45 protein-coding genes and 1 tRNA gene (1 of these 46 running past the window's edge) are annotated in these 57,671 nt (G+C 74.7%); 25 read left to right on the top strand and 21 right to left on the bottom strand.

What is annotated here, in order from left to right; all coding sequences use genetic code 11:
• Positions 1-13: 13 nt before the first annotated feature.
• From ABWU78_RS10600 to ABWU78_RS10635, 8 genes are all read right to left on the bottom strand, one after another.
• Positions 14-1,246: an ABC transporter permease gene (locus ABWU78_RS10600; protein WP_439158352.1), complete on the bottom strand. Its 1,233-nt coding sequence runs from the start codon at positions 1,244-1,246 to the stop codon at positions 14-16.
• A 68-nt stretch (positions 1,247-1,314) separates the two neighbouring features.
• Entirely contained in the window at positions 1,315-1,965 is a 651-nt protein-coding gene (locus ABWU78_RS10605; RefSeq protein WP_253051431.1) for an ABC transporter ATP-binding protein, read from the bottom strand.
• A 152-nt stretch (positions 1,966-2,117) separates the two neighbouring features.
• Positions 2,118-3,695 carry a hypothetical protein gene (locus tag ABWU78_RS10610; protein WP_439158321.1) on the bottom strand — a complete coding sequence of 526 codons (1,578 nt, stop codon included), beginning with the start codon at positions 3,693-3,695 and terminating at the stop codon, positions 2,118-2,120.
• Positions 3,692-4,663, bottom strand: coding sequence for a hypothetical protein (locus ABWU78_RS10615; RefSeq protein WP_353707879.1), 972 nt, complete (start codon positions 4,661-4,663; stop codon positions 3,692-3,694). Before ABWU78_RS10615 ends, ABWU78_RS10610 begins: the two co-directional genes overlap by 4 nt.
• A 76-nt stretch (positions 4,664-4,739) precedes the next feature.
• On the bottom strand, positions 4,740-5,939 hold the full coding sequence (locus ABWU78_RS10620; protein ID WP_439158322.1) for an ABC transporter permease: 1,200 nt from the start codon (positions 5,937-5,939) through the stop codon (positions 4,740-4,742).
• Positions 5,936-6,823, bottom strand: coding sequence for an ABC transporter ATP-binding protein (locus tag ABWU78_RS10625; RefSeq protein WP_439158323.1), 888 nt, complete (start codon positions 6,821-6,823; stop codon positions 5,936-5,938). Before ABWU78_RS10625 ends, ABWU78_RS10620 begins: the two co-directional genes overlap by 4 nt.
• The gene (locus ABWU78_RS10630) at positions 6,820-7,839 is read right to left on the bottom strand and encodes an efflux RND transporter periplasmic adaptor subunit (protein WP_439158324.1); all 1,020 of its coding nucleotides are present in this window, start codon (positions 7,837-7,839) and stop codon (positions 6,820-6,822) included. The genes ABWU78_RS10625 and ABWU78_RS10630 overlap by 4 nt, the downstream gene beginning before the upstream one ends.
• 477 nt (positions 7,840-8,316) lie before the next feature.
• Positions 8,317-9,465, bottom strand: a complete 1,149-nt coding sequence (locus ABWU78_RS10635; RefSeq protein ID WP_439158325.1) for an Mrp/NBP35 family ATP-binding protein — start codon at positions 9,463-9,465, stop codon at positions 8,317-8,319.
• Between the two features lie 109 nt (positions 9,466-9,574).
• Between ABWU78_RS10635 and ABWU78_RS10640 the strand changes: the two genes are divergently transcribed.
• The gene (locus ABWU78_RS10640) at positions 9,575-10,372 is read left to right on the top strand and encodes a maleylpyruvate isomerase family mycothiol-dependent enzyme (RefSeq protein ID WP_439158326.1); all 798 of its coding nucleotides are present in this window, start codon (positions 9,575-9,577) and stop codon (positions 10,370-10,372) included.
• Positions 10,373-10,449: 77 nt separating this feature from the next.
• Here ABWU78_RS10640 and ABWU78_RS10645 read toward each other — a convergent pair whose 3' ends face one another.
• Complete coding sequence (locus tag ABWU78_RS10645) at positions 10,450-10,959, bottom strand: DUF1003 domain-containing protein (RefSeq protein ID WP_253050923.1); 510 nt, start codon at positions 10,957-10,959, stop codon at positions 10,450-10,452.
• Positions 10,952-12,292 carry a magnesium transporter MgtE N-terminal domain-containing protein gene (locus ABWU78_RS10650; protein WP_253050924.1) on the bottom strand — a complete coding sequence of 447 codons (1,341 nt, stop codon included), beginning with the start codon at positions 12,290-12,292 and terminating at the stop codon, positions 10,952-10,954. The genes ABWU78_RS10645 and ABWU78_RS10650 overlap by 8 nt, the downstream gene beginning before the upstream one ends.
• A 132-nt stretch (positions 12,293-12,424) precedes the next feature.
• On the opposite strand from ABWU78_RS10650, the gene ABWU78_RS10655 reads away from it, so the two are divergent.
• Entirely contained in the window at positions 12,425-13,207 is a 783-nt protein-coding gene (locus ABWU78_RS10655) for a general stress protein (protein WP_439158327.1), read from the top strand.
• Between the two features lie 22 nt (positions 13,208-13,229).
• Here the strand turns inward: ABWU78_RS10655 and ABWU78_RS10660 are convergent, their stop codons facing one another.
• Both ABWU78_RS10660 and ABWU78_RS10665 read right to left on the bottom strand, forming a co-directional pair.
• Positions 13,230-14,867 carry an aminopeptidase P family protein gene (locus ABWU78_RS10660; protein WP_353707886.1) on the bottom strand — a complete coding sequence of 546 codons (1,638 nt, stop codon included), beginning with the start codon at positions 14,865-14,867 and terminating at the stop codon, positions 13,230-13,232.
• The gene (locus ABWU78_RS10665; RefSeq protein WP_439158328.1) at positions 14,864-15,751 is read right to left on the bottom strand and encodes an alpha/beta fold hydrolase; all 888 of its coding nucleotides are present in this window, start codon (positions 15,749-15,751) and stop codon (positions 14,864-14,866) included. The genes ABWU78_RS10660 and ABWU78_RS10665 overlap by 4 nt, the downstream gene beginning before the upstream one ends.
• A gap of 118 nt (positions 15,752-15,869) precedes the next feature.
• Here ABWU78_RS10665 and ABWU78_RS10670 point away from each other — a divergent pair, with 118 nt between their 5' ends.
• The 3 genes from ABWU78_RS10670 (at position 15,870) to ABWU78_RS10680 (ending at position 19,291) form a co-directional block, all read left to right on the top strand.
• Entirely contained in the window at positions 15,870-16,709 is an 840-nt protein-coding gene (locus tag ABWU78_RS10670) for a PHP domain-containing protein (protein WP_264031786.1), read from the top strand.
• 7 nt (positions 16,710-16,716) lie between these two features.
• Entirely contained in the window at positions 16,717-17,349 is a 633-nt protein-coding gene (locus tag ABWU78_RS10675; RefSeq protein ID WP_336722006.1) for a MarC family protein, read from the top strand.
• A 157-nt stretch (positions 17,350-17,506) separates the two neighbouring features.
• Positions 17,507-19,291 (top strand): beta-N-acetylhexosaminidase, encoded by a 1,785-nt coding sequence (locus ABWU78_RS10680; RefSeq protein WP_439158329.1) that lies wholly within the window; start codon positions 17,507-17,509, stop codon positions 19,289-19,291.
• A gap of 73 nt (positions 19,292-19,364) precedes the next feature.
• On the opposite strand, the gene ABWU78_RS10685 is transcribed toward ABWU78_RS10680, so the two are convergent.
• The gene (locus tag ABWU78_RS10685; protein WP_439158330.1) at positions 19,365-21,446 is read right to left on the bottom strand and encodes a carbohydrate binding domain-containing protein; all 2,082 of its coding nucleotides are present in this window, start codon (positions 21,444-21,446) and stop codon (positions 19,365-19,367) included.
• A 140-nt stretch (positions 21,447-21,586) separates the two neighbouring features.
• Here ABWU78_RS10685 and ABWU78_RS10690 point away from each other — a divergent pair, with 140 nt between their 5' ends.
• Both ABWU78_RS10690 and ABWU78_RS10695 read left to right on the top strand, forming a co-directional pair.
• The gene (locus tag ABWU78_RS10690) at positions 21,587-22,297 is read left to right on the top strand and encodes a FadR/GntR family transcriptional regulator (RefSeq protein WP_439158331.1); all 711 of its coding nucleotides are present in this window, start codon (positions 21,587-21,589) and stop codon (positions 22,295-22,297) included.
• Positions 22,294-23,484: a CynX/NimT family MFS transporter gene (locus ABWU78_RS10695; RefSeq protein ID WP_253050933.1), complete on the top strand. Its 1,191-nt coding sequence runs from the start codon at positions 22,294-22,296 to the stop codon at positions 23,482-23,484. Before ABWU78_RS10690 ends, ABWU78_RS10695 begins: the two co-directional genes overlap by 4 nt.
• A 97-nt stretch (positions 23,485-23,581) precedes the next feature.
• On the opposite strand, the gene ABWU78_RS10700 is transcribed toward ABWU78_RS10695, so the two are convergent.
• The gene (locus ABWU78_RS10700; RefSeq protein ID WP_439158332.1) at positions 23,582-25,228 is read right to left on the bottom strand and encodes a DEAD/DEAH box helicase; all 1,647 of its coding nucleotides are present in this window, start codon (positions 25,226-25,228) and stop codon (positions 23,582-23,584) included.
• Positions 25,229-25,470: 242 nt separating this feature from the next.
• Between ABWU78_RS10700 and ABWU78_RS10705 the strand changes: the two genes are divergently transcribed.
• Positions 25,471-26,184 (top strand): ferritin-like fold-containing protein, encoded by a 714-nt coding sequence (locus tag ABWU78_RS10705; protein ID WP_353707893.1) that lies wholly within the window; start codon positions 25,471-25,473, stop codon positions 26,182-26,184.
• Positions 26,185-26,241: 57 nt separating this feature from the next.
• On the opposite strand, the gene ABWU78_RS10710 is transcribed toward ABWU78_RS10705, so the two are convergent.
• Together ABWU78_RS10710 and ABWU78_RS10715 are read right to left on the bottom strand one after the other, a co-directional pair.
• Complete coding sequence (locus tag ABWU78_RS10710) at positions 26,242-26,466, bottom strand: DUF3107 domain-containing protein (RefSeq protein ID WP_205205335.1); 225 nt, start codon at positions 26,464-26,466, stop codon at positions 26,242-26,244.
• Between the two features lie 94 nt (positions 26,467-26,560).
• Positions 26,561-27,358 carry a TetR/AcrR family transcriptional regulator gene (locus ABWU78_RS10715; RefSeq protein WP_439158333.1) on the bottom strand — a complete coding sequence of 266 codons (798 nt, stop codon included), beginning with the start codon at positions 27,356-27,358 and terminating at the stop codon, positions 26,561-26,563.
• Between the two features lie 66 nt (positions 27,359-27,424).
• Between ABWU78_RS10715 and ABWU78_RS10720 the strand changes: the two genes are divergently transcribed.
• The 3 genes from ABWU78_RS10720 to ABWU78_RS10730 all read left to right on the top strand — a co-directional run bounded on the left by ABWU78_RS10720 (position 27,425) and on the right by ABWU78_RS10730 (position 35,416).
• Complete coding sequence (locus tag ABWU78_RS10720; protein ID WP_439158334.1) at positions 27,425-28,384, top strand: DUF3152 domain-containing protein; 960 nt, start codon at positions 27,425-27,427, stop codon at positions 28,382-28,384.
• Between the two features lie 58 nt (positions 28,385-28,442).
• A complete protein-coding gene (locus ABWU78_RS10725; protein ID WP_439158335.1) occupies positions 28,443-31,940 on the top strand; it encodes an ATP-dependent helicase in 3,498 nt (1,165 codons plus the stop codon).
• Positions 31,941-32,014: 74 nt separating this feature from the next.
• Positions 32,015-35,416 carry a UvrD-helicase domain-containing protein gene (locus ABWU78_RS10730; protein WP_439158353.1) on the top strand — a complete coding sequence of 1,134 codons (3,402 nt, stop codon included), beginning with the start codon at positions 32,015-32,017 and terminating at the stop codon, positions 35,414-35,416.
• Positions 35,417-35,494: 78 nt separating this feature from the next.
• Here the strand turns inward: ABWU78_RS10730 and ABWU78_RS10735 are convergent, their stop codons facing one another.
• Positions 35,495-36,415 (bottom strand): phosphotransferase, encoded by a 921-nt coding sequence (locus ABWU78_RS10735; RefSeq protein WP_253050939.1) that lies wholly within the window; start codon positions 36,413-36,415, stop codon positions 35,495-35,497.
• Positions 36,416-36,486: 71 nt separating this feature from the next.
• Between ABWU78_RS10735 and nudC the strand changes: the two genes are divergently transcribed.
• On the top strand, positions 36,487-37,521 hold the full coding sequence (gene nudC, locus ABWU78_RS10740) for an NAD(+) diphosphatase (RefSeq protein WP_439158336.1): 1,035 nt from the start codon (positions 36,487-36,489) through the stop codon (positions 37,519-37,521).
• An 81-nt stretch (positions 37,522-37,602) separates the two neighbouring features.
• On the opposite strand, the gene ABWU78_RS10745 is transcribed toward nudC, so the two are convergent.
• A complete protein-coding gene (locus ABWU78_RS10745; RefSeq protein WP_047233411.1) occupies positions 37,603-37,869 on the bottom strand; it encodes a mycoredoxin in 267 nt (88 codons plus the stop codon).
• Between the two features lie 200 nt (positions 37,870-38,069).
• On the opposite strand from ABWU78_RS10745, the gene ABWU78_RS10750 reads away from it, so the two are divergent.
• From ABWU78_RS10750 to ABWU78_RS10760, 3 genes are all read left to right on the top strand, one after another.
• Positions 38,070-40,124, top strand: coding sequence for an ATP-dependent helicase (locus ABWU78_RS10750; protein WP_439158337.1), 2,055 nt, complete (start codon positions 38,070-38,072; stop codon positions 40,122-40,124).
• Between the two features lie 154 nt (positions 40,125-40,278).
• Positions 40,279-40,446, top strand: coding sequence for a hypothetical protein (locus ABWU78_RS10755; protein ID WP_439158338.1), 168 nt, complete (start codon positions 40,279-40,281; stop codon positions 40,444-40,446).
• A gap of 181 nt (positions 40,447-40,627) precedes the next feature.
• Complete coding sequence (locus tag ABWU78_RS10760) at positions 40,628-41,065, top strand: WhiB family transcriptional regulator (RefSeq protein ID WP_374614382.1); 438 nt, start codon at positions 40,628-40,630, stop codon at positions 41,063-41,065.
• Here the strand turns inward: ABWU78_RS10760 and ABWU78_RS10765 are convergent.
• A complete protein-coding gene (locus tag ABWU78_RS10765; protein WP_353707900.1) occupies positions 41,039-42,166 on the bottom strand; it encodes a ThiF family adenylyltransferase in 1,128 nt (375 codons plus the stop codon). The genes ABWU78_RS10760 and ABWU78_RS10765 overlap by 27 nt on opposite strands.
• A 235-nt stretch (positions 42,167-42,401) precedes the next feature.
• Between ABWU78_RS10765 and ABWU78_RS10770 the strand changes: the two genes are divergently transcribed.
• Entirely contained in the window at positions 42,402-42,986 is a 585-nt protein-coding gene (locus tag ABWU78_RS10770; protein WP_253050944.1) for a YgjP-like metallopeptidase domain-containing protein, read from the top strand.
• A 31-nt stretch (positions 42,987-43,017) separates the two neighbouring features.
• On the opposite strand, the gene ABWU78_RS10775 is transcribed toward ABWU78_RS10770, so the two are convergent.
• Positions 43,018-44,565, bottom strand: coding sequence for a zinc-dependent metalloprotease (locus tag ABWU78_RS10775; protein WP_353707901.1), 1,548 nt, complete (start codon positions 44,563-44,565; stop codon positions 43,018-43,020).
• 165 nt (positions 44,566-44,730) lie between these two features.
• Here ABWU78_RS10775 and ABWU78_RS10780 point away from each other — a divergent pair, with 165 nt between their 5' ends.
• Positions 44,731-45,729 (top strand): nucleoside-diphosphate sugar epimerase, encoded by a 999-nt coding sequence (locus tag ABWU78_RS10780; protein ID WP_353707902.1) that lies wholly within the window; start codon positions 44,731-44,733, stop codon positions 45,727-45,729.
• A gap of 90 nt (positions 45,730-45,819) precedes the next feature.
• Complete coding sequence (locus tag ABWU78_RS10785) at positions 45,820-46,929, top strand: YlbL family protein (RefSeq protein ID WP_253050947.1); 1,110 nt, start codon at positions 45,820-45,822, stop codon at positions 46,927-46,929.
• A 15-nt stretch (positions 46,930-46,944) separates the two neighbouring features.
• Here the strand turns inward: ABWU78_RS10785 and ABWU78_RS10790 are convergent, their stop codons facing one another.
• On the bottom strand, positions 46,945-47,559 hold the full coding sequence (locus ABWU78_RS10790; protein ID WP_439158339.1) for a PPA1309 family protein: 615 nt from the start codon (positions 47,557-47,559) through the stop codon (positions 46,945-46,947).
• Between the two features lie 153 nt (positions 47,560-47,712).
• On the opposite strand from ABWU78_RS10790, the gene ABWU78_RS10795 reads away from it, so the two are divergent.
• The 7 genes from ABWU78_RS10795 to ABWU78_RS10825 form a co-directional block, all read left to right on the top strand.
• The gene (locus ABWU78_RS10795) at positions 47,713-50,757 is read left to right on the top strand and encodes a UPF0182 family membrane protein (RefSeq protein ID WP_253050950.1); all 3,045 of its coding nucleotides are present in this window, start codon (positions 47,713-47,715) and stop codon (positions 50,755-50,757) included.
• A 121-nt stretch (positions 50,758-50,878) separates the two neighbouring features.
• The gene (locus ABWU78_RS10800; protein ID WP_253050951.1) at positions 50,879-51,919 is read left to right on the top strand and encodes an aldose 1-epimerase; all 1,041 of its coding nucleotides are present in this window, start codon (positions 50,879-50,881) and stop codon (positions 51,917-51,919) included.
• Positions 51,920-51,981: 62 nt separating this feature from the next.
• Positions 51,982-52,058: transfer RNA gene (locus ABWU78_RS10805), tRNA-Met, on the top strand.
• A 393-nt stretch (positions 52,059-52,451) separates the two neighbouring features.
• Positions 52,452-55,052 (top strand): TrlF family AAA-like ATPase, encoded by a 2,601-nt coding sequence (locus tag ABWU78_RS10810; protein ID WP_439158340.1) that lies wholly within the window; start codon positions 52,452-52,454, stop codon positions 55,050-55,052.
• A 139-nt stretch (positions 55,053-55,191) separates the two neighbouring features.
• On the top strand, positions 55,192-56,676 hold the full coding sequence (locus ABWU78_RS10815) for a DUF3375 family protein (protein WP_439158341.1): 1,485 nt from the start codon (positions 55,192-55,194) through the stop codon (positions 56,674-56,676).
• Positions 56,673-57,413 (top strand): DUF4194 domain-containing protein, encoded by a 741-nt coding sequence (locus tag ABWU78_RS10820; protein WP_439158342.1) that lies wholly within the window; start codon positions 56,673-56,675, stop codon positions 57,411-57,413. The genes ABWU78_RS10815 and ABWU78_RS10820 overlap by 4 nt, the downstream gene beginning before the upstream one ends.
• On the top strand, positions 57,410-57,671 hold the 5' end (the start) of the coding sequence (locus tag ABWU78_RS10825) for an ATP-binding protein (protein ID WP_439158343.1). Its footprint extends 3,122 nt past the window's final position; 262 of the gene's 3,384 nt are visible here — the first part of the coding sequence; the start codon lies at positions 57,410-57,412; its stop codon lies beyond the right edge, outside the window. Before ABWU78_RS10820 ends, ABWU78_RS10825 begins: the two co-directional genes overlap by 4 nt.

A 57,671-nucleotide genomic window follows, 5' to 3' on the forward strand; every position in this document is an offset into this window, starting at 1 on the left:
GCGACCCGCGCGGTCAGGTCCCGCCGCGGAGCGCCGCGATCGGCTCGATCGCCGCGGCCTTGAGGGCCGGGTAGGTGCCGGCGAGGAGGCCGACCACGCCGCCGAGGAGCGCCGCACCGAGGGCCATGCGGACGTCGAGGATCGGCGTCCACTCCTGCACCACGGAGACGACGACCACGGCCATCACGCCCAGCGCGGCCCCGACGAGGCCGCCCAGCAGCCCGACGACGACCGACTCCACGACGAACTGCGCACCGATGTCGCGTCGGGTCGCCCCCAGCGCGCGCCGCAGCCCGATCTCGCCGACCCGCTCCATGACCGAGAGCAGCGTGATGTTGGCGATCCCCACCCCGCCGACGAGGAGCGCGATGCCGCCGAGCGCGAGGAAGATCGCGTTGACGTCCGCCTGGACGTTCTCCCGCAGCGCCGAGCCCGACGTGGGCGCCTTGACCACGAAGCCCTCCGGGGCGTTGGGGTCCAGCGCGACGGGCGCCTGCCGCGCCACGACGCTCCCCGCGCCCGTCGCGATCCGCAGCTGCAGCTCCTCCGGGGCGCCGACCCCGAAGTCGGCGCGCGCCGTCCCGGCGGGGAGGATCACGGCGTCCAGCAGGCCGGTGCGACGCTGCACGTCGTCGACGATCCCCATCACCGTGTACGACCGCTCGCCCACGAAGACCGACGGCTGACGGTCCACGCGGTTGATCCCGAGCCGCTCGGCCGCGCGGGCCCCGAGCACCGCGACACGGTCGGCGCGCGCGTCGTGCCCGGCGTCGAAGAACCGACCGGTGACGACCTCGCCCCGCACCGCGCCCAGGAGCCCCGGCGTCGCGGCGACGACGTCCGGGCTCGCCTGAGCGGCGACGGACGGGTCGTTGACGGGCACCGCCGTGACGGACGCCCCCGCGACGTCCACGGCCGCGACCGCCCCTGCCTCCTCGACGCCTGCGAGGCGCAGCACGCGCTCGGGGCCGTCCCACGGGAGCCGGGCGACGGCGCGCTCCTCGCCCGACATGAGCGTCGTCGTCTTCGGCTCGACGACGACCTGCGTCGCCGCGACCGCGTCGAACTGCTTGCTGATCTGCCCGGCGGCGGTCTGCGCGAGGCCGACCGTCACGACGACGGACGCGATCCCCAGGACGGTCCCGAGCACGGTGAGCAGGAGCCGGCCGGGCCGCGCGGCGATCCCGTGCGCCGCCTCGGCGAAGAGGTCGCGCGCCCCGAACCGGTCGCGCCCGCGCACGCGCAGCCGGGCGTCGCGCCCGGGACGCGCGGCGCCCCGCCGGCGCGCGTGCCGGACCCGGTCCCACGGCCCCCTCACCGGTCCAGCTCCTCGAGCCGGCCGTCCGCGATCCGCACGCGCCGCTCGGCGCGCGCGGAGACGACCGGGTCGTGCGTGATGACGGCCAGCGTGAGCCCGTCCCCGTGGAGCTCGTCGAACAGGTCCATGACCTCCGCCGAGTTCGTCGAGTCGAGGTTGCCCGTGGGCTCGTCCGCGAGCAGCAGGTGCGGCGCGGCGACGATCGCCCGGGCGACCGCGACCCGCTGGCGCTCGCCCCCCGAGAGGGTGGTCGGGTGGAACGTCGTCCGGTGCGTGAGGTGCACGCGTTCGAGCGCCGTGCGGGCCCGCTCCTCGCGCTCCCCGCGCGGCACGCCGCTGTACAGGGTCGCGAGCAGGACGTTGTCGAGCACCGTGCGCTGCGGCAGCAGGTGGAAGGACTGGAAGACGAAGCCGATCCGACCGCCGCGCAGGCTCGAGCGCACCGACTCCGACGCGCTCCCGGTCGGGACGCCGTCGAGCAGGTACTCGCCCGACGTCGGCCGGTCGAGGAGGCCCAGGATGTTGAGCAGCGTGGACTTGCCCGAGCCCGACGGGCCGATGATCGACACGTACTCGCCGGGGTCCACGCGCAGGCTCACTCCCCGGAGCGCGTCCACCCGGGGCGGACCCGGGAAGCTGCGCGACACGTCGACGAGGTCGACGACGGCGGCGGGGACGCTCCCGCCCCCGGTGCCGTCGGCCGACCCGTCGGTCGACGTCGTGCCGTCGGGCGGTCCCGGGGCCACCGCGTCGGGGCCGCCGCCGGGATCGGTCCCCGGGAGCCCCAGCTCGGTCCAGGTCACTCGCCGACCACCACCAGGTCGCCCTCGTCGAGCTCGCCGTCGGCGGAGACGATCTCGACGAACCCTTGCGCCGCGAGCCCCGTCTCGACGTCCACGAGCTCGGTCGTCGCGTCCGCGCCCGACCCGCGCCGGACCTCGACGCGGGACTCGCCCCCCGGCCCCGCGGTGAGCGCCGCGAGCGGGACGGCGAGCACCTCGCCCCCCGTCGAGCTGACCGGGACGCGGATGCGCACGTTCTGGCCCTGCAGGGCGGTGACCTGCTCGGGCGTGAGGGCGTCGGGGGTCAGCGAGACCGTGAAGCGACCGGCGCCCCCGCCCTTCTCGTCGCCCTCGCCCTCGCCGTCCTTCGCCGCCGACGCCGGCTCGACCGCCGTCACGGTCGCCGTCGCCTCGGAGTCGTCCGGCAGCGTGAGCGTCGCGGCCGCTCCGACCTCGAGCAGCTCGGCGTCGGACGCCGCCGCCGACGCCTCGAGCACGAGCGTCGCCCCGGACACGGACATGACCGGACCCTCGATCGTGCTGCCCCGCTCGACCTGCACCTCGTCGACGCGGCGGGGGAGCCCGGCGAGGAAGAGGACCTCGCTCGCCGGCAGCGCCGTCAGGGTCTGCGTCCGTGCCTCCTCGAGGGCCTCCTGCGCGTCGGCGAGCTGGCGCCGCGCCGACTCGACGCCCGCGCTCTCCGCCGCCGTCTGGCGCGGACGGTCGAGCTCGGCCCGCTGCGCCTGCGCGAGCCGGAGCTCGTCCTGCGCGCCCGCGACGTCGCCGCCCTCGGCCTGCGCCGCCGCCACCGCGCGCTCCGCGGCACGCACGGCGTTGTCGGCCTGCAGCTTCTCCACGTCGGTCGCGCCGGTCTGCGCCGCCGCGAGCGCGGCGCGCGCCCCGTCGAGCGCGTCCTCCGCCGCGCGCACGCCCTCGCGCGCGCTCGACAGCGCGAGCGCGGCCTCCTCCGCGGCCGACGGCGCCGGGTAGCCGACCTGCGCGTAGAGCTTCTCGACGGCGGTGGCCGTCGCGGCGTCGTAGAGGTCGCTGTCGGCGCGCCCGGGGTCGATGCCGACGGCACCGAGCGCCGCCTTGAGCTGGAGCACGTCGGGACCGGAGACCCCCACGCGCAGCGACCGGTACGCCGGGAGCTCGCCCGGGAGCACGATCACGGGGCGCCCCGCGATCTCCAGCGCGACGCCCGCCGCGCCCAGCTCCGCGCCGACCTCGGGGACCTGACCCGTGACGACGGCGGGACCACCCAGGTCGCCGGTCTCGATCTTCACCGACACCGCGTCGTCGTACGTCGCGTCCGCGCGCAGCGTCACGTCGTTGGCGAGCGTCCGCCGCTCCACGGGCACGGTGATGAGGCCCGCCTCGGGAGGCTCGGCGTCGGCGGCCGCCTGCGCCGGCGAGACGACGAGACGGCTGAGCACGATGCCCGCCACCAGGCTGAGCACCGCGACGCCGGCGACGAACCACACCAGGCGGTGCCCCGTCAGCGAGAGCCGGCGGCGCCCGCGGCCGTCCTGCGGGTCCCGCTCCGCGGGGTCCTCCGTCGCCGCGTCGAGGAGCCGGGTGTCGTCCACGCTCACCGCTGGGCCTCCGCCATGAGGTCGCGGATCGTCTCCAGCTCCGCCTGGTGCTCCTCGACGAAGGCCGTCTCGAGGTCGATCTGCACGTCCAGGTGCACCTCCTGGTAGCCGACCTCCTTCTGGCAGGCTGCGTCGGCGACGGCGGTGTCCCGCTCGAGGGTCTTGGCCGCCTCGAGGGTCTCCTCGCTCGGTCCCTCCGGGTCGGCACCCTCCCACAGCGCGTTCGAGCGCTCCATCATGTCGTCCATCGCCTCCTGCGGTGAGGCGTAGCCGGTGAAGCCCGCGTCGGCCATGCACCCGGCCCACGCGGAGTCGACCTCCTTGAGGCGCGGGTCGGCGGCGATGTCCTCGTAGAGCTGGGTCGTCGCCTCGTTGAACGCCGTCATCTCCTCGCTCTCCCAGAGGGCGTTCTGGTCGCCGTAGACCTCCTCCTGCGCGGCACCCTGGCAGCCGGCCGTCGACGGGTCGTACTCCGGCATCTCCTCGTCCTCGTCGTACTCCATGCTCGCCATGTCGCCGTAGAGCGCCTCGTAGTAGGCGGTCTGCTCCGACTCGGACATGGCCTCCACGTACTCCTGGTTCGGGTCGACCCAGGCGTCCATCTCCGCCTGCTCCTCCGCGGACGGCTCCTCGTAGATGGTGAAGCCGTACCCGTACTCCGCCGCGTACTGCTCCGGGTCGCGCTCGGCGTCCTCCTCGGACGTGAAGCTCATCCCGGACTGGTCGACCGGCTGGTACTCGAACCCCTGCTCGGTCATGCAGCGGGCGGTCGCCTCCTCGATCTCCCGCTGCTCCGCCTGCATCTTCTCCTCGTCCCAGTCCCCGTAGACGTCCTCGAAGAAGGCGGTCAGAGGGCTGTCCGCCTCGGAGGTCGACGGTTCTGCGCCCGACGAGCACGCCCCGAGCAGGAGCGCACCCCCCATCACCATCGCGGTGGTGGTGGCGCGAGCCGTGAGTCGTCGTGTCATGTCGTGCATCCCCTGTCTGGTGTTCCTGGCTGTGGGCGGAGCGGTCGAGTACGTCGGACGTCGTCGTGACGGTCGGTCAGTAGCGGATGGCGTCGATCACCTTGACGCGGACGGCGACGAGCGCCGGGAGGAGACCCGCGAGCGCGCCGATCCCGACGGCGGCGAGCATCCCGGTCACCGCGGCGGAGAACGGGAAGCCGGGGGCGTCCTGGACGGCCGAGCCCATGAGCGCGTCGAGCGGGAGGTTGTGCAGCGCGACGACCGCGACGGTCACGCCCAGCACGCCCGCGACGGTCGTCGCGACGACGCTCTCCATCATCACGGAGAAGAAGACGCGGCCCGAGCTCGCCCCGAAGCTCCGGCGGATCCCGATCTCGCGGATCCGGTAGCGCACGGTGACGAGCGCGATGTTGACGAGCCCGAGCCCGCCGAGCAGGAGCGCGATCACGCTGACGCCGAGCACGACCCAGCGGATCGCACCGTCGACCACGCCGTAGCTCGCCGAGTCGGACCGGTAGACCTCGGCCTGCGTGCCGCTGATCGCGCCCGCGACGTCACGCTGGATCGCCTCGACGAGCTCGTCGGGGACCCACAGCTCGAGCCGCGGCGGCCCGGTCATCTCCAGCGACTCCGGTGTGACCCAGGCCGACTGGGCGTCCACGAGGACGTAGGCCTGCGGCTCGGCCTGCGGCCAGTCGTCCGGGAACGCCCCGACGACGGTCGCGACCACCGGGTTGTCGCCCCCGATCGTCACGGTCGGGTGCTCGGCCACGGTCACGCCGCCGAGCGCGTCGAGGAACGCCTGGTTGACGACGAGCGCGGGCGCGAGGCGGTCGGCGTCGGCGTCGGTGAACCACCGTCCCGACGTCACCTCGAAGCGGTGCATCGTGGCCCAGTCGGCCTCGACGCCGGTCGTGTAGACCTCGCGCGTGCCGTCGGGGAAGCGGACGGGCGCCGGCGCGTCGCGCAGCATCGACGAGTAGCCGATCGCGTAGCGCTCGACGACCTCGTCGAACACGCGCTCGTACTCCTCGGGCGCGGGCATGACGCTCCCGCTCTCGCCGGTCGGCCAGGCCGACACCTGGAGCGTGGCGGCGCGACCGCCCCAGCGGTCGTTCTGCTCGGCGGAGACCTGGCGCAGCATCTCGCCGGCCGCGGAGATCGCCGTGATCGCGCAGACCGCGACGGCGACGCCGACGAGCGCGAGCAGGACGCGGACCTTGTGGACCCGCAGCTCGTCCCACGCCTCGAGGACGGCGCCGACGACCCCGGTCACGCGGCGTCCCCCGCGCGCGGGGCGGAGCCGTGCGAGGCGACCAAAGGCCGCGCGACGTGCTCCGCCTGGTCGTCGCCGGCCTCCAGCGCGGGCGCGGTGGCGCCCTCCGCCCCGGGGCCGTAGGGCCCCGCGACGTCCTGGGTCCCGGGGTGTGCGCCCGGGGCGTCGAGCGACGCGAGCGAGCCGGCGCTGCGCGCGCTGATGGCGATCGGGGTGAGCACGCCGTCGGCGAGCCGGAACTGGCGGGCCGCGCGCGACGCGACCGCGAGGTCGTGCGTGATGGCGATGAGCGCCGACCCGTTCTCGCGCGCGATCGTGTCGAGCAGGTTCATGACCTCGCTGCCCGTGTCGACGTCGAGCGCGCCCGTGGGCTCGTCGGCGAGGATCACGCGGGGCACGCGCACGAGCGCACGGGCGATGGCGACGCGCTGCTGCTCGCCGCCCGAGAGCTTCTCCGGGCGGGTGTCGAGGCGGTCGCCGAGCCCGACGCGGTCGAGCATCTCCGCGGCCAGCGTCCGGCGCTGCCAGAACTGCCGGCCGCGCGCGTACAGCAGCGGCGCGACGACGTTCTCGAGCGCCGTGCGGCCCTGGAGGAGGTTGAACTGCTGGAAGACGAACCCGAAGTCCGTCCCGCGGCGACGCGCCCGGGCGCGTCCGGAGAGCCGGCCGATGGGGACGCCGTCGAGCAGGTACTCGCCGCCGGTCGGGGTGTCGAGGAGCCCGAGGATGTTGAGCAGGGTGGACTTGCCGGTGCCCGACCGCCCGACGATCGAGACGTGCTCTCCGGCGTCGACGGTGAGGTCGATGCCGCGCAGGATCTCCAGCTCGCGGTCGTCGGGGAGGAGGACGGAGCGGGCGACCCCGCTCAGCTCCAGGAGGCTCATCCCCCGACCACCTCGCCGGTCAGGGGGTCGACGACCGGCACGACGTCCTGGCCGGGCACGAACTCGAGGACCTCGTCGCCCTCGGCGAGCCCCTCGGTGACCTGGACGACGCTGCCGTCGGTGAGGCCGAGGGTGACGGCGCGCTCCTCGGGCTCGCCGTCGGCGCCGACGACCCACACCTTGCCCTGCTCGACCCGGCCGAGCACCGCGGTCACGGGCACGACGAGGGCGCCCTCGACCGAGCCGGCGGTGATCTCGAGCTCGGCGGCGAGCCCGGCGAAGACGGTGACGTCGCCCGGCACGGCGCACGTGACGCTCGCCGAGGTCGCGCCCGCGGCGGGGTCGGTCGCGCCGTCCTCGGGCGTCCCGGCGGGAGCGGCGGCAGTGCCCATGCGCAGGTTCGTGCAGGTGAACGGTGCGGGCCCGCCGGTGACGGTGACCGTCGCCTCGGTCGGGATCTGGAGCAGGCGGAACTGCTGCTCGGCGACCATGCTGCCCGTGACGGAGAGCGTCCCGGGGGAGACCGACGCGAAGTCCTCGCCGACGGCGACCTCCTGGTCCTTCAGAGCGGTGAACGTGGCGACCGTGCCGGCGGTGGTGGCCTTCACGGTCTCCTTCGTCACCTTCGGCCGGCGCTCGGTGACCGTGACCTCGCCCGTCTCGGGGTCGGTCTTCGTCACCGGCTCCTGCGGCTCGGTGAGCGTCACCTCGAGCAGCGGCGCACCGGCCTCGACGACGTCGCCGGGCTGGGCGTGCACCGCCGTCACGACGCCGCGCTGCGTGACCTTCTGCGGCGCGGCCGGGTCCGCGACGATCTGCCCGGTCAGGGTGACGGTGTTGGTGACGTCGCCCGTGGTCACGGTCACGCGCGGCTCGACGAGCTCCGCGGACGGCACGGCCGGGTCCGCGGGGGGCTCGGGCGCCGACCGGAAGGCGATCACGGCGAGCGCGGCGGCGATGACCCCCCAGACGACGATGCGGAGGGCGGGGAAGACGATCCGGCGGGTGATACCCACGTGCGGGCTCCTGGGCGACGGTGACGGGACGACGGTGACGGTCGGTGAGAGGGTGCTGCGAGGGCGGTCGGGTGGACGCCCGGCCCGAGGCTAGGGGGTGCGGACCGGGGGCGTCGTCATCCCTGGGGAGGAGTTCCGTCGCGTTCTCTCCACCCAGAGGTCACCTATCGGTAAGGGGCCGAACGCCCCCGCGCGGGGCGACGGGGAACGGACGAGGGTGCGCAAAGGCGTGCGAGGGCGCAAGAGGGCAGCGTGGAGCAGCGACGACGCCACGACACGATCCCCCTCACCGGCCCGACGGCCGTCCCCCCTGACGAGATGCGGGCGAGACTATACCGTGGCACGGAGAAAAGACAGGGGCCCTGCCGGACGACGAGGCACGTCGCCCGCCCGGCCCCCGGGGCTCCCCGTTCGGGCGCCCCGGCACGAGGCGTCAGGCGGCCCGGCAGGAGGCGTCAGGCGCCCCGGCAGGAGGCGTCAGACGACCGTGACCCCGAGCGAGCGCCCCGCGAGGCCGCGCGGCCTCCGCGCGAGCCCGAGCGCGACGTCGTGCAGCGCGACGGCCGCGGGCGAACCGGGGTCGGCGAGCACCACGGGGGTGCCGCCGTCGCCCGCCTCGCGCAGCGACACGTCGAGCGGGACCTGGCCGAGGAGCGGGACGTCGGTCCCGGTGGCGCGGGACAGGTTCGCCGCGACGCGCTCACCTCCGCCGGACCCGAAGACCTCCAGCCGCGACCCGTCGGGCTGCTCGAGCCACGACATGTTCTCGACGACGCCCACCACGCCCTGCTGCGTCTGCGTGGCGACCGAGCCCGCGCGCTCCGCGACCTCGGCGGCCGCGACCTGGGGCGTCGTGACGACGACGATCTCGCTGCCCGGCAGGAGCTGCGCCACGGAGATCGCGATGTCCCCCGTCCCGGGCGGCAGGTCGAGGAGCAGGACGTCGAGGTCGCCCCAGAACACGTCCGCGAGGAACTGCTGGAGCGCCCGGTGCAGCATGGGGCCACGCCACACGACCGGCTGGCCGGGCGGGACGAACATGCCGATCGAGACGACCTTCACCCCGTGCGCGATCGGCGGCAGGAGCATGTTGTCCACGCGCGTGGGCTGCCGGTCGACGCCCAGCATGCGCGGGATCGAGAACCCGTAGATGTCCGCGTCGACGACGCCGACCTCGAGGCCCTGCGCCGCGAGCGCGACCGCGAGGTTCGCCGTGACGGACGACTTGCCCACACCGCCCTTGCCGGACGCGATCGCGTAGACCCTGGTCAGCGACTCCGGCTTCGCGAACGGGATCTCGGGCTCGCCCACGCCGCCGCGCAGCATCGTGCGCAGCTCGGCGCGCTGCTCCGCGCTCATGACGCCCAGGTCCACGCGCACGTCCGCCACGCCGTCGACCGCGCGCACGGCGGCGGCGACGTCGCGCGAGAGCGTGTCGCGCATCGGGCACGTCGCGACCGTGAGGTCCACGCCCACCGTCACGACGGCGCCCGGCGCCCCGGGCGCGACCGCGACCGAGCGGATCATGCCGAGGTCCGTGACGGGGCGGCGGATCTCCGGGTCGAGGACCGAGGTGAGGGCCTGCCGGACGGCGTGCTCGAGCGGGTCTGCAACAGGGTCGGGCATGGACCCATCGTAGGCGCGCCGGCGCCGCGGTCCGCCGGGCCCTAGGTCCCGGGACGGACGTGAGGCGCATCGCACGCCGTGGTGCGCCGAACGGGTCTACGGTGCACGGATGGACGCCCTGGCCTCCCTCGCACGGGACAGCGAGCTGTTCGGCGACGCCGTGCGCAGCGCGCCCCCGGACGCGCGCGTGCCGTCGTGCCCCGAGTGGACCGGCGCGGACCTGCTCTACCACCTCGCGGAGGTGCAGGACTTCTGGGCGCGCGTCGTCGGGCCCACCCCCGGGCACGGCCTCGACGGCGACGACGTCACCCCGCTCGCGCGGCCGTCGTCGGACGCGGAGCTGCCCGCGCTGCTGCAGCGCTCGACGAGCCGGCTCGTCGCCGCCCTCACGGGTCGCGACCCGGCGGAGCCGTGCTGGTCGTGGCACGACGACGGCCGCCACGTCGGCTGGGTCGTGCGCCGGCAGGCGCACGAGGCGCTGATCCACCGCGCGGACGCCGAGCTCACGGCCGGCCGGGACGTCACGCCCGCCGACCCGGACGTCGCGGCGGACGGCGTCGACGAGGTGCTGTCGGTGATGATCGACGGCGTGCCCGGCTGGGGCGTGTTCACGCCCGACGGCGCGACGGTGTCGGTCGTCGTGGACGGGTTCGGGGAGCGGCCCCGGAGCTGGGAGCTCGCGTTCGGGCGCTTCACCGGGACGGGCCCCGAGTCGGGCACCGCGTACGACCTCGACGTCGCGCAGCTCGTGGACCTCCCCGGCTCGACCACGACGCAGGTCTCCGGCCCCGCGTGGGCGCTCGACCTGTGGCTGTGGGGCCGGGGCCCGGCCGACGGCCTGGCCATCGAGGGTGACCCCGCGCTCGTCGAGCGCTTGCGCCGCGTGGCGGCCGAGGGCACGCGGTAGCGGATCCTGAGATCGACCCGAGCGGCCGAGATCGACCCTCGGGGGGTCGATCTGGCGACGGGCGGGTCGATCTCGCGTCAGCGGTCGGAGGGTTCGTCGTCGGGCTGGCGGGCCGACTTCTCCTCCAGCTCTTCCAGCAGGTTGCGGATCTCGGAGCGCACGAAGTCGCGCGTGGCCACCTCGCTCAGCGCGATGCGCAGCGCGGCCATCTCGCGCGCGAGGTACTCGGTGTCGGCGAGGTTGCGCTCCGCGCGCTGCCGGTCCTGCTCGGCGGTGACGCGGTCGCGGTCGTCCTGGCGGTTCTGCGCGAGCAGGATGAGCGGCGCCGCGTACGACGCCTGGAGCGAGAGCATGAGCGTGAGCGCGGTGAACCCGAACTCCGCGGAGTCGAACCGCAGGCCCTCCGGCCCCCACGAGTTCCAGATGATCCACACCGCGCAGAACACGGTGAGGTAGACGAGGAACCGGGGCGTGCCCAGGAACCGGGCGATGCCCTCGGTCGCGCGGCCGACCGCGTCCTGGTCGACCTTGACCCGCGGGATGAGGGAGCGCCGCGCGCTCTTCGGGGTGTCGAGGCGGTCAGCCACGGGTCACCCCCGTCGCGCCGCCGCGGGCCGCGGGACGCGGCAGCGCGCCGGGCGCGAGCGTGGCGCGCGCCTGCTCGGTGTCCACGTCGTCGTCCGTCTCGCGCCAGTCGTCCGGGAGCATGTGGTCGAGCACGTCGTCGACGCTGATCGCGCCGAGCAGGCGCTTCTCCGCGTCGAGCACGGGGACGCACAGGAGGTCGTACGTCGCGAGGATGCGCGTGACGCGCCCCAGGGGAGCGTCGGGAGCGACGCCCTCGACGTCGGAGTCGAGCACCGAGCCGACGGCCGCGTGCGGGGGCTCGCGCAGCAGCCGCTGGAAGTGCGCGACGCCGAGGAACCGGCCCGTGGGCGTCTCGAGCGGGGGCCGGGCGACGAACACCATCGACGCGAGCGCGGGGGCGAGGTCCTTGCGCCGGATCTGCGCGAGCGCGGTGGCGATGGTCGTCTCGGGGCCGAGCACGACCGGCTCGGACGTCATGAGACCGCCCGCGGTGTCCTCCGCGTAGGCGAGCAGGCGGCGCACGTCGCGCGCCTCCTCCGGCTCCATGAGCTCGAGGAGCTGCGCGGCCTGCGCCTCGGGGAGCTCGTGCAGCAGGTCCGCCGCGTCGTCGGGCTGCATCGCCTCGAGGACGTCGGCGGCGCGGTCGGTGTCGAGGCCGGAGAGGATCGCGACCTGGTCGTCCTCGGGCAGCTCCTCGAGGACGTCGGCGAGGCGCTCGTTGTCGAGCGCGCCCGCGACCTCGAGCCGGCGCGTGTCGCCCAGGTCGTGGATGACGTCGGCGAGGTCGGCGGGCTTGAGGTCGTCGTAGGCGGCCAGGAGCATCGCGGCGCCCTGCGCCTCGGTGCTGCCCGCCAGGCCGGTGACCGCCCCCACGTCCACGACGATCGCGTCGCCCCGTCGGCGCAGGCCGAGCGTGCCCTTGTGCTGCGCGCGGCGCCGCACGTACAGCTTGGTGACGAGCCAGTCGCCGGTGCGCTGCCGCTCGATCGCGAGGTCCTCGACCGTCGCCGAGCCCGACCCGTCGACGAGCTCGACCGTGCGCTCCAGCAGCTCGCTGACGGCGAGCGTCTCCATCGCGCGCTGCTCGAACCGCCGCATGTTCACCAGGCCCGTCGAGATGACCTGGCCCGCGTCGATGCTCGTGACGCGCGTGAGCGGGAGGAAGACCCGGCGTCTCCCGGGCACCTCGACCACGAGGCCCACGGCGCGGGGCGCGCCCTTGGGCCGGATGAGCACGACGACGTCCCGCACCCGTCCGACCTGGTCGCCGATGGGGTCGAACACGCTGGTCCCGGCCAGGCGCGCGACGAAGACGGTGGTGGCTGCGCTCACGCCGCCAGCCTACGCACGCGCCCGGGCCGCCGCGCGCTCCTGAGACGGGTGGCGCCCTCGGGCGGCCAGGATCCGCGGGTGCGCGGAGGGGCGGGCCTCGCGCGGTCGGCACGAGTAGGACAGACTGGGCGAATGAGCATGTCACGCCCGGGTGCCGTCCCCCGTGTCCCCACCCCGCCCCGTGGTGAGGAGATCGCGTCGTACGCGACCTACCTCGAGGCGCAGAAGGCGGTCGACTTCCTCTCCGACAACAAGTTCGCGGTCGAGCTCGTGACGATCGTCGGCACCGACCTCAAGATGGTCGAGCGCGTGACGGGCCGGCTCACGTACGGGCGGGTCGCGATCGCGGGCGCGGCGTCCGGCGCGTGGTTCGGACTCTTCGTCGGCCTGCTGCTCTTCATGTTCTCCGGCCAGGGCGGGTTCGTCCTCACGGCCATCGCGATCGGCGCCGGGTTCGGCCTCCTCTTCTCCGTGCTGTCGTACGCCCTCACGCAGGGCAAGCGCGACTTCACGTCGCAGAGCCAGATCGTCGCCTCGTCGTACGGGATCCTCTGCGCGCCCGAGCGCGCGGGCGACGCGCGCCAGCTCCTCGCGCGGATGCCGGAGGGCGCGGGCGGGGTCCGTGCCCCGGCCGTCCCGGCGAACCCGACGTGGGGCACGCCCGGAGCGACCCCGCCTCCCGCGGCTCCCACGCCGACCGCCCCGGCGCCCGAGCCGACGTCGGGCGCCGGCCCGGCGCCCACGCCCCCGGTCGCGCCGCCCGCCCGGACGCCCGACCCCCGCTGGACCACGCCGACCGGGGAGCCGCGCTACGGCGCCATGCGACCGACGTCGGACCAGCCGGCCGACGCGGAGCCCGGCACCGAGCGGGCCCCGGGAGCGCAGCAGCCGGACCAGCCCGAGCGTCCCGCCTGACGGACGACGAGGGCAGGCCGCCTCAGGCGCGCAGGCGCGCCATCCAGGCCTCCACGTCCTCGGGGCGGCGGGGGAGCGCGGCCGAGAGGTTCTCGTTGCCGTCGGCGGTCACGAGCACGTCGTCCTCGATGCGGACGCCGATCCCGCGGTACTCCTCCGGGACCGCCAGGTCGTCCGCCTTGAAGTACAGACCGGGCTCGATCGTGAAGACCATGCCGGGCTGCAGGATCCCGTCGAGGTAGAGCTCGCGGCGCGCCTGCGCGCAGTCGTGCACGTCCAGGCCCAGGTGGTGGCTCGTGCCGTGCACCATCCAGCGACGGTGCTGCTGCCCCTCGGGCGAGAGCGACTCGGCGGCGCTCACCGGGAGCAGGCCCCACTCCTCCAGGCGCGCGGCGACGACCTCCATCGCGGCGGCGTGCACGTCGCGGAAGCGCGCGCCCGGCACGGCGACGGCGAACGCGGCGTCCGCGGCGTCGAGCACCGCCTGGTACACGCGGCGCTGGACCTCGGTGAACTCGCCGTCGACGGGCAGCGTGCGCGTGACGTCCGCCGTGTAGAGCGAGTCGACCTCGACGCCCGCGTCGAGCAGCACCAGCTCGCCCGTGCGCACGACGCCATCGTTGCGGATCCAGTGCAGCGTCGTCGCGTGCTCGCCGGCCGCGGCGATCGTCTCGTAGCCGACCGTGTTGCCCTCGAGGCGCGCGTGGGCGTCGAACGTCGTCTCGATGACGCGCTCGCCGCGCCGGTGCTCGACGGCGCGCGGGAGGTTCCGCACGACCTCCTCGAAGCCCGCGATCGTGGCGGCGACGGCCTCGCGCATCTGCTCGACCTCGTGGGCGTCCTTGACGAGCCGCAGCTCGGAGACGGCCTCGACGAGCGCGGCGTCGGTGCGCCGGTAGGCGGCCTCCGCCCGGGCGAGCCACTCGGCCTCGGTGAGCTCCTGGTCCTGGGCGCCCTCGACGTCGTCCAGCCCGGCCTCCGCGCGGATCGCCTCGACGAGCGCCTCCACGGCCTCGTCGGCGCCCGCGACGACGAGCAGCGTCACCCCGCCCGGGCCGACGTCCTTGGCGAGCGCGTCGCGCAGCTCGTCGACGTGGCGAGCCTCGACGCCCGTGGCCGCCGCGACGTCGTCGAGCGACGGCCGCGCGCCGACCCAGAACTCGCCGTAGCGCGAGTCGGCGTAGAACTCCTCGGTGTCGCGCGCGGCGAGCGGGCGCACGTAGAGCACGGCGTGGTGGTCCGAGCCGCCGTCGCCGGTCCCGGGCTCCACGGGGTGCAGCACGAGCACCGCGTCGGGCTCCTGGTCCGTGCCGTAGCCGGTGAGGTGCGCGAACGCCGAGTGCGGGCGGAACCGGTAGTCGGTGTCGTTCGAGCGCGTCTTCAGCGGCCCGGCGGGCACCACGAGGCGCGCGCCCGGGAACCGGGCGGACAGCGCGGCGCGGCGGGCGACGGTGTACGGGGCGGCCGGGAGGGGCTCGACGTCGAGCTCCGCGCGCGGCGCCCAGCCGCTCGTGATGAAGGCCTTGAACGCGTCGGAGTCGGGGCGCTGGGAGCGGTTGCTGCCGCGCGCGGCCAGGTCCTGGCCGTCGCCGGCGCTGTCGGGTGCCTGGTCGGGCGTCTCGGACGTGGGCTCGGGCGTGACGGGGGTGGCGTCGGTCATGCCCCCAGTCTCGCACCGCGCACGCGGCCGAAGTCCGCGAGCGCGCGCCCGAGCACGCGGTTGAAGGCCTCGGGGGCCTCGCTGTTGACGTCGTGGCCGGCGCGCGGCACGACGACGAGCGCGGCGTCCGCGGCGGCGGCGAGGTAGCGCTGCTCGTCGAGGCGCATGTGGTCGCGGGCGCCGTTGACGAGCCAGACGGGCACGTCGACGTCGCGCACGTGGGCGAGCCACGAGCGGCCCGCGAGCTGGGTGAGGGCGTCGGTCACGACGTGCCAACCGGGTGCGGCCGGAGCGGGGGCACCCGCGTCGGCCGGACCGGCGAGCGCGTACGACGACGCGGCGCCGCCCGGGAGCGAGCGCCCGCCGCGGGCGATCGTGCTCCACGCCGCCGCGCTCGTGCGCGCCGCCCAGCGCGCCCCGCGCCCGACGGCGCCCCCGCCCGCCACGACGAGGCGTGCGACGTCGCGGTACAGCGCGACGGGCTTGCCCTTGGGGTCCGACGTGCAGGCCGCGGCGACCACGCCCGCGAGGTTCGCGGGGCGGCGGGCCGCCCAGGCGAGCGACGTGTAGCCGCCGAGCGAGAGCCCGACCAGCGCGACGCGACGGTCCGGTCCGAACGAGGCGGCGGCCTCGTCGAGCACCTCGAAGGACCGGTCGAGCGTGAACCGCTCGTGCGCGAGGGCGCCGTGCGCGGGCAGGTCCACGGCGACGGCGTCGTGCCCGAGGGCGCGCACGTGGTCGACCTGGTGGTCCCAGATCGCGCCGGACGTGCGCATGCCGTGCACGAAGACGACGGCGGGCGGGCGCTCCGGGCCGTCGGCGGGCGCGTCGGTGCGGGGGGCGGGCGGGGCGAGCAGGACGGGGGCGTGCGTCGTGGGGGTCATCGCTCCCGACTGTGGCACCCGAGCCTGGGACGGCCGTGGGGAGGGGCGGCGCCCCGTGTGCACATCGTGTGCGGGTCCCGTGCCGCCGACCCGGTGTCCCGTCACTATCCTGGGACCCGTGCGCATCGACCTCCACACCCACTCGACCGCGTCGGACGGCACGGACGCGCCGGGGGAGGTAGTCGAGGCCGCGGCCGCGGCCGGGCTCGACGTCGTCGCGCTCACGGACCACGACACGACCGCCGGCTGGGCGCAGGCGACGGACGCGGCGCTGCGCCACGGCGTCGCGCTCGTGCGCGGCGCGGAGATCTCGGCCCGCTCGGGCGGCATCAGCGTGCACCTGCTCTCCTACCTGCACGACCCGGCGCACGCGGCGCTCCTCGCGGAGCTCGACCGCACGCGCGACGCGCGCACGAGCCGGGCGCGGCGGATGGTCGACCTCATCGCCGAGGACTACCCGATCACGTGGGATGATGTGCTCGCGCAGACCGTCGAGGGCACGACGATCGGGCGGCCGCACATCGCGGACGCGCTCGTCGCCGCAGGGCTCTCGCCCGACCGCTCGGCGGCGTTCGCGACGATCCTCGCCACCGACACCCCGTACTACGTGCCCCACTACGCGCCCGACGCCGTCGCGGCGGTGCGGGGCATCCGTGCCGCGGGGGGTGTGCCCGTCTTCGCCCACCCGGGCGCGGACGGCCGAGGGCGCGTCGTGTCCGACGCGGTGATCGAGGAGATGACGGCGGCGGGGCTCGCGGGGCTCGAGGTGTTCCACCGCGACCACGACGAGCGTCAGCGCGCACGGCTCGAGGACCTGGCCCGCACCCTGGGCCTGTTCGTCACCGGGTCGAGCGACTACCACGGGGCCGGCAAACCGAACCGGCTCGGGGAGAACACGACAGCACCGACCGTGCTGGAGCAGATCGAGGAGCTGGGACAGTTGGACGTGATCCGATGATCGGACGATGAGCGAGGTCTTCGACGTCCGGCTCTTCACGGAGGTCTTCGTCACCCTGTTCGTCATCATGGACCCGCCCGGCACGGTGCCGGTGTTCCTGGGCCTGACGAGCGCGATGGGTGCCAAGCAGCGCAACCAGGCGGCACGCACCGCGATCCTCGTCGCGTTCGGCGTGATCGTCGCGTTCGCGGCGTTCGGCCAGCAGATCCTCAGCTACATGCACATCTCGCTGCCCGCGCTCCAGACCGCGGGCGGGCTGCTGCTGCTCCTCGTCGCGATGGAGCTGCTCACGGGCAAGATGGAGGAGCCGCAGCCGTCGGGCAACAAGGGCGTCAACGTCGCGCTCGTGCCGCTCGGCACGCCGCTGCTCGCCGGCCCGGGCGCGATCGTCGCGACCATGGTCTTCGTCCAGCGCGCGGGGGAGCGCGGAGGCGGCGTCGCGGAGTGGGTCGCGATCGTCGCGGGCGTCGTCGCGGTGCACGTGTGCCTCTGGCTCTCCATGCGCTTCGCGAACGTCATCAACCGCGTGCTCGGCGACTCCGGGACCATCCTCGTGACGCGCATCGCCGGTCTGCTGCTCGCCGCCATCGCGGTCCAGCTCGTGGCCGACGCCGTCACGCAGTTCGTCCAGGCCGCCTGACGTCCGCCGCGGGTCGTGCCGCGCCGCGCGAGCCGCGACCCCCGACCCGGCACCTCGTGGTGCCGCGCACGGCCTCGCGGAGCCTGTCGGGGGAGCGCTAGGGTCGGCAGCGGTGCGGACGACGGCCGTCCGCGCGACCAGTTCGGCAGGGGTCCTCATGAATGCTGGCACGCGCTCGGCGCGACGCACGCTCGGCGTGGTCACCGTGATGGGGGTGGGCGGGGTCGTGGCCCTCGCCGGCTGCACGTCCACCCCCGGAGGGGCACCGACGGCGCAGGAGCTCGGGCTCGTCCCGCTCCCGGCGTCGGTCGAGGTCTCGGACGCCGCGCCCTTCGTGCTCGACGGCGGGACCCGGGTCGTCGTCGACGCGGCGGCGGGCAGCGCCGTCGGGCAGGAGGGCGCGGTCCACGTCGGCGAGCTGCTCGCCGCGGAGCTGCGCACGCCCACGGCGCTCGACCTCCCGGTCGAGACGGACCCCGAGGCCGACGGCGGCGCGGTGGTGCTGCGGCTCGAGCCCGGCGGCGAGTCGTGGGACCCCGACGGCCTGCTCGACGACCCGGCGGCCGAGGCGTACACCCTGGAGGCCGGGGAGGGCGGCGTCGTGCTCGCCAGCACGACGCCCGCGGGCCTGTACCGCGGCACGCGCACGCTGCTCCAGCTCCTGCCGTCCGAGGTCGAGGCGTCCGCCCCCGTCGACGACGTCGCGTGGGAGGTGCCGGCGGTCGAGATCACCGACGCGCCGCGCTACGCGTACCGCGGCGCGATGCTCGACGTCGCGCGGCGCTTCGCCCCGGTCGAGGACGTCCAGCGGTTCGTCGACCACCTCGCGGACTACCGGCTCAACGTGCTGCACCTGCACCTGTCCGACGACCAGGGCTGGCGGCTCACGGTCGACGGCCTGCCGGAGCTCACCGAGGTGGGCGGCCGGACGCAGGAGGGCTGGCCGCCGGGGACGGGCGGGCCGTGGTTCTACACGCCCGAGGAGTACGCGGAGATCGTCGAGTACGCGGCCGACCGGTACGTCACCGTCGTCCCCGAGATCGACGGACCCGGGCACACGCTCGCCGCGCAGTCCGTGCTGGGGTCGCTGCGCTGCGACGGGACGCCCGGCGAGCCGTACTGGGGGCCGGAGGTGAACAACCCCATGATCTGCTCGAGCGACGAGAACATGCCGGCGGTCCAGGAGTACCTCGACACCGTCTTCGCCGCCGTCGTCGCGCAGAACCCCGGTCCGTACGTGCACCTGGGCGGGGACGAGGCTCCCAGCCCCGCGGAGGGCTGGTACGAGAACTACACCGCGGCGGCGAACCAGATCGTCGCGGAGCACGGGCGCACGGTCGTCGGCTGGCACCAGTGGGCTCAGGGCACGACCCTGCCGGAGGGCAGCCTGATCCAGTACTGGGGCGTGGGCGAGCGCAACCGGGGGCTCATCGGGACCGCGCGGGAGACCGCGGACGTCCAGGAGGTGCGCGCGGCGCTCGCCGCGGGCGCCGACCTGATCATGTCTCCCGCGGACCGCACGTACCTCGACATGAAGTACGACGACCTCACCCCGTACGGGCTCGAGTGGGCCGCGCGGATCGACCTCGAGCGCGCGTACTCGTGGGACCCCGAGACCGAGCTGACGTCGACCCTCGACCCGGAGCGGAAGGTCGACGTCGCGGGACGCGTCGCCGGGGTCGAGGCGCCCCTGTGGTCGGACCGCTCCTACCCGGACAGCCTCACCCACCTGCCGACGAGCACCGACGAGTTCGTCGACGTCGAGGTCTACGTGGACTTCATGACCTTCCCCCGCCTGCCCGCGCTCGCCGAGGTGGCCTGGACCGCCCAGGCCGACCGCGACTACGAGGACTTCGAGGCACGGATCGTGCGGCTGGCCCCTCGGTGGGACGCCGCGGGCATCGGGTGGAACCGCGTGCACGACGTGCGCTGGGACGACTGAGGCGGACGGCCGGCGTCCGGGGGTCGCGGCCCCCGGACGCCGGTGCGTCACGGTCGGTGCGTCACGACGGCCGTCAGGGCCAGTAGGCGTCGAAGTTCCGCGAGAACTCCCAGCCGTTGTAGCGGTCCCAGTTGATCGACCACGTCATGAGGCCGCGCAGCCCGGGCCACCGCCCGTGCGTCTGGTACGACCCGCAGCCCGTGCCCTTCGTGAGGCAGTCCAGGGCCTGGTTGACCTGGGCGGGCGCGGTGTGGCCGTTGCCCGCCTGCGTGCTCGCCGGCAGGCCGATCGCGACCTGGTCCGGGCGCAGCGCGGGGAACACCTTGGACGTGTCGCGCGCGACCGGGAAGCCGGTGAGCAGCATGTCCGTCATGGCGATGTGGAAGTCCGCGCCGCCCATGGTGTGGTACTGGTCGTCGAGCCCCATGATCGGGCCCGAGTTGTAGTCCTGGACGTGCAGGAGCGTCAGGTCGTCGCGCAGCGCGTGGATGACGGGCAGGTACGCGCCGCACCGCGGGTCCTGACCGCCCCACGGCCCGGAGCCGTAGAACTGGTAGCCGTTCTGGACGAAGAACGCCTCCGGCGCCATGGTCAGCACGAAGTCGTCGCCGTAGCGCGCCGCGAGCGTCTTGAGCGCGGAGATGAGGTTGACGATCACCGGCGTGGTCGGGTTGCGGAAGTCCGTGTCGCCCGTGTTCAGGTACAGCGAGTGGCCCTCGAAGTCGATGTCGACCCCGTCCAGCCCGTAGGTGTCGATGATCGAGCTCACCGACGCGACGAACGCGTCGCGCGCGGCGGTCGTCGTGAGCTGCACCTGACCGTTCTGCCCGCCGATCGACAGGAGCACCTTCTTGCCCGCCGCGCGCTTGGCGGCGACGGCGGCCTTGAACTCGGCGACCGACTCGACGTTCGGGCACTCGGTCTGCGGGCACAGGCTGAACCGGATGTCCCCGGACGTGACGCTCGTCGGCTCGCCGAACGCGAGGTTGATGACGTCCCACGAGTCGGGGACGTCCGCCATGCGGGTGTAGCCCGAGCCGTTGGCGAACGAGGCGTGCAGGTAGCCGACGAGCGCGTGCGGCGGGAGGCCGCCGCCGGTGCCTCCGCCGTCGGCCGTCGTGACGGTGACGGCGGTGGAGCGGGCGGACTCGCCGGCGCTGTTGGTGGCGGTGACCTGGAAGGAGTAGGCGGTCGAGGCGGCGAGCCCGGTGACGGTGGTGGACGGGGTCGTGGTGGTCGTGATCTTCGTGCCGTCGCGGTAGACGGCGTACCCGGTGGCGCCGGTCACCGCGCCCCAGGTGAGCGGGACGCTGCTGGCGGTGGGGGTGCCGGCGGCGAGGCCGGTCGGGGTGGCCGGAGGCTGCGTCGTGCCGCCAGCCGTGGTCACGGTGACGGCGGTGGAGCGGGCGGACTCGCCGGCGCCGTTGGTGGCGGTGACCTGGAAGGAGTAGGCGGTGGACGCGGCGAGCCCGGCGACGGTGGTGGACGGGGTCGTGGTGGTGGCGATCTTCGTGCCGTCGCGGTAGACGGCGTAGCCGGTGGCGCCGGTCACGGCGCCCCAAGTGAGGGGGACGCTGCTGGCGGTGGGGGTGCCGGCGGTGAGCCCGGTGGGCGTGGCGGGCGGCTGCGTCGTGCCGCCGCCCGGGCCGACGAGGCTGACGTCGTCGACGACGTAGGCCGGCTGGCCGTACCAGCCGTGCAGGTAGATCGTCGCCGACGTGGCCGTCGCCGAGGTGGTGAACGTCAGGCTGAGGCGCTGCCAGGTCGAGGCGGACGGCGTCCACGTGGAGACGTCCTGCGCGGTCGCGCCGCTCGCCCCCAGGTAGACGTACGCGCCCTGGACCCACGCGCTGAGCGTGTACGTCGAGGAGGGCTGCACCGGGACGGACTGCGAGCAGCGCGCGTTGTCCGCGCCGGCGGGCGCGGCCCGCAGGGCCCCGCTGCCGGTGCGGACCGGGCTCGCGGTCGCCTGTCCGGTCGAGCCGGAGCACGTCCACCCCGACAGCCCCGACTCGAACCCGCCGTTGACGGCGAGCTCGGTGTCCGCTGCGGTGGCGGTGGTGGTCCCGGTGAGCAGCGTCCCGACGAGCGTCGCCGAGGCGACGAGCGCGAGGATCCTGCGCAGCCGTCGGCGTCGTGGGGTCGTGGGGTCCATGGTGGGTCTCGCTTTCGTCGTCGAGGAGCGGTCCCGCGCAAGGTCCTCCGGGCGCCCCGTGCTGGTCAATCCCCGTACGAGAGACCCCGTACGGCCCGTCCTCGTCGCCGCGGCCAAACAGGGGATGTTAGGTTCTTTCGGTGAACCAGCCGATCGTCCCGCCCCGCAAGGTGTCCGAGCTCGTCGTCGAGCGGCTCAGCGAGCGCATCGCTCGCGGGGAGTGGCCGGTCGGCTCCCGGATCCCGCCGGAGCCCGAGCTCGTGGCCGAGCTCGGCGTGGGTCGGAACACGGTCCGCGAGGCCGTGCGGGCCCTCGAGCACGCCGGCGTCCTCGAGCCCCGGCGCGGCGACGGCACCTACGTCCGCGCGGCCGACGGCCTCGACGCCGCCCTGGCGCGCCGCGCGCGGACCACCGACGCCTTCCACGTGCTCGACGTGCGCGGCGTCCTCGAGCGCGGTGCGGCGCGGGCGGCGGCCGTCCGGCACGACGCGGGCGCGCTCGCCCGGCTCGACGCGGCGCTCGCGGCCCAGACCGCGGCCCGCGGTGCGGACGAGGACACGTTCCAGGCCGCCGACGTCGCGTTCCACGCCGAGGTCGTGCGCGCCGCCGGCAACCCGCTGCTCGCGGACCTCTACGACGGCCTCGACCACGCGCTCGTCCGGACGTACCCCTCGGGGGAGCAGCGCCTGCACCACCGCGACGTCCCCGGCCACGAGGAGGTGGTGGCCGCGATCCGGGCCGGCGACGCCGACGCGGCCGAGGACGCGGTGGCCGCGACGATCGACGCCGTGCGCGCGCACCTGGTGGAGGCCGCCGCGGAGCGCGCCGGGGCGACGGAGGCCGACGCGTGAGCGGGCTGCGCCGACCGCTGGGGGTGGGGGCGGTCGTCGCGATCGTCCTGGCGTCGCTCAACCTGCGCCCCGCCGTCGTGTCGATCTCGCCGGTGCTCGGGGAGATCCGCGCCGACCTGGGGCTCAGCGCGACGGCGGCCGGCGTGCTCACGACGCTGCCCGTCCTGTGCTTCGGCCTCCTCGCGCCGCTCGCGCCGGTGCTCGCGCGGCGGTGGGGCCTCGAGCGCGCGCTCTTCGTGAGCCTCGTCGCGCTGTGCGTCGGCTTCGCGCTGCGGCTCGTCCCCGAGACGTGGGGCCTGTTCGCCGGGACCGTGGTCGCCGGGTGCGCGATCGGCCTCGGGAACGTCCTGCTCCCCGCGCTCATCAAGCGCGACTTCGCCGACCGCATCGGCCTCATGACGGGGCTGTACTCGATGGCGCTGTCGGGCGGCGCCGCGCTCGCCGCGGGGCTGACGATCCCGGTCGCGACCGCGGCCGGTCTCGACTGGCGCGGCGCGCTCGCGACGTGGGGCGTGCTCGCCGTCCTCGGCGTGCTCGTGTGGGTGCCGCGCGCGCTGCGGCCCGACCCGGCCGGCGCGACGGCGTTCGGCGCGGGCGCGGGGGCCGGGGTCGCGCGCTCTACGGTGTGGCGGAGCCCGCTCGCCTGGGCGGTCACGGTCGTCATGGGCATGCAGTCGCTGTCGTTCTACGCCGTCAACGCGTGGCTCCCGGAGATCATGGTCGCGCTCGGCCGGACGCCGGAGGCGGGCGGCTGGCTCCTCGCGCTGTGCAACCTCGCGGGCATCCTCGGGTCGTTCGTGACCCCGGTCCTCGCCGGGCGCATGCGCCGCCAGCGGGGCATCGGGATCGCGCTCGTCGTGCTCGTCGGGACGGGGCTGCTCGGGCTGGCCCTCGCCCCCGGCGCCGCGGCGCTCTGGGTCGTGCTGGTGGGCCTGGGCCAGGGCGGCGGCATCAGCCTCGCGCTCACGCTCATGGCCCTGCGGGCCCGCGATGCCGCCCACACGTCCGAGCTCTCCGGCATGGCGCAGAGCGCGGGCTACCTGCTCGCGGCGACCGGGCCGCTCGGCCTCGGGCTCGCGCACGACGCCACCGGCGCGTGGACGCTGCCGCTCCTCCTGCTCGTCGCGGCGGCCGCCGTCCAGGGCGTCGCCGTGTGGTTCGCGGGCCGGGACGCGCACGTGCACTGACCGGTCCCGGACGCGACGAACCCCGGGTCGCTCCCACGGCGTGGTGACCGTGGGGAGCGACCCGGGGTTCGTCGGCGGGCTTGCGAGACCTTCCGGGCTACTCCGCGGGCTGGGCGGTCGCCTCGGCGCCGCCCTGCTGCTCGACCGGACGGCCGCCGCGCGTGCGGCGACGGTTGCGGGACCGACGACGGCGCTCGCCGCCCTCGGACGGTGCGCCCGCGGCGTCGGTCTGCTCGCCCTCGGGACGACCGCCCGAGCGCTCGCCCTCCGCGCGTCGGCCGCCGGAGCGGCCCTGGCCGCCCGACCGTCCGCGGTCACCCTGCTCGCCCCGGCTGCGACCGCCGTCGGACCGGCCGCCCTGGCGTCCCCGCGACCCGCCGGCCGGGGTGTGCCGCTTGCCGGTCTCGCCGAGGTCCTCGATCTCCTCCGCGTCGAGCCCGGCGAGCGTGCGCCGGTCCTTGGGGAGGCGGCCCTTGGTGCCCTCGGGGATGTGCAGGTCGGTGTACAGGTGCGGCGAGCTCGAGTACGTCTCGACCGGCTCGGGGATGCCGAGGCCGAGCGCCTTGTCGATGAGCGACCAGCGCGGGATGTCGTCCCAGTCGACGAACGTGACGGCGGTGCCCTTGTTGCCCGCACGGCCCGTGCGGCCCGTGCGGTGCAGGTACGTCTTCTCGTCCTCGGGGCACTGGTAGTTCACGACGTGCGTGACGTCCTCGACGTCGATGCCGCGCGCCGCGACGTCCGTCGCGACGAGCACGTCGATCTTGCCGTTGCGGAACGCGCGCAGTGCCTGCTCGCGCGCGCCCTGGCCGAGGTCGCCGTGGATCGAGCCGGCGGCGAAGCCGCGGTCGACGAGCTCGTCCGCGACCTTCGCCGCGGTGCGCTTGGTCCGCGCGAACGCGATCGTGCGTCCGCGGCCCTCCGCCTGGAGGATGCGCGCGAGCATCTCGACCTTGTCCAGCGCGTGCGCGCGGTAGACGACCTGCTCGATGTTCTTGACCGTCTGGCCGCCGTCGTCGGGGTCGTTCGCGCGGATGTGCGTCGGCTGCTTCATGTAGCGGCGCGCCATCGACACGACGGCGCCCGGCATGGTCGCCGAGAACAGCATGGTGTGGCGCTGCGCGGGCGTGCGGGCCAGGATCTTCTCGACGTCCGGGAGGAAGCCCAGGTCGAGCATCTCGTCCGCCTCGTCGAGGACCACGATCGCGGCCCGCGTGAGGTTGAGGTGGCCCTGGTTCATCAGGTCGATCATGCGGCCCGGGGTGCCGACGACGACCTCGACGCCGCGCTGCAGCGCCTCGACCTGCGGCTCGTAGGCGCGGCCGCCGTAGAGCTGGACGATGCGCACGGAGCGCCGCTTCGAGGCGGTGCCGAGGTCGTTCGCGACCTGGACCGCGAGCTCGCGCGTCGGGACGACGACGAGCGCCTGCGGCTTGCCGGGCGAGGGCAGCTCGTCGAACCCGGGCTCGCCCGGCGCGACGACGCGGTGCAGCAGCGGCACGCCGAAGCCGAACGTCTTGCCGGTGCCGGTCTTGGCCTGGCCGATGATGTCGTGGCCCGACATCGCGACCGGGAGCGTCATCGCCTGGATGGGGAAGGGCTGGACGATGCCCGCGTCGGAGAGCGCGTCGACGATCTCCTGGCGCACGCCGAAGTCGGCGAAGGTGGTGTTGTCCGCGTGGACGCTGGCGGCGACGGTGGTCGCGTCCGCGCTCACGTCAGGGGTGGCGTCTGTGGTGGTCACTGGTGCCTCTGTCTCGTTCGGGCACGCGCGACCGTCGGCGGGCCCGGCGGGGCCCGGTCCCGGGAGGCTCCCGGTCGCGGTCGTACGCACCTCGTGGCCGGCAGCCGATCGTGGGATGTCGTGGCCAGGACCGCGCTGCGGACCGTGCCGTGCCGTCGTCGTTCCGCGTGACGAGCGTGAGGTCTGGACGACCGGGCAACCGATGTACGTCGGCCATGATATCGGAGAACTATCCTGTCCCGATGAGCGACGCCGAGCACGCGAGCCCCCTGACCCTGCCCACGGCGGACCACGCGGACGCGGTGGAGCTGCTCGGGCTCGTCGCGTACACCGAGCTCGCGAGCTTCGGACGCCTCGCGGGCGACGCCGCGCACGCGCCCACGCTGCGCCAGCGTCAGGCCCTGTCCCGGCTCGCGGCGGCGATGCTCGACCGGCAGGAGCGCGTCCTCGTGCGCGTCGACGAGCTCGGCGGCGACCCCGCCGACTGCATGACGGCGTTCGACGGCCTCTTCGACGACTTCGACGCCCGCACCCGTCCGAGCACCTGGTGGGAGGGGATCCTCAAGGGGTACGTCGGCCAGGGCGTCGCGGACGACTTCTGCCTGCTCGCGGCCCAGGGCCTCGACGAGCGCTCGCGCGACGTCGTCGTGGAGGCGCTCACGCAGGACACGCCCTCGCAGCGCTACGCCCCCGTCATCGCGGACGCCGCCGCCGCGGACCCGGTGCTCGCGTCCCGCCTCGCGCTGTGGGGCCGGCGCCTCGTCGGCGAGGCGCTGGGCGTCGTGGGCGTCGTCCTGTCCGAGCGGCCCGCTCTCGCCCGGCTCGTCGCGGCGGGCGTGGACGCGACGGCCGACGCCGGGTCGGGCGGCCCGGCGCCCGCGACGCAGTCGTGGGTGTTCTCGCGCCTCACGGCGGAGCACTCCCGGCGCATGGACCGCCTGGGTCTGGCGGCATGACGAAGCCGCCGCCGCGCCCGAGGCGCGACGGCGGCACGTGACGGTCAGGTCGTGGCGTCAGAGAGAGCCGAAACCGACCTTGCGCTGCTCCTCGGTGCCGATCTCGACGTAGCCGAGCGACGCCGTCGGGACGATCACGCGACGACCGCGCGAGTCGGTGAGCTCGAGGGCGGGGGCGCCGCCGAGGGCGTCCGCGACGGCGGTCGCCACGGCGTCGGCGGACAGGTCCGTGTCGACGACGAGCTCACGGGCCAGGTTCTGCACACCGATCGTGACTTCCACGCACATCTCCTCACAGCGGCTGCGCCAGGCGCAGCGACGACGGGTCTCGGGCCGCCCGTGGGCGTCCCACCGGCGACAACGCGTTCGATAGTAGTCAGATTCCCGCGGTCGACCCGTCGAGCGCCGCGTCGGGGTCCGGGCCCGGCGCCGGGGCGACGTCGGGCGACGTCGTCCCCGCGGCGTCCGGCGAACCCGCCCGTGAGCGGCGCAGCATCCCGTGCACCCCGCGCCAGACGAGGCGCGGGACGAGCCGGGTGACGTCGTCGGCGGACGCGGTCCCGTCCGGCCGCACGGCCTCGGTCGCCGCCGCCCGACCCACGGCCGTGCACGTCCGCGAGACGACGAGCGCCTCGTCCGCGTCGAGGTCGGTGATCCGGACGAGCACGTCGGCGAACGCCCCGGCGATGCGGGCGTCGGGGGCGAGCACGCGCGCCCGCACCACCGGGTCGCGCATGACGTCGGACTCGAAGAGCAGGGCCGCGGACCTGCCCGCGGTGCGCGCGTAGGCGACGTACGCCCGGACGATGCCCTCGATGACGGCGAGCCCGTCGACCGCGAGCGCGTCGAGGTCGCTCGCCGAGATCCCGGGGGCCGGCTCGCGGAACGGGTCGAGCGTCACGTGGACGGAGCGGACGAGGCGGTCGCCCTGGTCGTCGATGAGCGCGAGGTAGAGGTCGAGCTTCGAGGGGAAGTGTCGGTACAGCACGGGCTTGCCGACCCCGGCGCGGTCCGCGATGTCGTCCATCGAGATGTGGTGGTAGCCGTGGGAGGCGAAGAGCTCCTCGGCGATCGTCAGGAGCTGCGTGCGCCGCTCGTCCCGGGGCATCCGGGTGCGCGCGGGGACGGGCGGCCCGGCCGTGCCGCGCGTACGTCCCTCGCTGGCTCCGGTCATGGGGGGAGGATACGGAAACGGGGGCCGGTGTCGACCGGGCGTCGCGAGGAGTGGGACGATGGGCGGGTGCCCGACAGACATACCCCCTCGAACCGCCCGTCGACGCCGCGCGTGAAGCGCTCCTCGCAGGGCCTGCGGCACGGTGCGGCGGTCGCCGCCTGCCTCGTCGTCGGCTTCGGCGGCGGTGCCGCCACGGCGGAGGTGTGGGACGTCCCGGGCGCTCCGGCACCGGTCTCGGCGGACCGCGAGGACCCGCCCGCGCCCGTCCGTGACGAGCCCGACGCGGCGAGCCGGTCGGGCGTGGAGCGCGCGGACGACGTCGTGCGGGCCCCGGAGCTGCGCGAGCTCGTCGCGCCGCGCCCGGACGTGGTCGCGCCGCTCGCCCCCGCGGACGCGCCGACGGCTCCGGCCGCGGACCCCGTGCCGGACCCCGCGCCCACGACCCTCGAGGCGCCGGTCGCCGACCCCGGCTCGGGCCTCGTGGGCGACGTCGTCGTCGCTCCGGACCTCGGCGGTGCGCTCGACGTCGTCCCCGGGGAGTCGCCCGCACCCGGCACGGGCGTCGTGCGGTCCGTGCGGGTCGAGGTCGAGCAGGGTCTGCCCGTGGACGGCGAGGTCCTCGCGACGGCCGTGCTCGCGACGCTCAACGACCCGCGCGGGTGGTCGGGCCCCGACGGGGTGACGTTCTCCCGCACGGCGGCCGACGACGCGTCGATCCGCGTCGTGCTCGCCAGCCCCGCGACCACCGACCGGATGTGCGCCCCCCTCGCGACCGAGGGGAAGTACTCGTGCGGCAACTCCGTGTCCGGCGTCGCGGTGCTCAACTTCGAGCGCTGGGTGCTCGGCGCCCCCGACTTCGGGGACGACCTCGCGACGTACCGCCAGTACCTGGTGAACCACGAGGTGGGTCATGTGCTCGGGCACGGCCACGAGGACTGCCCGGCCCCGGGCGCGGTCGCGCCGGTGATGGTGCAGCAGTCGATCTCTGCCCAGGGCTGCCTGACCAACGGGTGGCCCGTGCCGTAGTCGCGCCGCGCCGTCGGCGACGCCGGCGGTGTGGGTGGCGCGTGATGGGATCGGGTCCGTGCCCCGGACGACCGCCCCTCGCCTCGTCGCGCGGCCTCGCGACCACGAGGCCGACGTCACGCTCGACGACTCCCAGCGTGCGGCGCTCGCCGCCGCGTCCCGTCCCGGCGTGACGCTCGTCGTCGGGGCGCCGGGCACGGGGAAGACCCTCGTCGCGCAGGAGGTCGTGCTCGCGGCGCTCGCCGACGGCCTCGCCCCCGAGCGCGTCCTGCTCCTCGCCGCGTCGCGTCGGGCGGCGGCGGCGCTCCGGGACCGCCTGTCGGCCCGCGCGCGGCGCACCGTCGGGGCGCCGATGGTGCGCACCGCGGCCTCCGCGGCCTTCGCGGTGCTGCGCGAGCGTGCGGCCGCGCTGGGGGAGCCCGTCCCCACGCTCATCTCCGGCCCCGAGCAGGACCTCGTGCTCTCCGAGCTGCTGGAGGGCCACCTGGAGGGCGACCTCGCGCACCTGGGCTCCCCCCTGGTCCTGCCGCCCGGACTGCCCGAGGAGGCGCTCGGGCTCCGGGGCCTGCGCCAGGAGCTCCGCGACCTCCTCATGCGCGCGGCCGAGCGCGGCCTGACGCCCGCCGACCTCGCCGCGCTCGGCGACCGCTACGACCGGCCGGAGTGGTCGCTGGGCGCCCAGCTCTTCGCGGAGTACCTCGACGTGACCGCGCTGCGCTCGGGGACCCCGGACGCGGGCGCCCGGTTCGACCCGGCGATCGTGGTCGACGAGGCGGCCGAGGCGCTGCTCGCGTGGGACGACGAGGTGCCCGACGCCGCGCGCCCGCGGTGGGACCTCGTCGTCGTCGACGACTACCAGGAGGCGACGGTCGCGACCGCGCGGCTGCTGCACGTGCTGCACGACGACGGCGCCCGGCTCGTGCTGCTCGGCGACCCCGACGCCGCGGTGCAGACCTTCCGCGGCGCGAGCCCGGGCCTCGTCGGCCGCGCCTCGGCGCCCGCCCGCCGGGACGGTGCCCGGCGCGGCGAGCTCGGGGCGCGCGTCGCCGTGCTCGGCACGGCGTGGCGGCAGGACCCCGCGCTGCGCGCCGTGACGCGCCGGGTCGCGGCGCAGGTCGGCACCGTCGCCGGCGCGGTGCACCGCGGTGCCGCCTCCCGGGGGGCCCCGGTCGGCGCGGGCGACGCGGCCGGTTCGCCGGGCGCGTCGTCGGGGACCGGCGGAGGCGGCGAGCCCGGGGCCGCCGTGCCCGTCCAGGTCGCCGTGCTCTCGGCCGTCGCGCAGGAGTCCGCGTTCGTGGCGCGCGAGCTGCGGGCCGAGCACCTGCTGCACGGCACCCCGTGGCACCGGATGGCCGTGATCGCGCGGACCGGGACCCGCCTCGCTGCGCTGCGCCGCGAGCTCGTCGCCGCCTCGGTGCCGGTCACGCTGCTCGGCTCCGACGTCCCGCTGCGCGACGAGCCGGCGGTCGCGCCGCTGCTCGCCGCGGTCCGTGCGTGCGTCGCCGACCCGGAGGACGCCGACGCGCTGGACCCTTTCACCGCGGCGGCCCTGCTCACGTCGCCCGTCGGCGCGCTGGACGTCGTCGCGCTGCGCCGGCTGCGGCGCGCGCTGCGGGCCGAGGAGCTCGAGGGCGGGGGCGGGCGCTCGTCGGACGCGCTGCTCGTCGAGCTGCTGCAGGACCCGGCGCGCGCGGCGACGCTGCCCCCGACCGTGCGCCGGGGCCCGGTCGCCGTCGCGCGGGCGCTCGCGGCGGGGCGGGCTGCGGCGGCCGAGCCCGGCGCGACGGCGCAGACCGTGCTGTGGGCGGTGTGGGCGGCGACCGGGCTCGCGGAGCGGTGGCGCTCGGCGGCGCTCGACGGCGGCCCGGCCGGGGCGCGTGCGGACCGTGACCTCGACGCGGTGCTCGCCCTGTTCCGCGCGGCGGAGACGTTCGTCGACCGCATGCCCGGTGCGCCGGCCGAGGCGTTCGTCGAGTACCTCGCGTCGCAGGACCTGCCGGCCGACTCGCTCGCGGCGAGCGCGAGCGGTGCCGACGCCGTCGCGGCGCTGACGCCCGCGGGTGCCGCCGGGCGCGAGTGGGACGTCGTCGTGGTCGCGGGCGTGCAGGACGGTGTCTGGCCCGACCTCCGCCTGCGCGACTCGCTGCTCGGGTCGCAGGCGCTCGTCGAGCTCCTCGCGGGCCGCGCGCACGACGCGCACGGCGTGGGGTCGCAGGCGCGGGCGCAGGTGCTCGCGGACGAGCTGCGCGCGTTCGTCGTCGCGACGTCGCGCGCGACCCGGCGGCTCGTGGTGACGGCGGTCCAGGACGCCGAGGAGGCGCCCTCCGTGTTCTGCGACCTGGTCGTCCCGCCCGCCGGGCCCGACGGTCCGGACGAGGGCCCGGACGGCGGCGCGCCGGACGACGGGTCGCCGGGTCCGGCTGCGGCGGGCGGGACCCCCTCCGGCCCCGGCGCCGACCCGGAGGCGCGGCGGCACGTGCGCGTCGGCGCCCCGCTCGACCTGCGCGGGCTCGTGGCCGCGGCCCGCGGCGTTCTCGTCGAGGCCGCCGCGGGCGCGGCGCGGGTGTCCCCGGCAGCTGCGGAGCAGGGACCGGGTCGCGTGCCCGACGACTCCCGCGGTGGCGCCGACCTCCACGGCGGGCGCGTCCCCGAGGGGGGCCCCGACGGCGTCCCGGACGCGCGTGCGGTCGCGGCGGCCACGCTCCTGGCCGACCTGGGCGAGCTCGGGGTCGCGGAGGCGCGACCCGAGACCTGGTACGGGGTCGCCGGCGTGTCGAGCGCCGCGCCGCTGCGTGGCGCGCAGGAGATCGTCACCGTGTCGCCGTCGAAGGTCGAGACCGTCTCGACCTGCCCGCTGCGGTGGTCGCTCGAGGCCGCGGGCGGCACCGCGCCGGACGCGACGCACCAGAGCCTCGGCACGCTCGTGCACTCGATCGCGGAGACCCACCCGTCGGGGTCGCTCGCCGAGCTGCGCGCCGAGCTCGACCGCCGCTGGGCCGAGCTCGCGCTGCCCGAGGGCTGGCCGACGCGCCAGCTCCGCCGTCGTGCGGAGCGCATGATCGAGAAGCTCGCGGCCTACGTGGCGCAGGCGGGCGAGCCGCTCCTCGTCGAGCCGACGTTCGACGTCACCGTCGGTCGCGCGCGCCTGCGCGGGACGATCGACCGGGTCGAGGACGCGGGCGAGGGCACGGTCCGCGTCGTCGACCTCAAGACCGGACGGCGCACCGCGACCAAGGCCGAGGGCGCCGAGCACCCGCAGCTCGGCGCGTACCAGCTCGCGGTCGAGGCAGGCGCCCTCGACGTGCCCGAGGGGACGCGGAGCGCGGGGGCGCAGCTCGTCTACGTGGGCAGCACGCACGTCGGCCCCGCCGTCGTCCCGCAGCCCGCGCTCGACCCGGCAGCCGACGGCTCGAGCTGGGCGCGCGACCTCGTCGAGGAGGCTGCCGGCACGATGTCGGCGGCGACGTTCACGGCCCGCCAGAACGGGCTGTGCGAGATGTGCCCGGTGCGGCGTGCGTGCCCGGTGCAGCCCGAGGGCAGGAGGGTCGTGGCGTGAGCAGCGAGCTGTTCGAGCTCCCGGAACCCGAGGCGACGCGACCGCCGGTCCGGCTGGTCGCGGCCGACGGGGTCGTGGTCGAGGCGACGACGGCCGGGGCGGGCGCCGACGCCCCGCCCCGCCCGACGCTGTCCGCGACCCGCATCGCGGACCTGCTGGGCCGGCCCCGGCCGACGCCGGAGCAGGTCGAGGTGATCGAGGCGCCGCTCGAGCCGACGCTCGTCGTCGCCGGGGCGGGCTCGGGCAAGACGGAGACGATGGCGGCGCGCGTCGTCTGGCTCATCGCGAACGAGCTCGTCGCGCCCGACGCGGTGCTCGGCCTGACCTTCACGCGCAAGGCGGCAGGCGAGCTGTCCGAGCGCGTCCAGGTGCGGCTCGCACAGCTAGCGCGCGCCCGCGGCGGCGCGTCGTCCGCCCTGTCGCTGCTCGACCGCCCGACGGTCGCGACGTACAACGCGTACGCCGCGTCGCTCGTCGGGGACCACGGCCTGCGCGTCGGCGTCGAGCCCGGCGCGCGGCTGCTGGGCGAGGCGCAGCAGTGGCAGCTCGCGTCCGAGGTCGTGGAGGGCTGGGACGACGACCTCGGCACGGACCGCGCGCTGAGCACCGTCGTCGCGGCGGTGCTCGGGCTGTCGGGCGCGCTCGGCGAGCACCTCCTCGAGCCCGCCGACGCGCGCGACCGCCTGGCCGCCATCGTCGAGCAGCTCGACGCGCTCCCGCTCGGACCGCGGCAGAAGGCCCGGACCAAGGAGGTCGAGAAGCTCGTCGGCGACGTCGCCGAGCGCGTCCGGCTGCTCGACGTCGTCGCGGAGTACCGGCGCCGCAAGCGCGCCACGGACTCCCTCGACTTCGGCGACCAGGTGGCGCTCGCGGCCCGGCTCGCGCGCGAGGTCCCGGTCGTGGGGGAGACGGAGCGGGCGCGGTTCCGCGTCGTCCTGCTCGACGAGTACCAGGACACGTCGCACGCGCAGGTCGAGCTCCTCGCGGGGCTGTTCGGCGGCGGGCACCCCGTGACCGCGGTCGGCGACCCGCACCAGTCGATCTACGGGTGGCGCGGCGCGAGCGCGGGCGGCCTCGCGCGGTTCCCCGAGCGGTTCCCGCGGTCGTCGGGCGACCGGTCGGACGTGCGCTTCCTGTCGACGTCGTGGCGCAACGACGCCGCGGTGCTGGCCGCGGCGAACGTCACCGCGGGCCCGCTGCGGGGGGCGGCGGGGGCGGGTGGCGGCGACCGGGTCGAGGTCCCCGCGCTCGCGCTGCGCCCGGGCGCCGGACCGGGCACGGTGTCCGCGCACGTCGCGGCCACCGCCGAGGAGGAGGCCGCGGCCGTCGCGGAGCTCGTCGCCGCGCGCTGGCGGCCGGCGAGCGCCCCGGGCGGGCGCGTCACGGCCGCGGTCCTGTGCCGCAAGCGCAGCCAGTTCGCCGCGGTCGAGGTGGCGCTGCGGCGCCGCGGCCTGCCGGTGGAGGTCGTGGGGCTCGGCGGGCTCCTGACGACGCCGGAGGTCGTCGACGTCGTCGCGCTCCTCGAGGCGGTGCACGACCCCTCGCGCGGCGACGCGCTCGTCCGTCTCCTCACGGGTCCCCGGCTCAACCTCGGGGCGGCGGACCTGCACGCCCTGGGCAGCCGCGCGGCGGACCTCGCGCGGCACGAGGGCGCGCTCGGGTCGCGCCGTCGCGCGGCGGCGCCGGCCGACGGCGACGGCGCCGAGCTCGTGGTCGTGGAGGGCGACGTGGCCGACCACCGCTCGATCGTCGACGCCCTCGACGACCTTCCCGAGCCGGGCGAGCCCGCCGCCGACGGCCGCACGCTCACGCCGCAGGGCCACGCCCGCCTGTCGGCGCTCGCCCGCACCCTGCGCGCGCTGCGCGGGCTCACGTACCTGTCGCTCCCGGAGCTCGTCGTCGAGGCGGAGCGCGCGCTCGGTCTCGACGTCGAGGCCGTCACGACCGAGGCGCTGCTCGCGTCGCGCCGGCTCGTGGACCCGGAGGCCGTGAGCGACCGCGCGCGCGAGCACCTCGACGCGTTCCGCGACGTGGCCGCGACGTTCACCCAGACGGCGGACGTCGTGACGCTGGGCGCGTTCCTGGCGTGGCTCGGGGTCGCGTCGACGCGCGAGAACGGGCTGGACCTGCCCGTGCGCGAGCCCGACCCGGACGCCGTGCAGGTCATCACCGCGCACGCCGCGAAGGGGCTCGAGTGGGACGTCGTCGTCGTCCCGGGGCTCGTCGACGGCGTGTTCCCGACGACGGCGCAGTCGTCCTCGGGAGTGCGCGCGGACAGCGGCTGGCTGACCGACGTGAGCCAGCTCCCGTACCCGCTGCGCGGCGACGCCGCCGACCTGCCGGAGTTCCGCTACGACCTCGCGTCGGACACCAAGGAGCTCGTGGCGCGGCGCGACGAGTTCCGGGCGGCGTGCGGCGAGCACCAGCTCGCGGAGGAGCGTCGGCTCGCGTACGTCGCGTTCACCCGGGCGCGTCGGGAGCTGTACCTCACGGCCTCGTGGTGGCAGACGGGCTCTCGCCCGCGCGTGCTCTCGCCGTTCCTCCTCGAGCTCGTGGAGTCCGGGGTCGTGGCGGCGGACGGCTGGTCGGCCCCGCCCGGGCCCGACGACACCAACCCGCTGGAGGACGTCGAGGTCACGGGGGAGTGGCCCGCACCGGACGACGCCCCCGACGGGTCGGCCCGCGCCGTCCTGCGCGACACCGCGGCGGCGGTCGAGCGTGCCGCCCTCGCCCGCGCGGACGGGAGCGGCCCCGCGGGGCTCACGGCGCCCACGGGCGTGCTCGTCGACGCCGAGGGACGCGACCTCGTCGCGCTCGCCCAGGTCCTGCTCGCGGAGCGGGCCGAGCGCTCGGGCCGGGAGGTCGAGCTGCCCGCGCACGTCTCGGCGTCGAGCCTCGTGCGTCTCGCGGCCGACCGCGACGAGTACGCGCTGCACCTGCGGCGCCCGGTCCCGGTCGAGCCCACGGTGCACGCGCGTCGCGGCACGCGGTTCCACCTGTGGGCCGAGCGCTACTTCACGACGTCGTCGCTCCTGGACGTCGAGGACCTCCCCGGCGCGGACGACGACGACCTCGACCCGGACGCGGACCTCGAGACCCTGCAGCGGACGTTCCTCGCGTCCGAGTGGGCCACCAGGACCCCCGTCGCGGTCGAGGTCGACGTCGAGACCCCGGTCGGCGGCACGGTGCTGCGCTCGCGCATCGACGCGGTCTTCCCCGAGCGGCCCGAGCACGCCGGCGGGGCGCGGGACGCCGTCGTGGTCGTCGACTGGAAGACGGGACGGGCGCCGGCGGACCCCGCGGCGCGCAGCGTGCGCGAGGTGCAGCTCGCGGTCTACCGGCTCGCGTGGTCGCGGTGGACGGGGATCCCGCTCGACAAGGTGAACGCCGCGTTCTACTACGTCGCGTCCGACGAGACCGTGCGCCCACGCCGGCTCCTGGGCGAGGCGGAGATCGAGGCGCTGCTGGCGGGCTGAGCGGCGGACCGGCCCACGGCCGACCCGTCGACGGGCGGGACCGCCTCCGGGCGACCCGTGCCGGGACGCCCGTCCGGGTCAGTCGTCGGCGTCCTGCGTGGCGTCGTCCAGGTCGGCGAGCATGTCGAGCGCGTCGGCGACGACGTCGTCGAGCCCGTGGCGGACGCCGTGCAGGAGCCAGCGTGCGAGCGCGAGCTCGCCGACGAGGAGCGCGCGGTCCACGAGATTCTTGTCGGTGAGCTCGGTCCGGCGCAGCTGGTACGCCTCCATGATCGAGTCGATCGCCTCGGGCGGCGCGGAGACGAGCAGCCACGCGAGGTCGTCCGCCGGGTCCGCGACGCGCGCGCTGGCCCAGTCCGTCACGGCGACGACGCGCCCGCGGGCGACGAGGACCTGCTCCGGGCCGAGGTCCCCGTGCACGACGACCGGCTGGAACCGCCACAGCGACACGTCCTCGAGCGCCGTCTCCCAGCGTCGCAGGAGGGTCGTCGGCACCTTCCCGGTCGCCGCGGCCTCGTCGAGCTCCGCCATCCGTCGGGCGCGGTACTCCTCGACGTCGTACCCGGGCAGCCCCGCGTCGTCCACGATCGTGCGGGGCAGCTCGTGGATCGACGCGAGGACGCGACCGAGGTCGGCGGCGAGCCCTGGCCCGGGGCGCAGCGCGTCGACGTCGAGCGTCGTCCCGTCGAGCGCCGGGTGCACGATCGCGCGGCCGCCCTCCGGCAGGAGCGCGGTCCCGCTGATGCGGGGCACCGCGAACGACAGCACGCCGGTGTCGGCGTAGAGCTGGAGCGAGGTGAGCAGCTCCGCCTCGGCCTCGAGGGCGGCCCCGGCCTGGAGGCTGCGCGGGGCGCGCACGGTCCACCGGGCGCCCTCGGCGTCCGTCACGACGGCGGTGTCGTAGTCGCCCGGGTCCTCGACGGCCAGCGCGCTGCGGGCGTCGAGACCCGGCACGGCGGCGGTCGCGAGCGCGGCGAGGGTCAGCGGAGAGCGAGGCACCCGACCACGGTAGTCGCTCCCCGCCCGTCGCCCGGGGCACCCACGCCGGTCGCGTGGCCTACGGTCGGAGGGTGACCACCCCCGCCACCCCGCCGTCGTCGGGCACGCTGCCCGTGACCGCCCTCCGCGACCTCCCGCTCCCGCTCGACGGCGCGGTCCTGGACCGCGCGGCCCACCGCCGCGGCGAGCCCGACCTCGTGGGGAGGCTGCGCGGCGAGGACACGACCCGCGTCGTGCTCGTCCACCGCGGCCGCCTCGCGCTCGCCGGTCCGAGCCCGGCGGACGGCGTCGCGCTGCTCGACCCGGCAGACCTGGCCGAGGTCGGTGCCGCCGCCGACGAGGACCAGGCGCGCTGGCTCTTCCTCGGCGAGGGCGACGGCACGACGTACCTGGCGCTCGTCCTGCCCGACGACGCCGACGCGGAGGAGGTCGACATCGAGGGCGTCGACGCCTCCGACCCGTTCGCCGTGCTCGCGCGCGAGCGGTCGTGGTCGGGGCTGCGCGAGCTCGTCGGTGGGCTCGACGCGCCGCTCGCGGGCCTCGCGACCGAGGCGGTCGCGCTCGCGGCGTGGCACGCGAACCACACCCGGTGCCCCCGGTGCGGCGGCCGGACGACGGTTGAGAACGGGGGCTGGACGCGGCGCTGCGTCGCGCAGGGCGTGGAGCTGTACCCGCGCACGGACCCGGCGGTCATCATGACGGTCGTGCACGGGGAGGGCGACGACGAGCGGCTGCTGCTCGGCCACGCGGCGCACTGGCCCGAGCGGCGCTTCTCGACGCTCGCCGGGTACGTCGAGCCCGGGGAGTCGCTCGAGAGCGCGGTGCGGCGCGAGGTCGCGGAGGAGGCGGGCGTCGTCGTCGGCGAGGTCGCCTACCGCGGGAGCCAGCCCTGGCCGTTCCCGGCGTCGCTCATGCTCGGGTTCGCCGCCCGGGCGCTGACGACCGCCCTGCACGTCGACGGCGTCGAGCTCACCGACGCGCGGTGGTTCACGCGCACCGAGCTCGCCGCCGCCGTGCGCGCGCAGGAGGTGCTGCTCCCGGGCCGCGCGTCCATCGCGCGCTCGCTGGTCGAGGACTGGTTCGGCGACCGTCTCCCCGACGCCTGACCGCCCCAGGCGTTGTGGGCATGGAAGGGGCCCGGCCGGACGTCCGGACCGGGCCCGTTTCACGCCCACGACGGGGTGGGATCAGACGGCGAGGCGCTGCTTGACCTCCGCGAGCGACGGGTTGGTCGCGGCCGAGCCGTCGGGGAAGACGACGGTCGGGACCGTCTGGTTGCCTCCGTTCACCGACTCCACGAACTCCGCCGTGCCGGGCGTCTCCTCGATGTTCACCTCGGTGTAGCCGATGCCCTCGGAGTCGAGCTGCGTCTTGAGGCGGCGGCAGTACCCGCACCAGCTCGTCGAGTACATGACGATCGAGCCGGCGTCGGGAAGGGTCGGGGCGGTGCTCATCGAGGGCTCTCCTGGTGCGGTTCCGGGCGGCGCGTGCCGCGGGCGGTCGGTCGTGACGGTAACACCGGCGGCCTGCGCGCTGTTCCCGTCCAGAGCCCGTGCCACGCTCCGCCGACACCCCCGCCGACGCCCCCGCCGACGTCCTGGGCCGTGTCCGGCCGGCGCCCGCGTGTCGGCGACGCCTGCGAGAATCGCGGGTGATGTCCACACCACCGGTCTCACGCCCGCCGTCCCTGCGCACCGCCGACGAGATCCTCGACGCGCTCGACCCCGACCAGCGCGACGTCGCGGTCGCGCTGCGCGGCCCGGTCTGCGTGCTCGCGGGCGCGGGGACCGGCAAGACGCGCGCGATCACGCACCGCATCGCCTACGGCGTCCGCACCGGTGTCTACACCCCGACGAGCGTGCTCGCCGTGACCTTCACGGCGCGCGCGGCGGGGGAGATGCGCACCCGACTGCGCGAGCTGGGTGCGACGGGAGTCCAGGCACGGACGTTCCACGCGGCGGCGCTGCGCCAGCTCGGCTACTTCTGGCCCAAGGTCGTCGGGGGCGCGCCGCCGCGCATCCTGGAGCACAAGGCGCCGGTCATCGCCGAGTCGGCGCGTCGCCTCGGCGTGGGCGTCGACCGCGTCGCGGTGCGGGACCTGTCGTCCGAGGTCGAGTGGGCCAAGGTCTCGCTCGTCACCGCGGACGACTACGTCCGGGCATGCGAGGCGATCGACCGCGAGCCCCCCGCCGGGTACGACCACCAGACGGTCGCGCGCCTCATCACGGCGTACGAGGACGTGAAGACCGAGCGGTCGGTCATCGACTTCGAGGACGTGCTCCTCATGCTGGGCGACATGCTCGCGACGCAGGGCGGCGTCGCGGACGAGGTGCGTCGTCAGTACCGGCACTTCGTCGTCGACGAGTACCAGGACGTCTCGCCGCTGCAGCAGTTCGTCCTCGACCAGTGGCTCGGGGGGCGCGAGGAGCTGTGCGTCGTCGGGGACCCGTCGCAGACGATCTACTCGTTCACGGGCGCGACGCCGCACCACCTCCTCACGTTCTCGCGCACCTACCCGGGTGCGCAGGTCATCCGGCTCGTGCGGGACTACCGCTCGACGCCGCAGGTCGTGAACCTCGCGAACCAGCTCCTCGCGCGCGCCGGGCGCGCGGGCGGCGCGCACCAGGCGCTCGAGCTCGTCGCCCAGCGGCCCGCCGGCCCCCCGGTCGCGTTCACCACGTACGACGACGACGAGGCGGAGGCCGCCGGCATCGCCCAGCGGATCTCGCGGCTCCTCGCGGCTGGCACGCGCGCGAGCGAGATCGCGGTCCTCTACCGCACCAACGCGCAGTCGGAGGCCTTCGAGTCGGCGCTCGCCGACGCGGGCATCGGCTACCTCGTCCGGGGCGGCGAGCGCTTCTTCCAGCGCAAGGAGGTGCGCGACGCGATCGTGCTCCTGCGCGGGGCGGCCCGGTCGGCCGACCCCGACGTCCCGATGCCCGAGACGGTGCGCGACGTCCTCGCCGCCGCCGGGTGGGCACCCGAGCCGCCCGCCGCGCGCGGGGCGGCGCGCGAGCGGTGGGAGTCCACGCAGGCGCTCGTCGCGCTCGCCGACGACGTCGCGGCGCTCGCGCAGGCGGCCGAAGGGCCCGCGCCGACGGTCGCGACCTTCGTGGCCGAGCTCGACGAGCGCGCCGCCGCGCAGCACGCCCCGACCGTGGAGGGCGTGACGCTCGCGTCGCTCCACGCGGCCAAGGGCCTCGAGTGGGACGCGGTGTTCCTCGCGGGCACGAGCGAGGGGCTCATGCCGATCTCCCTCGCCGAGACGGACGAGGCGATCGCGGAGGAACGGCGGCTGCTCTACGTGGGCATCACCCGGGCCCGCGAGCACCTGGAGCTGTCCTTCGCCCGGTCGCGGAACCCCGGCGGTCGCGCGACGCGGCGCCGGACCCGGTTCCTCGACGGGCTGTGGCCGGACGAGCCGGGAGCCCACGGCACGCGCCGTCCGCGCTCCGGGCAGGCGAAGCTGCGGCTCACGGGGGAGTACGACCGCGAGCTGTTCGAGAGCCTGCGCGAGTGGCGGCGCCAGGTCGCGCAGGAGACGGACAAGCCGGCGTTCACCGTGCTGGTGGACAGCGCGCTCGCGGCGATCGCCGAGTCCCGGCCCACCAGCACGGCCGCCCTGGCCCGCATCAACGGGCTCGGGCCCGCGAAGATCGAGCGGTACGGCGCGACGATCCTGGACATCGTAGGCCGCGCGGAACGGTGACGGGGAGCCGTTCTCGGGCTCCCAGGAGGGTTCGAGAAACTCGTCGAGGAAATTCCCGTAAATAAGTTGTGCGTCCCGCGACGCGCGACATATGGTCGACGAGTCCTGTTGGAGAGGGGCGCGCCGGGAGGCGGGCCTCGAACGGAGAGAGGGGGTGGGAAAGCTGATGAAGAACCAGATCGCCATGGCGAACCTGCTGGATAACGCGTCCGTCTACACGGGCACGCCAGGAGGACTCCGTCCGCGTGCAGCCGCGCACCGCGGCGGCACCTTCGTCGCCCGCCCCGCTCCCGACTCCGCCTCCAGGACATCTCTGGTCTGACCGACCAGAACCTTCCAGGCCGCGGAGTCCGTCTCGGACCCGTGGCCTTCGTGTTCTCCAGAGCACGTCTGCCGATGAGGATCACCGGTCTCTCCCGTCCTTCCTACGGACGGGGACCGCTGTCCTCAGGTCCTGTGACGACGACGTTCACACCCACGACAGGACATCACTGGAGGACATCGTGCGGCTCACCGCGCTGCTCGACAACATCACTGCCCAGGGCGGATCCGGCCCCTGGGTCCCCCACCAACCGCTGGCCACGCCCCTCGGCGAGCAGGACTCCGCGGAGTTCGACCGCCTCCTCGCGGGCCTGCTGCCCTGCCGCACCAACGACCCGGAGCTCTGGTTCGCCGAGCGGTCCGCCGAGGTCGAGGAGGCCAAGGCCCTGTGCCGCACGTGCCCCCTCGTCGAGGGCTGCCTCGCCGGCGCGATCGAGCGCCGCGAGCCCTGGGGCGTCTGGGGCGGCGAGGTCTTCGTGGACGGCGTCGTCGTCGCGCGCAAGCGCGGCCGCGGCCGTCCGAGCAAGGCCGAGGTGCTCGCCCGTGAGGCCGAGCGCCAGGCGCAGGAGGCGTCGCGCGTCGAGGCCGGGGCGTCAGTCGGCGCCTCGACGGCGGCCTGACATGGTGAGCGACGCCCCGTCCGGGGGCGTGCGCGCCAGCTCGTCGCACCCGCAGCGCGGGTGGCGACCCGTCTCGCGCAGCCGCGGCACCGCATCGGGAGCAGGGATCTCGATGCGGGCCGTGGCTGCGCGGGGCACCAGCCCGTCCAGGGCTGCCAGGACCTGACCGAGCGCGACCGCGGCCGCCGAGGCCGCGAGCGACGACTCCTCGGCCGCGCGCACGCGCCCGTCGCGCAGCTGCCGCGCCAGCTGCGGCCAGCACGGGTCCGCGTCGGCGTGGTGCAGGTCCACGCACGTCAGGCACGGGTCGAGGCCCGGCCGGACGAACGGTCCGACGACGACGTCGGCCTCGCGCACCACGACCGACAGGTGCGCCACCCCCTCTCCCACGAGCCGCCCGACCCGCTCCGGGTCCGCCGCGCCGTGCTCGACCACGACCACGACGTCCGGGACCCGGCCCCGTGCTCCCGTCACCCGGTCGTCCACCGGGGCGCCGGCGCCCGCGCCTGTGCCCGCGGTGACGACGACCCCGGGCGCCACCTCCTCGACGAGCCGCCGCACCGCGGTCTCGCGGGGCGTCCCGACGTCGCGCAGCCGGTACGCGCCCACCCCGACGTCCGTGGCGAGGACCGTGCCGCGGTCCTCCAGGACGACCGTGCCCACCCCGGCCGTCGCGAGGTGCGCGGCGAGCGCGGCCCCGACCCGCCCCAGCCCGACGACGGCGACGGTCGCCCGGGCGCGGGACGCGAGGACCCGGTGCCCCGCGCCGTCGGGCCGCAGCGCCGAGAGCACGCCCACGTCCGCCGCGCCGTTCCCCGGGGCGGGCGAGACGGGGCGTCGCCGACGGGCGGGGACGAGCAGGTGCGCCTCCTCGAGGAGCCGGACGAGCGCGGCGCGCCGGCCGGGCGCCGTGGGCGGGCCGGCCGCGTCCCCGTCGGGACGCCGGGCCGCCGGCGACGCGAGCGCGCGCAGCCACTCCTCCTCGCCGGGCTCGAGCCCGGCGAGCCGGACCGACCACCGTGGGTCGGTGCCGACCTGCACCTCGCCCGGGCCGCGCCGCAGCAGCGGGGCCTCGGGCCGTAGCACGCGTCGTCGCTGCACGTGTCCTCCGCGGGTCGTGGGGCGGGCGGCGCGCTCGGCCGCCCGCGGTCAGCGTGGCACGGAGGCGACCCCCGACCCGAGTTGTCCACAGGCAGACCTCGACGACGCTTCGCAGGCGGTTCCTTGACCGGCAGCACAGCTCCCCGCGACGTCTGCTCGACCGTGCGGTGCGGAAATCCGCACCGCACGGCGTGGGCCCCTGCCGTTTCGTGGCGAGAACCACTACGGTCTGAGCGTGGTCCGGGAGACGATCGTGGAGGTTCGGCGCAGCCGCCGACGCAAGAGCACGGTGAGCGCCTACCGCGACGGCGAGCGCACCATCGTGGCGATCCCGGCGCGCTTCACCCGCGCGCAGGAGCGGGAGTGGGTCCAGCGCATGCTCGACCGCCTGGCCGACTCCGAGCGGCGGCGACGCCCCTCCGACGACGAGCTCGAGCGCCGCGCCGTCGAGCTGTCCGAGAAGTACCTCGACGGCCGCGCGCACCCGACGAGCGTGCGCTGGTCCGGGAACCAGGACCGGCGGTGGGGGTCGTGCACCCTCATCGACGGGACGATCCGCATCTCGACCCGCGTGCGGGGGATGCCCTCGTGGGTGCTCGACTACGTGCTGCTGCACGAGCTCGCCCACCTGCTCCACGCCGGCCACGGCCCGGGGTTCTGGAAGCTGCTCGAGTCGTACCCGCGGACGGACCGGGCGCGCGGCTTCCTGGAGGGCTTCTCGTTCGCGCGGGACGCGGAGCTCGAGCCCGACGGCGACGAGCCCGGCGCCCCCGAGGGAGACGCCGGGCTCGCGGCCGACGGGTCGTCCGGCACCCCCTGAGGGGTCGGGCGCCCCTGAGGGCGCCGGAGGCTCAGCGCTCGCCGCTACCCGCGTCCGTCGGCCCGTCGTCGGTCGTGTCGTCCGTCGACGCGCCGTCCGCCGTGCTGCTCGGGGGCTCGGCGTCCCCCGTCCCCTCGGCGGCGCGGAAGATCTCCTCGAGCGCGCGGTCGACGTCGGCCTCCTCGATGCGGGTCACGGCACGCCGGCTCTCGTAGCCCGCGGGGTCGTCGAGGTCGGTCGCGTCGGGCAGGAGGTCGGGGTGGTCCCAGACGCCGTCGCGGGCGCTCGGGCCGGACTGCGCGGCGATGAGCGCCCACAGGGCCGCCGCGTCGCGCGAGCGACGGGGACGCAGCTCCAGCCCGACCAGGGTCGCGAACGTGTGCTCGGCGGGACCGCCCGCGGCACGCCGGCGGCGCAGCATCTCGCGCAGCGGGACCGCGTGCGGCAGGTGGGGGAGGGCCGCGGCTGCCGTCACCTCGTCGACCCAGCCCTCGACGAGCGCGAGCGTCGTCTCGAGCCGCAGGAGCGTGGCCTGCTGCTCGGGAGTGTTCTGGAGCCCGAAGACGCCGCCGGACAGGGCGCGCTGGAGGGCGCCCGTGTCGGTGAGGTCGACGTCGGAGAGCTGCGACTCGAGCGCGGACAGGTCGATGGTGATGCCGCGCGCGTACGCATCGACCAGGCTGCGCAGGTGCCCGCGCAGCCACGAGACGTGCGTGAAGAGGCGCGCGTGGGCCGCCTCGCGGAGCGCGAGGAACAGGCGGACCTCGTCCGCGGGGGCGTCCAGCCCCTCGGCGAACGCCTCGACGTTCGTCGGCAGGAGGACCGTCCCGGGCTGGTCGAGCAGCGGCAGCCCGACGTCGGTGGCCCCGAAGACCTCGCGCGACAGCGTCCCCGCCGCCTGGCCCACCTGCATGCCGAAGACGGCCGCGCCGAGGCGCTGCATGAGCGCCGCGGGGTCGCCCGGCATCCCGAGCGCGCCGGCGGGGAGCCCGGGCACCTGGCCCGGGAGCGTGAACCCGACCCCGGGCAGCGCCGACGGGTCCTCGCCGAGGCCCTCCGGGAGCTGGTCGCGCAGGACCGTCGCGAGCGCGTCGGCCACCGACGCCGCGACGGGCGCGACGAGCTCGTTCCACGCCGGGAGCGTGTGCTCGACCCACTCGGACCGGCTCCAGGCCTGGGCACGTCCGCCCGACGGCGGGAGGTCGGTGACGGCGTCGAGCCACAGCTCGGCCACGGACAACGACTCCGTCACGGCGCGCTGCTGCGCCGCCGTGACGGAGGGGTCGCCCTCGGCGACGGCGACCTGGCGGGCGACGTCGTGCGAGACGTCCGTGTTCACCGGGCCGTCGCTCGGCGTCGACAGGAGCCGCTGGACCTGCGCGAGGACGTGCTGGAAGAGCTGGGGGTCCGCCGCGCCCCCGGCGGCGAGCGCCTGGGGGTCGAGGCCGCGGGCGCGCAGCTCGCGCAGCGCCTCGTCCGCGTCGGGTCCGAGCATCGAGCGGAGCAGCTCCTCGAACCGCGGGTCGAAGGGCGTGTCGTCGTCCGGTCCGGGCGTGCGGTCGGGGGGAAGGCTGCTCATGGCGACTCCTCACGGTAGCGTCGGTGATCACCGTAACCACGATCGACCGCCGAGAACGGGGGCTGGGCCATGTCCGAGGGCCGGGTTCGCTCACGGCGCAGCGACGCGGTCCCGGGCGGGGGACGACCGCCGGGCGACCCGGGGGAGGCCCCCCGGTCCGAGCCCGTGAGGCCGCCGGGAGAGCCCGTCGTGGTCGTCGGCGTCGGGCAGGTCGCCGGCGCGGTACGTCGCGGGCTGGGCGCCGCCGACGCGTCGCCCGTCGACCCCGAGGGGTGGCCCGACGGCGCGCGCCGGCTCGTCGTGGTCGCCCCGGCGGGGGAGTTCGGGGCGCCGCGCGCGAGGACCGACGCCGAGCAGCGCGCCCGGCTGGCGCTCCTCGGGAGGCGCGCGGGCGAGGCCGCGGTCGCGGCGGGGATCGAGCACGTCGTCGCCGTGACGTCGGCCGCGGTGCACGGGGCGACGCCCGGTCGCGCGGTGATCGAGGACGACGACCCGGTCGCCGTCGACGACGGACCGGGGTTCGCGGGGGACGTGGCCGCGTTCGAGGACGCGCTGCGCGAGGCGGTGGGCGGGGTGCCGCTCGGGCTCGTGCGGCCGACCGTCGTCGTCGGGCCGGGGATCGACACGCTCCTCACGCGGCACTTCGAGGCCCCGCGTCTGCTCACCGTCCGCGGCGGGGAGCGCACGTGGCACCTCGTGCACGTCGAGGACGTCGTCGCCGCGGTGCGCGTCGCGGTCGACGGTGGGCTCGTCGGCGGTCTGACGGCCGGCCCGCTGCGCGACGGGCTGCCCGACGCGCTGGACTCCGAGACGGTGGCGGCGGCGGCCGGCCTGCGCACGGTGCAGCTCCCGCCCGCGACCGCGTTCGGCGCCGCCGAGCGGCTGCACCGCGTCGGGGTGCTGCCGTCGCCGGCGAGCGACCTCGCGTTCGTCGTGCACCCGTGGTCGGTCGCGGCCGGGCGCCTGCACGACGCCGGGTGGACGCCGGCCTGGTCGGGCGCGGCGGCGCTGGAGGTGCTGCTCGCGGAGGTGCGCGGCCGGGTGGGCGTCGCGGGGCTCCGGTTCGGCGGTCGTGACGCGGCGGCCCTCGGCGCCGCGGGAGCGGCGGTCGCGGTCCTGGGGACCGCGGCGGTCTGGCGTCAGGCGCGGTCGCGCCGCCCCTGACGGTGCGCCGTCGGGTGCCGGTCGGCAGCGCCCGGGACGAGTGGGCGCGGCCGGCAGGGAGATCCCAGCATCCTCGGGGATGATGTCCCGGTGAGCGACGCCCCCTCCTTCGACGCCCTCCTCACGGAGGACGAGCACGTCCCGCCGCCCGTGACCCGACGGTCCCTGACGTTCGGCATCTCCCTGCTCGCGACGACGCTGCTCGTCGCGGGCCTCGCGATCCTGCCCGCGCCCTACGCGGTGCGGTCGCCGGGGCCCACGGAGGACACGCTCGGCGAGCAGGACGGCACGCCGCTCATCTCCATCACGGGCGCCGAGACGTTCGACTCGACGGGGGAGCTGCGCCTGACGACGGTCTCCGTCGCGGGCGGACCCGGCTACCCGGTGAACCTCGGTCAGGTCGTGCAGGGCTGGTTCGACCGGTCGCGCAGCGTGCGTCCGGTCGAGGAGGTCTTCCCGACGGGCCGCACCAAGGAGGAGACGGAGCAGCAGGGCCAGGCCGAGATGATCTCCTCGCAGGAGAACGCGACGGTCGCGGCGCTCACCGAGCTCGGGTACGAGGTGCCGGCGACGCTCACGGTCGAGGCGGCGGTCCCGGACAGCGGGTCGGACGGGGTCGTCGAGCCGGGCGACGTCATCGTCGCGCTCGACGGCGCCCCGGTCCCGACGTACCAGGACCTCATCGACGGGCTGGCCGCCGTCGACCCGGGCGCCGACGTCACCCTCGGCGTCCTGCGCGACGGCACGGAGACCGACCTCACGGTGACGACGACCGACGGCGGTGACACCGCGCTGCTCGGCGTGTTCATCGACCCGACCTTCGACTTCCCGGTCGACGTGTCGATCCAGATCGAAGACATCGGCGGCCCGAGCGCCGGGACGATGTTCGCGCTCGGCATCGTCGACCAGCTCACGCCCGAGGACGAGGCGAACGGCGTCGTCATCGCGGGCACGGGCACCATGAGCGTCGAGGGGGACGTCGGCCCGATCGGCGGCATCCAACAGAAGCTGTACGGCGCCCTGCGCGACGGCGCGACGTGGTTCCTCGCGCCGCAGGCCAACTGCCCGGAGGTCGTGGGCAACGTGCCGGACGGCCTGCACGTCGCGGCGGTCTCGACGCTGGCCGACGCCCGCGCGGCCATGGAGGCGATCGGCGCGGGCGAGGGCGACTCCCTCCCGACGTGCGAGGCGCGCGGCTGACGGGCGCCGCTCGCGTCAGTCCTCGAGCGTCGCGCGCAGCGCGGTGACGAGTCCCGGGACGAGGTCCGGGCCGCCCGCGACGTCGGTCGCCGAGTCGTGCGCGCGCGACCGGACCGCGCACCAGGCCGGACCGTCCCGCAGCACCCCGACGGCGAGGCGCACGTCCTGCCGGTCCGGGTGCGACGTGAGGTAGTCGAGCGCGGCGTCCGGGTCGTCGGGCACGCCCTCCTCGGCGGTCGGGGGCAGGACGATCCGCTCGACGACGAGCGCGGCGCCGTCGACCGTGGCGGGCCACGCGACGCGCGCGAGCCCGTCCTCGAGGTCGCCGTCCACGGCGAAGCCCTCCTGCTCGATCGAGAGCAGGTGGTGCGGGTCCGCGGAGGCCGCGGCGACGACGTCGGGCGGCAGGCGGTCCGCGAGCGTCGGGTCCGCCGCGAGCGCGCCGGCCGTGGCGACGAGCGCGAAGAGCCGCGGCGGGGCGTCCCAGCCGGCGTCCGCCGCGTGCACCTCGATCTCGTGGACGGCGAGCGCGAGGGCGTGCTGCGGCGTCGGGCCGCCGGGCGCGACCGGGTCGGGGCCGGAGCCGGGTGCGGGAGCGGGGGAGGGAGCGGCGTCGTCAGGCTGGGGCATGCCCCCATGGTCCCCCATCGCGCCGTCCGGCGGCGGACGGTCGGCGACCGACGTGACGTCCCCCACGAGGCCCCGGACCGTGGGAACCTTGGGGGAGGACCGGGCGTTGACCCCGGTGCACGCCCGAGCCACGACCGAAGAGGTATACCCACCGTGTCATTCGCCGCAGCGCCCCGCCGGCCGTCCCCCGGGGCGCGGCCCGCCCGGCGCCGGAGCCCGATCGGGATCGCGATCGCCGTCGTCGGCGCCCTCGTGGTCCTCCTGCTCCTGCTCGCCCAGTTCTGGACCGAGGTGCTGTGGTTCCGGCAGCTCGACTTCGCGAACGTCCTGTGGACGCAGTGGGGCGCGCGCATCGCCCTGTTCGTCGGCGGGTTCCTCGTCATGGGCGGGCTCGTCTTCCTGTCCTTCTCGATCGCGTACCGGTCCCGGCCGATCTACGCGCCGTCGACGCCCGAGCAGGCGACGCTCGACCAGTACCGCGAGGCGATCGAGCCGCTGCGCAAGGTCGTCATGATCGTGGCGCCCGCGCTCGTCGGCTTCTTCGCCGGCGCGGCGGCGGCGTCGCAGTGGCAGACCGTCCTGCTCGCGCTCAACTCGGTCCCGTTCGGCACGACGGACCCGCAGTGGGGCATCGACCTGTCCTTCTACGTCTTCACGCTGCCGGCGCTCCGGTTCGTCGTGAGCTTCCTCATGGCGGTCGTCATCATCGCGGGCATCGCCGCGGTCGCGACGCACTACCTGTACGGCGGGCTGCGCATCGGCGGCGGCTCCGACGCGGGCCCGCGCACGACGACGGCCGCGCGCGTCCAGCTCTCGGTGACCGCCGCGCTCCTCCTCGTCCTCATCGGGGCCAACTACTGGCTCGACCGGTACTCGATCCTCACCTCGGGAGGCGCCAAGTTCGACGGTGCGTCGTACGCCGACGTGCACGCGGTGATCCCCTCGAAGGCGATCCTCACGGTCGTCGCGCTCTTCGTCGCGGCGCTGTTCGTCGTGACGGCGGTGCGCGGCAACTGGCGCCTCCCGGCGATCGGCGTGGGCCTCATGGTCGTGTCGGCCATCGCCATCGGCGGCATCTACCCGAGCGTCGTCCAGCGCTTCCAGGTCACGCCGAACGCGCAGGACTTCGAGGAGGAGTACATCCAGCGCAACATCGACGCGACGAAGGCCGCGTACGGGATCGACCAGGTCGAGACCGAGCAGTACAACGCCAAGACCGAGGCGGAGGCGGGCGCGCTGCGCGAGGACGCCGACACCACGGCGTCGATCCGCCTGCTCGACCCCGAGATCGTCAGCCCCTCGTTCAGCCAGCTCCAGCAGAACAAGCAGTACTACCAGTTCTCGAGCTCGCTGTCGGTCGACCGCTACACGATCGACGACGAGAGCCGCGACACCGTCATCGCGGTGCGCGAGCTCAACCAGGACGGTCTGGGCGCCGACCAGCGGAACTGGGTCAACGACCACACGGTCTACACGCACGGCTTCGGCGTCGTCGCCGCATACGGCAACCAGATCGGGCCCGACGGCCGCCCGGCGTTCTACGAGGGCTCGATCCCGTCGACGGGCGCGTTCACCGACGCGGGCGGCTACGAGCCGCGCATCTACTTCTCGCCGGAGGCGCCGCAGTACTCGATCGTCGGCGCCCCCGAGGGCCGCGACGCGTGGGAGCTCGACTACCCCGTCGACGACGAGGGCGGCCAGGTCAACAACACCTTCCCGACGCAGGACGTCCAGGCGGGCCCGAGCGTCGGGTCGTTCATGAACAAGGTGCTGTACGCGCTGAAGTTCGGCTCCGAGCAGATCCTCTTCTCCGACCGCGTCACCGAGGAGTCGCAGATCCTCTACGACCGCAGCCCGCGCGACCGCGTCGCGAAGGTCGCCCCGTACCTCACGCTCGACGGGCGCGTGTACCCGGCGGTCGTGGACGGCCGGGTCAAGTGGATCGTGGACGGCTACACGACGTCGAACGCCTACCCGTACTCGACGTCGGAGTCGCTCGAGGACTCGACGCGCGACTCGCTCGTCGCGGCGAACTCGGTCGAGGCGCTCGCGCCGCAGCAGGTGAACTACATCCGGAACTCGGTCAAGGCGACCGTGGACGCGTACGACGGCTCGGTCGACCTGTACGCGTGGGACGCCGAGGACCCGGTGCTCCAGGCGTGGACCCAGGTCTTCCCGAGCTCGGTCAAGCCGATCACGGAGATCTCCGGCGACCTCATGAGCCACCTGCGCTACCCCGAGGACCTGTTCAAGGTGCAGCGCACGCTGCTCGCGAGCTACCACGTGGACGACGCGAACGAGTTCTTCTCCGGCCAGGACTTCTGGCGCAGCCCGGAGGACCCGACGGCGAGCGGTCAGGTCAAGCCGCTGCAGCCGCCGTACTACCTCACGCTCCAGATGCCGAGCCAGGAGGCGCCGACGTTCTCGCTCATGTCGACGTACATCCCGGGCGGCGGCTCGGACCGCAACATCCTCACGGGATTCCTCGCGGTGGACGCCGAGCCGGGCAACGAGGCGGGAGTGCGGTCGGAGGACTACGGCACGCTGCGTCTCCTCGAGCTGCCGCGCAACGCGACGGTCCCCGGACCGGGTCAGGTGCAGAACAACTTCAACACCGACCCGACCGCCGCCGACGGCCTGCTGGCGCTGCGGCGCGGTGACTCGACCGTCATCAACGGCAACCTCCTCACGCTCCCCGTGGGTGGCGGCCTGCTGTACGTCCAGCCGGTCTACGTGCAGTCGACGGAGGGCACGCGGTTCCCGCTGCTGCGCAAGGTGCTCGTGTCCTTCGGTGACGAGATCGGCTTCGCCGACACGCTCGACGAGGCGCTGGACCAGGTGTTCGGCGGCGACTCGGGCGCGAACGCGGGCGACGCCGACGGCGGGGTCGAGACCGAGGTCCCGGACCAGCCGGCCGACGGCGAGACCACCGACCCGGGGACGACGGACCCCGGCACCGAGCCGCCGGCCACCGAGGAGCCCGCGCCGCCGGCCGACGGCGGCACGGTCGACGGCGGCGCCCGCGCCGAGCTCGACCAGGCGCTGCGCCAGGCGCAGCAGGCCATCGAGGAGGGCCAGGCGGCGCTCGCGGAGGGTGACTTCGCCGCCTACGGCGAGGCGCAGGACCGGCTGCAGCAGGCGCTCGAGGCGGCGCTCGCTGCGGAGCAGTCGCTCGACACGGACTCGTCGGGCGGCTGACGAGGACCTCGCGCCGGCGCGACGCACGACGGGCGGGTCGGGACACCTCTCGGGGGTCCCGGCCCGCCCGTCGTCGTGCCGGAGTTGTCATTTCCTGCGCCGACCGGGAGGATCGCTCCTCGTGACATCTGCAACGGTTTGCAGCAATGCTTTCAGCGTCGCGAGCGACACGACCCCGGCCGTCCCCGCGGCGCGCCTGCACCACCCGTCCGGGGCCGAGCTCGTCGTGGCGCTGCGCGGTGCCGCCGTGCTCGCGTGGCGCGCACCGTGGCGCGGGGCCGACGGGACCGTGCAGGTGGAGGACCTCGTCGACGGGTACGCCGACGAGGCAGAGGTCGCCGCGCACGACGCCGCACGGTCCGCGCTCATGGCGCCGTTCGTCAACCGCCTCTCCGGCGGGGAGTACGTGTTCGACGGCGCACGGCACCGCGTGCCCCCCGTCCTGCCGTGGGAGCCCCTCACCATGCACGGGTTCGCCCGCACGCTCGACTGGACGGTCGTCGACCGGGGCGAGGACCCCGCGCAGCCCGCAGACGGGGACCCGGCACGACCGGTGTCGGTCGTGCTGCGCGCGTCCGTCGCCCGTGACGCGTACGCGGGGTACCCCTTCGCGCTCGCCCTCGAGGTCGAGTACGTGCTCGACTCGGGCTCGCTGGGCGTCGCGCTGCGGGCTCGCAACGTCGGTGCGACCGCCGCACCTGTCGCCCTGGGCTGGCACCCGTACCTGCGCGTCCCGGGCCACGACACGATCGACCGGCTCGAGCTCACGGTCCCGGCGCGCCGCGCCGTCGTGACCGACGCCGGGCTGCTCCCGCTCGCGGGGGCGGACGCGTTCGGTGCGATCGACGGTGTCGGACCGCTGCCGCTCGCCGGCGTGCGGCTCGACCACGCGTTCGGCGGCCTGCGCACCGACGCCGACGGCCGCGCGCGGACCCTCGTGCGCGACCCCGCGACGGGACAGGGGCTCGCCGTGTGGCAGGACCGCGGGCTCGTCCACGTCTACACGGGCGACGGCCTGGCGCGCCGCGAGCGGGCCGCCGTCGCGGTCGAGCCCGTCGAGACCCTGACCGACGCGTTCAACCGCCCCGACTGCGCGGCGGACGTCCGGCTGGAGCCGGGGGACGTGCGGGAGTTCGCGTTCGGGGTCGAGGTCCTGGCGTGACCCACGTCTCGTCCACCCGATTTGGCCTGGTCCGGAACCTCACGTAGAGTAGTGATCACCGACGCGGGGTGGAGCAGCTCGGTAGCTCGCTGGGCTCATAACCCAGAGGTCGCAGGTTCAAATCCTGCCCCCGCTACCACGGGAAGGCCCTCTGGCTAGGCGAAATGCCTGGTCAGAGGGCCTTTTGCTTTGCCTCCAGGGAGGTGCTCGGTCCGGGGTGAAAATCCGGGTGAGGGTGCTGCAGGGTGCTGGCGGGTGGGCCCTGCAACGCAGTTTCGTGTGGACTTGCTACCTAGGTTCAAAACGGAACTGGCGATTCCGTAGGGAAACCGGCCTGCGTCCCTGCGTCGGATCGCGGCCCACGGGCACAGGTGCGAGATGACATGCCGGTGTGCGCTGCCTCCGTACCGAGCGCCTCGTCGCCGGTACAACATGCGTCTCGAGACTGGTGTCGTAGGTCACCGATACGCTCCATCCAAGCGCCGCCGTGCAGACGCCGAGGCGTAGGACTGACTACTGGGGGAGCGTCGGCATGGGCATTGGGGCGCAGTGGATTCGTGCTGCACTTCAGGTCAACCCGTTCACGTACGAGGGCCGCAACGCGCCGAAGACCTTCTTTGCGGACGAGGCGACGTACAACGCCGCCCTTCTCGACAAGTGCGACGAGTTGGGCATCGCCTTGATCGCGATCACCGACCACTGGCGAGTCGATTCTGCGCTGGAGTTGATCGCCGCTGCCGAGGCCCGGGGCATCGTCGCGCTCCCGGGGTTCGAGGCGAACTCTTCGGAGGGCATCCACATCCTCGTCCTCTTCGAGGCCGGGACGCCCGTCGCGACGATCAACGCGGCCATCGGGCGCTGCGGAGCCAACCCGGGCTGCGACAACGGCACGCCCGGCGAGCCCTACGCGAAGATCATGGAGCGGATGACCGCCGCTGGGGCACTCCCTGTCCCGGCCCACGTGAACGTGAAGCCCGCCGGCCTGCTGACGACCCGGTCGGGCCAGCCGCTCGCGACGATGATTCAGCACAAGGACCTTCACGTCATCGGTGTCTCGCCCGGTGTCGAGGCGGCGAAGGATCAGGAGGCAGTCGTCGACGGGGCCGGGATATTCGAGCGCGTCCACCCTCTGGCGGTGATCCATGCCGACGACGTGATGGGTCCACGTCAGTTGCAGGATCCCGGTGCGAGCACGTGGTTCAAGGTCAGCTCGCCCTCGCTCGAGAGCCTGAAGCTCGCGGTGCGGACACCCGAGACCAGAATCTCGCTCGGTGATCCGCGATCCACGCCGCGGCCATGCATCAAGAGTGTGTCCTGGGTTGGGGGATACCTCGACGGGGTCAGCGTGCCGATCTCCTCGGATCTGACCGCGCTCATCGGCGGACGGGGCGCTGGCAAGTCGACGGTGATCGAGAGCATCCGCTACGCGCTCGACATCCGGCCGATCTCGGCTCAGATGGCCAAGGACCACAAGGCGATCGTCGACGACGTGCTAAACGCCGGCACGATCGTGCGCGTCGAGGTCGAGAGCGTTTCTCCGACGGTCCAGAGCTACACCATCCAACGCGAGGTGCCTCATCCTCCTGTGGTGCTCGACTCTGCCGGCCAGCGCACGAAGCTCACGCCCGTCGACGCGATTGGAGCCGTCGAGGTGTTCGGCCAGCACGAGCTCGCGGAGCTCGCGGGTGACTCGGGGAGCATCGCCGAGCTTGTCAGGCGCTTCGACGGCTCCGACGGAGAGGACCCGGCGCTGATGGACGTGCGCGAGCGGCTGCGCGTCAACCGCGAAGACCTCAGGCGAGCCGAGGAAGCCAGGACGAAGCTGGAGGACGAGCAGACGCAGGCCGAGCGGCTCGAAGAGCAGCTTGATCGCTATCAGGGCACCGACGTCCCGGGCAAGCTTCGCGGGCACGAGCGGCTCGCACTGGACGACGCCGCCTTCAGCGAGGGGTTGTCTCGCGTGGATGCGGCCAAGCGTGCTCTGGACCAGTATCGGAAGTCCGCGTCGCTGACCGATCTTGTTGCGAGGATCGATGACATCGACGGCGCGCCGCAGGCCGAGCGCCTGTCACGCGTGACGACGGCCCTGGAAGGTCTGCACCAAGCACTGACCGATCTTGGCGTGCAGGCCGCTTCCGCCATCGAGGCCGCACAGAGCGCGATCAGAGAGGCGCGGGTCGACTGGCACGAGGCGACCACCGGCGAGAGGGAGAACTATGGCGAGGTCCTCCGAGAGCTCGCCGAGGAGGGGCTCGATCCTGGGAAGTACATCGCTGCCAAGGCGGAACTGACTTCGGTCAAGGCGTCGAAGCCCCGCTTGAAGGCAAAGGCCGAGGAGATCAAGGAGCTGCTCAACGAGCGCACCGCCATGCTCGACGAACTCCGTGCGCACGAGACGGCCGCCACCGAGCGCCTGCACGCGGCGATCCGGTCAGCGAACGGCGCGACGGATGGCGTCGTGGTGGTCAGGCCGATGCCGACCAAGGATCGTTCCCACGTCATGGATGCCATCAAGGCGAGGGTCAGCGGGCAGAGGACCCAGATCGTCGCAGCGGTGCAGGATCCGGCGTTCTCTCCGCAGGCACTCGCCGAGGCGATCAGAGACGGCGGCGGTGCGCTCGCTGAGCTCGGCATCAAGGGCGCACAGTCGTCGAACCTTGCCGAGGCCGGCGAGGAGCTGGCGCGCGAGCTGGAGGAGCTCACCGTGGGCCCCGCGGTCGAAGTGCTGCTCAGGATCGACGGCGCACAAGGGTTGCGGAGCCTCGACCAGCTCTCGAAGGGGCAGCGAGCCACCGCGCTACTGCTCCTGCTGCTCGGTGCGTCCGATGCGCCCTTGATCATCGACCAGCCGGAGGACGACCTGGACAACAACTTCGTCTACAAGGGAGTGGTCAGGCACCTGCGGGAGCTGAAGGGCAAGCGGCAGATCATCGCGAGCACCCACAATGCCAACGTGCCGGTGCTCGGAGACGCCGAACTCATCGTGGTGCTCGAGAGCGACGGGAGCCACGGCCGTCCATCGGAAGCGGGTGTCGGCTCTTTGGACGACCGCGCGATCCGCTCCCTCGCGGAGAACATCCTCGAGGGTGGCCCCGCGGCCTTCAACGCACGTCATCACCTCTACGGATTCTGACCGACCAGGACCCGCCATGGCCACAGAGGATCGGGCTGGCACTGCAGAGGTACCTGTCGCCGGTCTGGGCGGGGGACTCGCGACCCTCAAGCAGACGACGGACTGACCATGAACCGGGTCTGGAATGAAGGATCGAAGCATGGCAAGCAGCATTGAAGGTGACGTTGCGCGCATCGAGGCGGCTCTCAACACCCCGACGCTGAAGTTGCTGGACCGCAAGTCCGCAGGTGTCGCGATGCCCCTGTTCTCCAACGCGTTCCCCGAGGACGGACAGCCTGTCCCGGTCGAGCAGTTCCATACTCGTGTCGACGCTCTCCTGGACGAGCTCCGCGCTGGCGGCTACACGGTCCCGGCCTCCACCGGGAAGGCCCTGGCGATGCAGTGGGTGCGTGAGCGTTGGCTCTTCCGTGACCCGGGCCGCGGTGAGGAGACCTACCAGCTGACCGGTGACGCGAAACAGGCTCTCGACTACGTTACCCGTGCCACGCGCACGCAACTCAACGTCTCGGTCTCCCGCATCGAGACGATGCGCCGTGTCGTCTCGGAGGCGGCACTCACGGCGAACCCGGACCGCGAGGAGCGCAAGCGCCGTCTGGCCGAGGAGATCGCCCGGCTGCAGGCCGACTACGACTTGCTCGCGTCTGGCGCGGAGTTGCCCGGGTCCTCCGAGGCCGAGCTGACCGAGCAGTTCGCCAACGTGCTGCGCGAACTCGACGGTCTGCCCTCGGACTTCCGTCGTGTCGAGGAAGCCGTGCGCGAGATGCACCGCGTCATCACCAAGCGGTTTCGCGAGGAGGTGAGTCCGGTCGGTGAGGTGGTCGACAGCTACCTCAAGCAGTCCGAGGACCTGCTGACCGCGACTCCCGAGGGGCGCGCGTTCAAAGGGGCCCTGGAGCTATTCCGTAAGCCCGACTGGCTGACCCGGCTGCGTGCCGACCTCGGGATGATCCTCGCCCACCCCTGGGCCGGCACGCTGCTGCCGGACGAGCAGCGTCAGCTGCGCACGGCAGTCGACGTGATCCGCCGGGGCATGACCGACGTCCTCGACCAGCGCCGGCGGCTCTCGGCGACCCTGCGCGAGCACATCGAGAACTACGACCACATCAAGAACCGGGAGCTTGAGGCCGTCCTGCGCGGCATCGACAGTGAGATGCGGACATGGATGCAGTCCGCCCGGCCTCGCGACCACGTCGAGGTCGATCTGATCCCCCAGAACCTCGACATGGCGATGCTCCGGCTCAAGACCTTCGATCCCGCGAGCGAACGCGTGCCGGAACCTCTTGAGGACGTCTCCAACGAGGCACCAGCGTCCCTGTCGCTGGCCGAGATCCGCCAGCAGGGTGGGCCCTCGCTCGAACGACTGCGGGAGCAGATCGAGACGAAGCTCGCCGAGGGTGATCTCGAGTCCGCCGCAACGCTCTTCAACATGTTGCCCGCCGATCTGCGTAGACCCGTCGAGATTCTCGGACTCATCCACCTGTTCGCGCAGATGGACGCCGAGTTCGTCCCGTCTGTGCGTGAGCAGGTCACCGCCATCCGACCCGACGGCAGCGTCCGCCGGTTCCGGATCCCGACATCAACCTTGATGACGACCGGCCCGCAGCCCGAGGGAGACGCACGGTGACCGACAGCCTGACCGACGAGACACAGGGCAATGCCGAGGACGACGCTGCCGACGTCACCAGCCTCGCGCTGTTCGAGGGGGACACGAGCACTCTCTACCCCGAGCAGCGTCGGTGTCTCCATGCACTGCTGAAGCAGCGCTATATCTCGGCCGACCGGTACCCCGAGCAGTGGGCCGTGCTCCTCGACAACCCCGACATCATCGAGAGCCGGCTCAACGAGCTCTTCTTCCGGCTGCGCCTCGACCGTGAGAACCAGGTCGCTTTCAAGTATCCGGCCGTGGTGGACACCGGCGAGTCCCTGCCGTCGTTGCTGCGCGACATGCCGCACACGAAGGAAGAGACGATCGTCATGGTCTTCGTGCGCCAGCGCTTCTTTGCTCAGCGCCAGGAGGGTGAGGACGTGGTCTTCGTCGATCGCCAGGTGTTGCTCGACGAGGTGGCCGACCAGCGCCCTGAGCACGCCACCCACCGCGCAATGGACGAAAAGCGCGCACGCAAGGCGATCGACGGCTTGGCCGCCGCGGGAGTGCTGCTCAAGACTCAGGACCCCGACCGGTTCCGGATCTCACCGATCATCGAGGTCCTCCTGCCGATCGAGAAGCTGCGGAGTCTGTGGACGTGGCTCATGACCCGGAACGGCACCGAGGCCGAGGACGGCAACGCTGAGGCCACGAACGACACCGACAACGACGACGAGCTCGACCTGCTGGCCGAGCTCGAGGAGGAAGACGCATGACGACCGACCTGCTGTTCTCGACACAGCCCGGCTCCGTGATCGACCATGATCAGTGGCGCATCGAAGCCCTGCAGATGGTCAACTGGGGCGGGTTCCACGGTCGTCGCGAGGTGCGCTTCTCCACCGGCTCCACGCTGCTCTCCGGTGCGAGCGGCTCCGGCAAGAGCACGGTGCTCGACGCCTACATTGCGCTCATGATGCCCTCGGACACGCCGTTCAACGGGGCGTCCAACGACGCTGGCGGCGGGCGTGCGCGGT

The sequence above is a fragment of the Cellulosimicrobium sp. CpK407 genome (assembly GCF_051844275.1).
Taxonomy (GTDB): Bacteria; Actinomycetota; Actinomycetes; order Actinomycetales; family Cellulomonadaceae; genus Cellulosimicrobium; species Cellulosimicrobium cellulans_G.

Bases quoted from the DNA above. Each gene is read 5' to 3' on its own strand.
- ABWU78_RS10615 (WP_353707879.1), bottom strand. From the start codon at position 4,663: ATGACACGACGACTCACGGCTCGCGCCACCACCACCGCGATGGTGATG.
- ABWU78_RS10625 (WP_439158323.1), bottom strand. From the start codon at position 6,823: ATGAGCCTCCTGGAGCTGAGCGGGGTCGCCCGCTCCGTCCTCCTCCCC.
- ABWU78_RS10635 (WP_439158325.1), bottom strand. From the start codon at position 9,465: ATGCCCGACCCTGTTGCAGACCCGCTCGAGCACGCCGTCCGGCAGGCC.
- ABWU78_RS10640 (WP_439158326.1), top strand. From the start codon at position 9,575: ATGGACGCCCTGGCCTCCCTCGCACGGGACAGCGAGCTGTTCGGCGAC.
- ABWU78_RS10655 (WP_439158327.1), top strand. From the start codon at position 12,425: ATGAGCATGTCACGCCCGGGTGCCGTCCCCCGTGTCCCCACCCCGCCC.
- ABWU78_RS10660 (WP_353707886.1), bottom strand. From the start codon at position 14,867: ATGACCGACGCCACCCCCGTCACGCCCGAGCCCACGTCCGAGACGCCC.
- ABWU78_RS10665 (WP_439158328.1), bottom strand. From the start codon at position 15,751: ATGACCCCCACGACGCACGCCCCCGTCCTGCTCGCCCCGCCCGCCCCC.
- ABWU78_RS10675 (WP_336722006.1), top strand. From the start codon at position 16,717: ATGAGCGAGGTCTTCGACGTCCGGCTCTTCACGGAGGTCTTCGTCACC.
- ABWU78_RS10680 (WP_439158329.1), top strand. From the start codon at position 17,507: ATGAATGCTGGCACGCGCTCGGCGCGACGCACGCTCGGCGTGGTCACC.
- ABWU78_RS10685 (WP_439158330.1), bottom strand. From the start codon at position 21,446: ATGGACCCCACGACCCCACGACGCCGACGGCTGCGCAGGATCCTCGCG.
- ABWU78_RS10705 (WP_353707893.1), top strand. From the start codon at position 25,471: ATGAGCGACGCCGAGCACGCGAGCCCCCTGACCCTGCCCACGGCGGAC.
- ABWU78_RS10715 (WP_439158333.1), bottom strand. From the start codon at position 27,358: ATGACCGGAGCCAGCGAGGGACGTACGCGCGGCACGGCCGGGCCGCCC.
- ABWU78_RS10745 (WP_047233411.1), bottom strand. From the start codon at position 37,869: ATGAGCACCGCCCCGACCCTTCCCGACGCCGGCTCGATCGTCATGTAC.
- ABWU78_RS10750 (WP_439158337.1), top strand. From the start codon at position 38,070: ATGTCCACACCACCGGTCTCACGCCCGCCGTCCCTGCGCACCGCCGAC.
- ABWU78_RS10775 (WP_353707901.1), bottom strand. From the start codon at position 44,565: ATGAGCAGCCTTCCCCCCGACCGCACGCCCGGACCGGACGACGACACG.
- ABWU78_RS10790 (WP_439158339.1), bottom strand. From the start codon at position 47,559: ATGCCCCAGCCTGACGACGCCGCTCCCTCCCCCGCTCCCGCACCCGGC.
- ABWU78_RS10810 (WP_439158340.1), top strand. From the start codon at position 52,452: ATGGGCATTGGGGCGCAGTGGATTCGTGCTGCACTTCAGGTCAACCCG.
- ABWU78_RS10815 (WP_439158341.1), top strand. From the start codon at position 55,192: ATGGCAAGCAGCATTGAAGGTGACGTTGCGCGCATCGAGGCGGCTCTC.